Here is a 57,060-nt window from a genome sequence, read left to right on the forward strand (position 1 = left end):
GCGTGATGCCCTTCACGGCCGCTTCCTGCTTCGGCTTCACTTCTTCGGTGCGCTTGCTGTAACCGGTTTCCGATTCCAGCTCGCGAGCCGCTTCCTCGGCCATCTTCCACGACGCACGCGGGTCGTCGAGGCGTGCGTCGTCGTGACGCAGACGCTCGAGCTTGTAGTGCGGCGTATCGAGGTGCTTGTTCGGCACGAGCACCACGGCGACCTTGAAACGCGACTCGATCTTGTTGATTTCCGAGCGCTTTTCGTTGAGCAGGAAGGCGGTCACCTCGACCGGCACCTGGCAGTGGATCGCCGCGGTGTTTTCCTTCATCGCTTCTTCCTGAATGATCCGCAGCACTTGCAGCGCAGACGATTCGGTATCGCGAATATGCCCCGTGCCGTTACAGCGCGGGCAGGTCACGTGGCTGCCTTCCGACAGTGCCGGGCGCAGCCGCTGGCGCGACAGCTCCATCAGGCCGAAGCGCGAGATCTTGCCCATCTGCACGCGCGCACGGTCGTGCTTGAGCGCGTCTTTCAGGCGCTGCTCGACTTCGCGCTGGCTCTTGGCCGACTCCATATCGATGAAGTCGATCACGATCAGGCCGCCCAGGTCGCGCAGACGCAGCTGGCGCGCGACTTCGTCGGCGGCTTCGAGGTTCGTGCGCGCGGCGGTTTCCTCGATATCGGCGCCCTTGGTGGCGCGCGCCGAGTTCACGTCGATTGCGACGAGCGCCTCGGTGTGGTCGATCACGATCGCGCCGCCCGACGGCAGCGGCACCGTGCGCGAGTACGCGGTTTCGATCTGATGCTCGATCTGGAAGCGCGAGAAGAGCGGGACGTCGTCGTGGTAGCGCTTGACCTTGCTGACGTTGTCCGGCATCACGATATCCATGAAGGCGCGTGCCTGGTCATGGATTTCGGTCGTATCGATGAGGATTTCGCCGATATCGGGCTGGAAGTAGTCGCGAATCGCGCGGATCACGAGGCTCGATTCGAGATAGATCAGCATCGGCGTGCCGGACTGGCCGCTTTGCGAGGCCGCCTCGATCGCACGCCAGAGCTGCATCAGGTAGTTCAGATCCCACTGCAGTTCCTCGGCGCTGCGGCCAATGCCGGCCGTGCGCGCGATGATGCTCATGCCCTCGGGCAATTGCAGCTGCGCCATCGTTTCGCGCAGTTCCTGCCGGTCATCGCCCTCGATGCGGCGCGACACGCCGCCGCCGCGCGGATTGTTCGGCATCAGAACCAGATAGCGGCCGGCGAGCGAGATAAACGTGGTCAGGGCCGCGCCCTTGTTGCCGCGCTCTTCCTTCTCGACCTGAACGATCAGTTCCTGGCCTTCCTTCAATGCATCCTGGATGCGCGCGGAGCGCATTTCGACGCCATCGCGGAAATACTGGCGGGCAACTTCCTTGAACGGCAGGAAGCCGTGGCGATCTTCGCCGTAGTTGACGAAACAGGCTTCGAGCGACGGCTCGATGCGCGTGACGATGCCCTTGTAGATATTGCCTTTGCGCTGTTCGCGGCCGGCGGTTTCGATATCGATGTCGATGAGTTTTTGCCCATCGACGATGGCGACGCGCAATTCTTCCTGCTGCGTCGCATTGAACAGCATGCGTTTCATTGAACGGCTCCAGAGCGGCTTTGCGCGGCCCGGCATCCGGCGTCTCGGGTTGCAACCGGTTGCACCTCGCAACCCGGCTGCAAAACGGAACGCCAAACGACAGGCAGCGGCACGCCGCGCCTTATTGTGTTTTCACAAGCACGCTGGAGCGGGAAAAGTGGCGGGAGAATTGCCTTAAGAGGGCGCCGTCCGCAAGAAAGGACAAGGACGACTGCCGCAGGGCACATGCGAACACGGCTTCAAATAAACGGCGCGACACGCCCGAGCCCGGCCGACCGTCTGCCTGTGCCTTCATCCATTCCCACCGGTGCGCCAACTGGGCGCATGACCGGACGGGCGAAGGCTGCGGTCTGACGCGTGGGATTCGCTATGCATCGCGATATCCCGCTCAAAGCTGTCTCGCCTGATTTTTTGACGTCGCCAAGTCCTGCATTTCCTCGCAGGACGCCATGGGCGCTCGCCGTATTTTCGCCACCGGTGCGCCTCGAATCGAAGTGAGGCGCGCCGGTCAAATTCTTTTTGACCAAAGTTCCGTTACCGTCGGAGCCGCTTCGACCGAACGCGCCTCTGGGCGCTGTCCCTGCCGGGCACGGCTTCCGTGCGTGCAACTTGTTGCATCTCGTTTTGGGGTGAGCAACGCGCCCCTGGCGCAAGTAAAATGTTGGTTTAACACCTGCACCTGTGCAATCCGCCCGCGGTTTGGCTGCGATTCGACCGTGGTTCGACTGCGCTTGAATCGCATTTGAACCGCGCTCAGGGTACCGGCTTCGGTTTCATCATGCCGGCCGAACCCGCTCCCGCCGCAGACTGCTGGGCAAATTATATTCAGAATGAAAGAGTTAGGCAAAAATTCGCAGAAACCGGTCGCAGGTGATCAGGTGTCGATGATTGAAATCGACGATAGCGCGGCTGGTCAGCGGATCGACAATTTTCTGTTGCGCATCTGTAAAGGTGTGCCGAAGAGCCATATTTACCGCATCCTGCGCAGCGGGGAAGTGCGCGTGAATAAGGGGCGGGTCGATGCGCAATACAGGCTGGCATATGGCGATCTGGTCCGTGTGCCGCCGGTTCGCATCGCGCACGGCACGGCCGAGGCTGCGCCCGTGCCGCCGCCTTCGGCCCATTTCACGATTCTGTTCGAAGACGACCATTTGCTCGTGATCGACAAGCCGGCCGGCGTTGCCGTGCACGGCGGCAGCGGGGTCGCGTTCGGCGTGATCGAGCAGTTGCGCGCGGCGCGGCCGCAGGCGAAATTCCTCGAACTGGTGCATCGGCTCGACCGCGAAACGTCGGGCGTGCTGATGCTCGCGAAAAAACGCGCGGCGCTCGTCGATCTGCACGAACAGATTCGCGAGAACCGGGTCGACAAGCGCTATTACGCGTGCGCGCACGGCGAGTGGGCGAACGATTGGGGCCGGCGCCGGGCGGTCAAGGAGCCGCTGCACAAGTACCTGCTGCCCGACGGCGAGCGGCGGGTGCGGGTCCAGCCGGACGGCCTGCCGTCGCACACGGTGTTCAATCTGGTCGACCGGTGGCCCGAATACGCGCTGCTCGAGGCGGAACTGAAAACGGGTCGCACCCATCAGATACGCGTCCATCTGGCTCATCTGGGGCTGCCGATCGTCGGCGACGCGAAGTATGGCGATTTCGCGCTGAACAAGGCGCTGGCGCGCGCGAATGCCATGCCGGGCATCAAGCGCATGTTTTTGCATGCGTACCGGCTCAAGATCACGCATCCGGCGACTGGCGAGACGCTGCAGTTTCAGGCGCCGCTACCCGACGAGTGCCGGCGCTTTATTACACAGCTTGCCGAGCTAAACGGGCAAAATCCCTCCCGCACCTCCTCTAATAACGAGACGCACACGCATGGCTCGACAGCAATTTGATCTGATCGTTTTCGATTGGGACGGCACGCTGATGGATTCGACCGCGCATATCGCGCGCAGCATTCAGGCCGCTTGCCGCGACCTGGGGCTGCCGGTGCCGGCCACCGAGGCAGCGAGCTACGTGATCGGCCTCGGCCTGCGCGACGCGCTGCAAATTGCCGCGCCGACCCTGGACCCGGCCGACTACCCGCGGCTGGCCGAGCGCTATCGCTTTCATTTCCTCGTGAAAGACCAGACCACCGAGCTTTTCGAGGGCGCGCGCGAGCTGCTGGCCGAACTGCGCGACACCGGTTATCTGCTTGCGATCGCGACCGGCAAGAGCCGCGTCGGCCTGAACCGCGCGCTCGATCAGGTGCGTCTGACGAGCCTCTTCGACGGCACGCGCTGTGCCGACGAAACCTTCTCGAAGCCGCACCCGGCCATGCTGCACGAGCTGACGCGCGAGCTTGGCCAGGACCCGGCGCGCACGGTCATGATCGGCGACACGACGCACGACCTGCAAATGGCCTCGAATGCGGGCGTGGCCGGCATCGGCGTCGCTTACGGCGCGCATCCGGCCGACTCGCTATCGGCTTTCGGTCCGCAATACATCGCTGAAAGCATCGGTTCGCTGTCCGACTGGTTGCGCGAGCACGCATGATGAGCGGCACGGATAGCGGATCGGCCGAACCCGTGCGCGTGTGCGCATCCGACGAACTCGTCGACGGCGGCGTCGGCATACGGCGCGATGCGACCTGTGGCGACGGTAACGTCGTTGTATTCTTCGTGCGCTACGATGGCACCGCATACGGCTACCTGAACCGCTGCGCGCACGTGCCGATGGAGCTCGACTGGGTCGAAGGTCAGTTCTTCGAATCGTCGGGCTTATACTTGATGTGCTCGACGCACGGCGCGATCTACGCGCCGGATACGGGGAAATGCGTCGGTGGTCCGTGCCGTGGCGGGAGATTGCGTGCGGTGCGGGTCGAAGAGCGCGAAACGCCTGAAGGGCGCGCGGTATTCTGGCTGCCGGACGGCGAGCTTCGGCCGCTGGGCCTGGACCGCTGAGTTTGGACAGATGCGCGTCGGAACCCGGCGCGCCTTGACCATTCCTCAATCAATTCCCGGAACAACAATCCAATCGATGCAGGCGGCAACGCATGTCTGACAATCTCACTCCCGATTCCAATGAAGCGAACAAGTCCGCCGAGCGCAAGCCGGCGGGCGGCAACGAGCCCGGCTGGGAGCGCGCCGCGCTCGAACGCATCGCGCTCGCCGCGATCGCCGAGCAGCGCGCGGCGCGGCGCTGGCGCATCTTCTTCCGCTTTGTGTTTCTCGCGTTTCTCATCGGCATCGGCTGGGGCGTTTTCGATCTGACGGGCGACCATGTCGCCGCGACCGGACGTCATACCGCGCTCGTTTCGCTCGAAGGCGAGATCTCGTCGGATACCAACGCGAGCGCCGAAGACATCAACTCCGCTCTCGACGATGCGTTCGAAGACGCCGGCACCGCGGGCGTCGTCCTGCGTTGCAATAGCCCGGGCGGCAGCCCCGTGCAGGCGGGCATTATCTATAGCGAAATCCGGCGCCTGCGCAGCAAGCATCCGTCGATTCCGCTGTATGTCGTGGTCGGCGATATGTGCGCGTCGGGCGGCTACTATGCGGCCGCCGCGGCGGACAAGATCTACGTCGACAAGGCGAGCATCGTCGGCTCGATCGGCGTGCTGATGGACGGTTTCGGCTTTACCGGCTTGATGGACAAGCTCGGCGTCCAGCGGCGTCTGCACACGTCTGGCGAAAACAAGGGTTTCTTCGATCCGTTCTCGCCCGAGACGCCGAAGATGGACGCGCATGCGCAGCAGATGCTCGACCAGATTCACGCGCAATTCATCGATGCGGTGCGCCAGGGCCGCGGCAAACGGCTGCATGAAACGCCGGACATCTTCTCGGGCCTCTTCTGGACCGGCGAGAAAAGCGTCGAACTCGGACTCGCGGATGGCTTCGGCGATACCGACTACGTCGCGCGCGAGATCATCAAGGCGCCCGACGTGGTCGATTACACGGTGAAGGAAAGCATCACCGACCGCGTCGCGCGCAAGTTCGGCGCGGCGGTCGGCAGCGCGGCGATTCACGCGATGATTGCCGGCGGGAAGCTGAATTTGCGGTGAGGTGTGGCGGGCAATGCGCGCGTGCGGCTTGTGCCGCCCGTCGCCCGTCGCATGCCGCATGCCGCATGCGGAGCGTGATGCCGCGTGGCGTCGCGCTTGCCGCCTTCGTCGCCAGGATTTATATCGCCAGCAGCAGGAAAATCGCCGGCCGCTTATGCAGATCGGGCGCCGGCTTCTTCTTCCAGTCACTGACCGCGCGGCTTACGATCGTTTCGCTCGCGAGTGTCAGATCGACTGCGACACAGATCAGCGTCGACGGCGCGCAGGACGCGAGCAGCGTGTCGAGCAGGGCGCGATTGCGATACGGCGTTTCGATAAAAATCTGCGTCTGCTTTGCCTTGCGCGACTGCTGCTCGAGTTCGCGCAAGCGCTTCGCGCGCTCGCCCGCATCGACCGGCAAATAGCCGTGAAAGGCGAAGCTCTGGCCGTTCAGGCCCGACGCCATCAACGCCAGCAGAATCGAGCTCGGGCCCACGAACGGCACAACCTTGACGCCGCGCTCGTGCGCGCGCCGCACGAGCAGCGCGCCCGGGTCGGCGACGGCAGGGCAGCCGGCTTCCGATACGAGCCCCGCGTCGGTGCCCGCGAGAATCGGCGCGAGCAGGCGGTCGATTTCACCGGCGGGTGTGTTCACGTTGAGTTCGCGAATCTCGATTTCCTGGATCGGCCGCTCGGTACCGACTTTCTTCAGGAAGGCGCGCGTGGTCTTCGCGTTTTCGCCGATGTAGTAGCCGAGCGTGGCGGCGCGTGCGCGGACCGGCGCGGGAAGCACGGCGTCGAGCGCGTCGGCGTCGCCGTCGCCGAGCGTGTTCGGGATCAGATAGAGCACGCCGCTCATGGCGCCCCCCAGAGCGGATAGCCCGCCGCGAGCAGCATGCCCGACAGCGCGATCAGCGGCAGGCCGATCAGCGCGGTCGGGTCGTTCGATTCGATCGCTTCGATCAGCGTGATGCCGAGTCCTTCCGCTTTCGCGCTGCCTGCGACGTCGTACGGTGTTTCGGCGCGCAGATAGGCGTCGAGCGCGGCGTCGGGCAGCGTCCGGAAGCGCACGCGGGTCATGACATCGATGCGCTGCGCATCTTGCGAGCGGCTGTCGAAGAGGCAAAGCGCACTGTGGAACAGCACTTCGCGACCGCGCATCGCTTTCAGTTGTGCAAGCGCTTTTTCATGGGTGCCGGGCTTGCCGATCTGCAAGTCGTCGAAGGTCGCGACCTGGTCGGAGCCGATGATGAGCGCATTGTCCGCGTCGGCGAGGCCAGCCGCGACCGCGCGCGCTTTGGCTTCGGCGAGGCGCAGCGCGGTGGCTTGCGGGCTTTCGCCGGCCTGCGGGGTTTCGTCGATGTCCGGCACAGCGACATCGAATGGAATGCGCAGGCGTTCGAGCAGCGCGCGGCGATAGCGCGAACTTGACGCGAGAATCAGGCGGGGTGGGCTTTTGAGGGGTTCCGGCATGGTGGAAAACGGGTTTTGAAAGGTGGTCTGCGTGCGGCGTCGTATACCGGGCCTTAAGTGTTTGACTCGAAAAGACAAAACGGATATAGTTTTGGGCTTTTCTAGCGGTGGCTTCTGCGGGTAGCGGTACGCGATCGGCAGGCCCCTCGCCGGGGGGCGCAGGCGGAAGCCGGCAAACGCGGCAGCAAGCGCGGAAGCAAGCGCAGAATCAAATGCAGTCGCAAACGCGCAGTAACAAGGCAGCAGTAACAAACCGCGGCGGCAAAACGCAGCAGGCAGGGGACGCACATGACGCATTCGACTCAGCACAAAGGCACGCCCGCTCCCGTCGATCCGCGGCAACTCGATCTGTTCGAGTTTGCACGTAGCGGGCGGCAATTCGCCGGTGTCGTGCGCGTTTCGCAACTGCCGCGCATGTTAAACGAAGTCCCGGCGGACGCGCCAGCAGACCAGCGCGATACCACGTTCACCTGGCAAGCCGAAGGATCGACGCAGCCGGAATTGCAGGACGACGGTACCGAAGGTCCGCAGCCGTATCTGCGGCTCGCGGTTCACGGTAGTGCGTGGCTCGAATGTCAGCGCTGCCTGGCACCGTACGAGCAGGCATTCAATGTCGATGCGATTTATCGCATCGTCGGCACTGAAGCGGAAGCTGAAGAGTTTCCGCTCGATGAAGATGAAGTCGATGTGATCGTGGGCTCGCGCCAGTTCGATCTCGTCGAGTTGATAGAAGAAGAATTGCTGTTGTCGTTGCCGCTCGTGCCGAAGCACGAAATCTGTCCCGACGTGCACGAGAGTCTGACCTCGGGCGCAGCCGGTACCGAAGGCAGCGACGAGCAGGATGAAGCAGACGAAAAAGGCGGCGCCGAGCCGGACCGGCCGAATCCGTTTGCGGTGCTGCAAGGCCTGAAATCAAAGGGCCCGGATGGGTCCGATGATGGATCGGACGACGGGTCTGATAATTCAGGCGGCAAGCATTGAACAGGTTGCAGGGGTAGCGCGAGGCGAGCCATGAGGCGGACCGGTTAGCGGACCCGCCAGTGGCGGTCGCGACATCGCGCTGTGTTAGAATTCGGAAAATTTTCAGGAGTTATCATGGCAGTTCAACAGAACAAGAAGTCGCCGTCGAAGCGTGGCATGCACCGTTCGCACGATTTCCTCAACACGGCGCCGCTCGCAGTTGAGCCGAGCACGGGTGAAGTGCATCTGCGTCACCACATCAGCCCGAACGGCTACTACCGCGGCAAGAAAGTCGTCAAGACGAAGAACGACTAATCGGCGAGAGCGTGTTGCGCCCTTTCACAGGCGTTGCGCGCGGCGGTCGGTTCGTCGCTGCCGGTTCCGCGGCTGCGGTTCATACTGCGGCCACTGCAGCGGATTCAACGATTAGGTTGTTCAGTACCGGCTTGACGAACACTCGCCTGACATTTTCCCGGCACACCGAAGAGGCGGCATTCACTTGCCGCTTTTTTGTGTCTGAAATTCGTCGCACTCGATGACTGTAAAACTCACGATCGATTGCATGGGTGGCGACCACGGCCCGTCCGTGACCGTCCCCGCTGCCGTCAACTTCGTTCGCTCGCATCCCGACGCGCAGCTGATGCTGGTCGGCATCGAGAGCGCGATCCGCGCGCAACTGAAGAAACTGAAGGCCGTGAACGAACCGGCGCTCACAGTCGTGCCGGCGAGCGAGATCGTCGCCATGGACGATCCGGTCGAGGTCGCGCTGCGCAAAAAGAAAGATTCTTCGATGCGCGTCGCGCTCAACCGCGTGAAGGAAGACGACGCGCAGGCCTGCATTTCCGCCGGCAACACCGGCGCGCTGATGGCCGTGTCCCGCTACGTGCTGAAAACGCTGCCCGGCATCGAGCGTCCGGCGATCGCGTTCGCTTTGCCGAACCCGACCGGCTACACGATGATGCTCGACCTCGGCGCGAACGTCGATTGCGAACCGCAGCATCTGCTGCAGTTTGCCGAGATGGGCCACGCGCTCGTGTCCGCGCTCGAAGGCAAGGATCGTCCGACCATCGGTCTCCTGAACATCGGCGAAGAGATGATCAAGGGCAACGAGACGATCAAGCGCGCAGGCGAGTTGCTGCGCGCGAGCACGCTGAATTTCCGCGGCAACGTCGAAGGCGACGACATCTATAAGGGAACGACCGATGTGATCGTCTGCGACGGTTTCGTCGGCAACGTTGCGTTGAAGACGTCGGAAGGCCTCGCGCAGATGCTCTCCAACATCATCAAGGAAGAGTTCGGCCGCTCGTGGCTCACGAAAGTGATGGCCGTGCTCGCGCTGCCGGTGCTGTTGCGTTTCAAGAAGCGCGTCGATCATCGGCAATACAACGGCGCGGCGCTGCTCGGCTTGCGCAGCCTTGTGATCAAAAGCCACGGTTCCGCAGACGCTTATGCGTTTGAGTGGGCTATCAAACGCGGGTATGATGCCGTCAAAAATGGCGTGCTCGACCGCCTGGCGAGCGCGATGGAGGAGAACGCCGGTTCCCTCGAACAGGCGACGCATACGGCACAAGCGGCACGAGCCGTGGGCGGCGCAGGCGATGCAGCGGCGGTAGCTGCGGCGGGCGTGTCAGCTTCATCCGATTCCGATCCGGCCAGTGCCGGAAAGCCGACCCGCGAGCCGACCCCTGAGCCGACACCAGCCGATCCGGCGAACCCCGCCAGCTCGTCTGCCGGCGCAGTCGGCTCTGACGGTCCCGCTTCCGGTCCGGCTTCGGATCCTGTCGCAGGCCGTACAGGTCGTGCCGGGCCCTACGCCGCATCTTCCTCGAAGGCATAATGGCGCAATCCACTATTTACTCCCGCGTGCTCGGCACCGGCAGTTATCTGCCGCCGCAACGCGTCTCCAACCAGCAACTGGCTGATCGACTCGCGAAGCAGGGCATCGAAACGAGCGATGAATGGATCGTCGCCCGCACGGGCATCCACGCACGCCACTTCGCTGAACCCGACGTGACGACGAGCGACCTCTCGCTGTTCGCGTCGCAACGCGCGATCGAAGCCGCCGATGTCGATCCTCAGTCGATCGATCTCATCATCGTCGCGACCTCGACACCCGATTTCGTGTTTCCGAGCACCGCGTGTCTGCTGCAGAACAAGCTCGGCATCAGGAACAATGGCGCCGCGTTCGACGTGCAGGCCGTGTGCTCGGGCTTCGCGTACGCCGTCGCGACAGCGGACAGCTTTATCCGCAGCGGCCAGCATCGCACCGCGCTCGTCGTCGGTGCGGAGACGTTCTCGCGCATTCTCGATTTCAACGATCGCACCACGTGCGTGCTGTTCGGCGATGGAGCGGGCGCGGTCGTGCTGCAGGCATCGAACGAGCCGGGCGTGCTCGCGAACGCGCTGCACGCGGACGGCAGCTACTCGAACATTCTGTGCACGCCGGGCAATGTGAACGGCGGCGTCGTGTCGGGCAGTGCTTTCCTGCATATGGACGGCCAGGCGGTGTTCAAGCTCGCGGTCGGCGTGCTCGAAAAAGTCGCGGTCGAAGCGCTCGAAAAAGCGAACCTCAAAGCCGAAGAAGTCGACTGGCTGATTCCGCATCAGGCCAATATCCGCATCATGCAAAGCACGTGCCGCAAGCTCGGCCTGCCGCAGGAGCGGATGATCGTCACCGTGCACGAGCATGGCAATACGTCGGCGGCTTCGATCCCGCTCGCACTCGACGTCGCCGTGCGCGACGGCCGTATCAAGCGCGGCCATACCGTGCTGATCGAAGGCGTCGGCGGCGGCTTTACATGGGGCGCTTCGGTGATCCGTTTCTGACGGCCGGCGGTTCCTGTGGCTGTCTTTCCTATGACGGCGGCGGAACTGCGCTGCTTGTGCGTCGCGAATGTGCCGCCTGCAAGCGCAGCAGAGCAAATGCCGCTCGTCGCGCATAGCACAGGAGCCCGCACACACGAACGACAGCGTCGCGCCTGGCGCCGCGCACATCTGAATTCATCGATTTTGGGGGCGATATGAAATTTGCGTTCGTTTTTCCGGGCCAAGGCTCGCAATCGGTCGGCATGCTGAACGCGTTCGGCGATCATCCTGTTGTGCGCGAGACGGTCCAGGAAGCGTCGGACGCACTGAACCAGGACATCGGCAAGCTGATCGCCGAAGGCCCGGCAGACGATCTGAACCTCACGACGAATACGCAGCCCGTGATGCTGACCGCAGCATATGCAATTTACCGCGCGTGGCAGGCGGCCGGAGGCCCGGCACCGGCTATCGTCGCCGGCCACAGCCTCGGCGAATACACGGCGCTCGTCGCCGCCGGCGCGCTGAAGTTTCGCGACGCGGTGCCGCTCGTGCGCTTTCGCGCGCAAGCGATGCAGACCGCGGTGCCGGTCGGCGTGGGCGGTATGGCCGCGATTCTCGGCCTCGACGACGACACCGTGCGCGCCGCGTGCAGTGAAGCGTCGTCTGAAGGCACGGTCGAAGCCGTCAACTTCAATGCGCCTGCACAGGTCGTGATCGCGGGCCACAAGGCGGCGGTGGAAAAGGCGTGCGAAATCGCCAAGGCGAAAGGCGCGAAGCGCGCGCTGCCGTTGCCGGTGTCGGCGCCGTTCCATTCGTCGCTGCTCAAGCCCGCGTCCGATCAACTGCGTACGTATCTCGCAAACGTCGAAATCGAGGTGCCGACGATCTCGGTGATCAACAACGTCGACGTCGCGATCGTGCGCGAGCCGGCTGCGATCAAGGATGCGCTCGTGCGTCAGGCGGCCGGCGCCGTGCGCTGGGTCGAATGCGTGCAGACGATGGCGAAAGAGGGCGTCACGCAGGTGTTCGAATGCGGTCCGGGCAAGGTGCTTGCTGGCCTCACGAAACGCATCGACGGCAATCTCAGCGGTGCGGCCATCGTCGATCCGGCGTCGCTCGACGAAGCGCTGAAGCTCGCGAACACGTAACGGCAAAAAGAGCGCAGTCAGCACCGAACTAAGCACCGAACTAAGCACCGCAGTCAGCACAGTAGTAAGCGGCAGCCCCGCGGCAAACGAACGGCGAACGCGCCGCCGCCGCGACCGACCGGTTTAAACCGGTCGCGAACAGCAGGCAAGAGCGGAATCACAGCGGAACTAAAGCGGAATCACAGCGGAATTTCAACGATGGAAAAAACTCTCGACAAGCAGATCGCAGTGGTCACCGGCGCATCGCGCGGCATCGGCCGCGCGATCGCGCTCGAACTCGCGCGTCAGGGCGCCACCGTGGTCGGCACGGCGACCAGCGAGAGCGGCGCGCAAGCGATCACCGAAGCGTTTCGCGAAGCGAATCTGAACGGCCGCGGTGCGGTGCTCGACGTCAACGACGCCGCTGCGGTCGAAGCGCTGATCGAAGGCACGGTGAAGGAATTCGGCGCGCTCAACGTGCTTGTGAACAACGCGGGCATCACGCAGGACCAGCTCGCGATGCGCATGAAAGACGAAGACTGGGACGCGGTGCTCGACACGAACCTGAAGGCGGTGTTCCGTCTGTCGCGTGCGGTGCTGCGCCCGATGATGAAGGCGCGCGGCGGCCGCATCATCAACATCACTTCGATCGTCGGCGCATCGGGCAATCCGGGGCAGGCCAACTACGCGGCGGCGAAGGCCGGCGTGGCCGGCATGACGCGCGCGCTCGCACGCGAGATCGGCAGCCGCGGCATCACGGTGAACTGCGTCGCGCCGGGCTTTATCGATACCGACATGACGCGCGTGCTGGCCGAAGAGCAGCAGGCCGCATTGAAGGCGCAAGTGCCGCTGGGGCGTCTGGGCGCGCCGGAGGAGATCGCTTACGCGGTCGCGTTCCTCGCATCGCCGCAAGCGGCCTACATTACGGGCGTCGAATTGCACGTAAACGGCGGCATGTATATGTCGTAATCAAATTCGGTTACTATCCGCGCCGCAGCGCAGTTTCGCTCGCGCGCGGACAGAGCCTTCGCAGCAACGTGCGCGCCGTTTTTCCGCGGGGCAAACCTGATAAAATGCGCGCACCTGTATTTATGAACTTTTTTCCCTTGGAGGGGTAATGGACAACATCGAACAACGCGTTAAGAAGATCGTTGCGGAACAACTGGGCGTCGCCGAAGCGGAAATCAAGAACGAAGCCTCGTTCGTCAACGATCTCGGCGCTGATTCGCTCGATACCGTCGAACTGGTGATGGCCCTTGAAGACGAATTCGGCATGGAAATCCCGGATGAAGAAGCCGAGAAGATCACCACGGTGCAGCAAGCGATCGACTACGCTCGCGCCAACGTCAAGGCTTAAGGTCATTCGCGCCAGCATCGCCGCCTGCATGGACGTCGTCCGCATGGTCGTCGCCTGCTTTGTCGTCAGATACGTCGGCGCGTGCCTTGTCGTCGGATATGCCGGCGCCGCCCGCTTTGTCCGTGTCGGCGCGCCGCTGTTGCGCGGCCCGCGCGCCACGCGTGGAACAGGCGGCCAGGCCGCCGCTACCGGTGTTCATGCCAGGCTCATAGCCACAGGGTACACAGGCTCGTCGCCTGTTGCCGCTGTGGCTTTTGCTTTGGGCTGAACTGCCGTTTTTGCTTTCGTCATTCTATGGAAAAGGGGTTACCGTGAGCCGCCGTCGTGTTGTTGTTACAGGCCTGGGGCTGATTTCGCCTGTTGGCAATAATGTTGCCGATGGATGGGCCAATCTGGTCGCCGGCAAATCCGGCATCGCCGACATCACGAAGTTCGATACGGCGAATTTCTCGACTCGCTTTGCCGGCGAGGTCAAGGGCTTCAGCGTCGAGGAATACATTCCCGCGAAAGAAGCGCGCCATATGGATACATTTATCCATTACGGCATCGCGGCCGGCATGCAGGCGATCAAGGATAGCGGCCTCGAGATCAACGAAGCGCTGGCCGAACGTGTCGGCGTGGTCGTGGGCTCCGGTATCGGCGGCCTGCCGATGATCGAAATCACGCAGACCGAACTGTTGAACCGCGGTCCGCGCCGCATCTCGCCGTTCTTCGTTCCCGCGTCGATCATCAACATGATCTCGGGCCATCTGTCGATCAAGTTCGGCCTGAAGGGTCCGAATCTGTCGATGGTCACGGCCTGCACCACGGGCCTGCATTGCATCGGCGAAGCCTCGCGTCTGATCGAGTACGGCGACGCCGACGTGATGATCGCGGGCGGCGCGGAATCAACCGTCTCGCCGCTCGGCATTGGCGGTTTCGCGGCGGCGCGCGCGCTGTCGCAGCGCAATGACGATCCGGCTACCGCAAGCCGTCCGTGGGACAAGGACCGCGACGGTTTCGTGCTCGGCGAAGGCGCGGGCGTGATGGTGCTCGAAGAGTACGAACACGCGAAGGCGCGCGGCGCGAAGATCTACGCCGAAGTGTCGGGCTACGGGATGAGCGGCGACGCTTACCATATGACCGCGCCGCTCGAAGACGGCGACGGCGCGCGCCGCTGCATGCTGGCCGCGATGAAGAACGCGCGCATCAATGCGGACGAAGTCGGCTATCTGAATGCGCACGGCACCTCGACCCAGCTCGGCGACCTCGCGGAAACGATCGGCATCAAGCGCGCCTTCGGCGATCACGCGAAGAACATCGTCGTGAATTCGACCAAGTCGATGACCGGCCACCTGCTCGGTGGCGCGGGCGGTCTCGAGTCGGTGTTCACGGTGCTGGCCGTGCATCATCAGATTTCGCCGCCGACCATCAACATCTTCAACCAGGATCCGGAATGCGATCTCGACTACTGCGCGAACACGGCGCGGGAGATGAAGATCGATGTCGCGCTGAAGAACTCGTTCGGGTTCGGCGGCACGAACGGGACGCTGGTGTTCAAGCGCGCGTAAGCGGCGTTACCGGTTGACCCAGTCGCAAACGCAATACTCGCAGAAATTCCAGGGCGGATCGTCGCAGCGCATCGTGCTGCGGCGGTCCGCCTTGGTGTATGGCGCGACCGCGGCCTTCATCGCGATTGCGGCCACGGCAGTCTTCACCACCTTGATGCCGCGCGCCGGATGGGTGCATGCCGCCGTCGCCGTGCTGACGATGCTCGCCGTGTTGTGCCTTGCGTGGGCGCATGACGCGCGCCGCCGCCCCGCGTCGCTTAAAATCGGGCCCGATGGTTTGACGGCGTGGAACCGCGCTGGGCAGCCGATCGCGCAGGGCCGTATCGCAAGCTTCGCGCAGTGGAGCGGTTGGCTGCTGTCGGTCGTGCTTGTAAGCGACAATGGCCGCTCCCGCACGCTGCTTGTCACGGCCGACATGCTTTGCTCCGACCATTTCCGTGAGCTGTCGGTACTGGCCCGGCGCGCCGCGCACGGGGCAATGTAACGACTGTTACCGCGGTTACTGCTGTAACGTGACAGGATGAAGGGGACGCTACAATGGTCCCCCCGCGGGCCCCTTGCTAACGGATTTATCAGGTGAGCGAAAAAGAAATTGATCAGGTGCTGGTCGAGCGCGTGCAGAACGGCGACAAGGCCGCGTTCGAGCTTCTGGTCACCAAGTACCACCGCAAGATCATCCGGCTGATCTCGCGCCTCGTGCGGGATCCCGCCGAGGTCGAGGATGTGGCCCAGGATGCGTTCATCAAGGCATACCGGGCGCTTCCGCAATTCCGCGGCGAGTCGGCTTTCTATACGTGGTTGTACCGGATTGCCGTGAACACGGCGAAGAACTACCTTGCGACGCAGGGCCGGCGGGCGCCCACGTCCACAGAAGCGGACGCCGAAGAAGCTGAAACTTTCTCGGATGCCGACCAACTAAGGGATATCAACACGCCCGAGTCGATGTTGATGAGCAAACAGATCGCAGAGACGGTCAATGCTGCAATGGCGGTTTTACCGGAAGAGCTGCGCACCGCCATTACTCTTCGTGAAATTGAGGGTTTGAGCTACGAGGAAATCGCCGAAATGATGGGCTGCCCGATCGGCACCGTCAGATCGAGAATTTTCCGCGCTCGCGAAGCCATTGCGGCAAAATTGCGTCCGCTGCTGGACACACCCGAGGGCAAGCGCTGGTAATTGGCTGATGGTTGGCGGGTAGTTCGCCGTTAATCAGCTGATCGTCGCTTCGGGGCAGCGGTCCAATATCTGGGTCAGGTGGTGTCACTACGGGGTGTCTGTAAAGGATGGGGAGCATCATGGGGTCGGTTTCGTTGCACGCGCAAGCGAACTCGCAGGCCAATCTGCAAACGGGCTCGCGCGGCGAGCGTCTGTCTGCCTTGATCGACGGTGAATGGCAAGGAGAAGACTCCGGCGCATTCATCGCCGCGCTCGATCATGAAGATCGCGCGGCGTGGTCGAACTATCACCTGATCGGCGACGCATTGCGTTCCGACGATCTCGCATTGAGCGCAAGCGCCAGCCGCGCGTTCATGAGCGGCTTCGCGGCGCGCTTCGAACACGAAGCGCATATCGTCGCGCCGTCGGCGTCGCGCGCAAGCGGCGCAGCCACACAGCGCACGCTGTTCGGCCTGCGTCTCGCGCCGGCGTTCGCAGTCGCTGCCGCGGCGGCCACGCTCACATGGATCGTGGTGCCGCAACTGCAGGGCGTGAATACCGGTCTGCAGAATGTATCGCAGGTCGCATCCGTTTCGTCGTCAGGCGATCGTGTGCAGCGCGTGGCGATGGCGTCGATGCCGGCCGCGACCGCACAACCGGCGGTGCAGGACGCGAACATCATCCGCGACGCGAGTCTCGATCAGTATCTCGAGGCCCATCAGCAATTCGCGCAGCAGCCGTCGATGGGCGCCGCGATGCCGCTGATCCGCGCGGCCGTTACGACGCCAGGCCGCTAGGGCCTGCGATAAGGTCGACAGGATCGATAGCTCGATGCAGACTTTGCGGTTCAATAAAACGAAAACCTGGGGACGGCTGCCGGCACTTCTGTTCTGTGCGGCCGCATTACTTTCAGCGTTATCCGCCTCGCCTCGCGCATTCGCGCAAGACGACCCGTCCGTCCGCCGCCAGGCGGCCGAACTGCTCAACCGGATCCATCAGGCTGCGCAGCAGCAGAATTACGAAGGCGCGTTCGTCTATCAGCGCGGCACCTTCGTGCAGACCTCGCGCATCTCGCACTATGCGACGCGCAACGATGGCGAATACGAGCAGCTCGAAAGTCTCGACGGCAAGCCGCGCAAGATGCTGCGTCATAACGACGAGCTTTATACGTTCGTACCCGAACGGCATCTGTGCGTCGTCGAGCAGCGGCAGAACAAGGATTCGTTCCCGGCCTTGCTGTCGGCGAGCAGCGACGACGTGCTGTCGGTCTACGAGCCGAAGATTCTTGGCCGCGATCGCGTCGCGGGCCTCGAAGCGGACGTGATCGAGCTCGATCCGAAAGACCAGTATCGCTTCGCTTACAAGCTGTGGGCCGACACGAAAACCGGCTTGCTGCTGCGCGCGCAAACGCTCGATCCCAACGGCGACGTGCTCGAGCAGCTGTCGTTTTCGCAAATTCGCATCGGCGTGCCCGTCGACAAGACGCCAATCGCGGCGGGCATTCGCAATACGGCCGGATGGACGGTGGTGCGTCCGCCGGTCGAGCCGGTCAATATGGAAGCGCAGGGCTGGCAGATCACGCCCAACGTGCCGGGCTTCAGAAAGATCCGTGAATTGCGGCGTCCGATGGCCGCGCACGATCCGAGCAATCCGCCGATTCCCGTCGACCAGATGGTGTTTTCCGATGGCCTCGCGGCTATCTCGATCTTCGTTGAGCCAGTCGAAAAAAATACACGGAAGGAAGGCGCGGGCAGTACGGGGGCAACCCATGTGCTCGTCAAGCGCCGCGGGGACTTCTGGATAACCCTGCTTGGCGAAGTGCCCCAGGTCACATTGCAGCAGTTCGCGTCTGCCATAGAATACAAGGCTCCCAGGTAATCCATCGGTTTACGACGACATGACGAATCTCTCGGTGCGCAAATTCCTCGCGGCCGCGTTGCTGGCGGCTTGCCTGCCGTTTCTGCCGCATACGGCAGTGGCGGCGCCCGCAGCGAGCCTTCCCGATTTCACCGACCTCGTCGACAAGGTCGGCCCCGCGGTCGTCAATATCCGCACGACCGCGCATGTGCCGACCAGCAACCGCGGCTTGCCGCCGGGGATGGACGACGGCGACATGTCTGAGTTTTTCCGCCGCTTCTTCGGCATCCCGATGCCGCAGTCGCCGCAATCGCCGCGTGGTGGCGGCGGTGGCGGCGGTAGCGGCAACGACAACCAGGGTGGCCAGGGCGGCAGTCAGGGGGGACAGGGCGGCGGAGATTCGCAGCAGGACAACAGCGACTCCGAAACGAACAGCGGGGTCGGTTCGGGCTTCATCCTGTCGTCTGACGGTTACGTGATGACCAACGCGCACGTGATCGACGATGCCGACACGATCTACGTCACGCTCACCGACAAGCGCGAATTCAAGGCGAAGCTGATCGGCGTCGACGAGCGCACCGACGTCGCGGTCGTGAAGATCAACGCGACGAATCTGCCGAGCGTCACGATCGGCGATTCGAATAAGGTGCGCGTCGGCGAGTGGGTTGTCGCGATCGGGTCGCCGTTCGGCCTCGAGAACACGGTGACGGCCGGCATCGTCAGCGCGAAGGGGCGCGATACCGGCGACTATCTGCCGTTTATCCAGACCGATGTCGCGGTGAATCCCGGTAACTCGGGCGGTCCGCTGATCAATATGCAAGGCGAGGTGATCGGTATCAACTCGCAGATCTACAGCCGTACCGGCGGCTTTATGGGCATCTCGTTCGCGATTCCGATCGACGAAGCGATGCGCGTCGCCGATCAGCTGAAGACGTCGGGCAAGGTCGTGCGCGGCCGCATTGCGGTCGCGATCGGCGAAGTCACGAAGGATGTCGCCGATTCGCTCGGTTTGCCGAAGGCGCAGGGCGCACTCGTCAGCAGCGTCGAGCCGGGCGGCCCGGCCGACAAGGCCGGCGTGCAGCCGGGCGACATCATCCTGAAGTTCAACGGCCATCCGGTCGATACGGCCACCGATCTGCCGCGCATGGTCGGCGACACGAAGCCCGGTACGAAGACGACCATCACGATCTGGCGCAAGGGCCAGACGCGCGATCTGTCGGTGACTGTCGCCGAGATGCAGCCGGACAAAGCGACGCGCACCGACCAGCGCAAGCCGCCCGCGCCGAAGCAGCAGGCGCCGAATGCGCTGGGCCTCGCGGTCAGCGACATCCCGGCGGAACAGCTCAAGACGCTGAAGCTGCGCAACGGCGTGCAGGTCGATGTGGTCGAAGGGCCGGCCGCGCGCGTCGGGCTCGAGAAGGGCGACATCATTTTGCGGATCGGCGACACCGACGTGACGAGCGCGAAGCAGTTCGACGAACTCACCGCGCATCTCGACCCGCAGAAGATGGTCGCGCTGCTCGTGCGTCGCGGCGACAACACGCAGTTCGTGCCGATCCGCCCGCGCGCGCAACCACAGAAGTGACCGCGACAAAAATGACCGCGGACGCGGCGGCACAGATGACGTACGCAACCCGTGCAACGAATCCGGCGCCTTCGTCCGCGCCGCTGGTGTTCACGCTGTACGGGCGCGCATGGTGTCATCTTTGTGACGACATGCGCGCCGCGCTCGAACCCCTGCTCATGGGATCCGGCGCGCGTGTCGACGTCATCGATATCGACACCGACCCGGCGCTCGAAGCGCGCTACAACGAAGCCGTGCCGGTATTGATGTACGAAGGTGCGGAGCTGTGCCGCTATCACCTCGATGCGACGCGTGTGCGCGCGGTGCTGGCCACGCGAGCCGATGCGTCGGCGCGCTGATGCGTGGCTAATGCTTTGCTGATGCATCGGGCCTTGCTCGTGCATCGGTTTTCACGGCCGTCCGCGCGAACGCGCGCAGGCGGTTCTTCTGCAAACCGATACGCGTCCATACGCCTCGATACGCCTGCCGCCCGATCATCCTCGCGCCGTCCCCGTAAAACCGCCTGCGGTACCCCTTTTCGGCTAAAATAGGCAGGTTTTTCAGTCTGTTTACAAGGCGTGCTTCGCGACCCACCGAGCGCGCCTTTTTTGCTTGATCGGCCTTGAATGGATCATATTCGTAATTTCTCGATCATCGCGCACATCGACCATGGCAAGTCGACGCTTGCCGATCGCATCATCCAGATTTGCGGCGGCCTGTCGGACCGCGAAATGGAATCCCAGGTGCTCGACTCGATGGATCTCGAGCGCGAACGGGGCATCACCATCAAGGCGCAAACCGCCGCGCTGTCCTATAAGGCGCGCGACGGCAAGGTCTACAACCTGAACATGATCGACACGCCGGGCCACGTCGACTTCTCGTACGAGGTCAGCCGCTCGCTGTCCGCGTGCGAAGGCGCGCTGCTCGTCGTCGATGCGAGCCAGGGCGTCGAAGCGCAGACGGTTGCTAACTGCTACACGGCGATCGAACTCGGCGTCGAAGTCGTGCCGGTGCTGAACAAGATCGATCTGCCGGCCGCGAACCCCGAAAGCGCGATTGCCGAAATCGAAGACGTGATCGGCATCGACGCCACGGACGCCGCGCATTGCAGCGCGAAGACCGGGCAGGGCGTCGAAGACGTGCTCGAATCGCTGATCGCGAAGGTGCCGCCGCCTAAGGGCAATCCGGACGCGCCGCTGCAGGCGCTCATCATCGACTCGTGGTTCGATAACTACGTCGGCGTCGTGATGCTCGTGCGCATCGTCAACGGCACGCTGCGCACGAAAGACCGCATTCGCATGATGGCGACGGGCGCCGAGTATCCGGTCGAGCACGTCGGCGTGTTCACGCCGAAGTCGCGCAATCTCGACGCGCTGTCGGCGGGGCAGGTCGGCTTTATCATCGCGGGCATCAAGGAGCTGACGGCGGCACGCGTCGGCGATACGGTCACGACCGTCAAGGTCCCGGCGCCCGAGCCGCTGCCGGGCTTCAAGGAAGTGAAGCCGCAGGTGTTCGCCGGCCTCTATCCGGTCGAAGCAAACCAGTACGACGCGCTGCGCGAATCGCTCGAAAAGCTCAAGCTCAACGACGCCTCGCTGCAATACGAACCGGAAGTGTCGCAGGCGCTCGGCTTCGGCTTCCGCTGCGGCTTCCTCGGTCTGCTGCATATGGAAATCGTGCAGGAGCGGCTCGAGCGCGAGTTCGACATGGACCTGATCACCACCGCGCCGACGGTGGTCTACGAAGTCCTGCAGCGCGACGGCACGATCGTGATGGTCGAAAACCCCGCGAAGATGCCGGACCCGTCGAGGATCGAAGAAGTGCGCGAGCCGATCGTCACGGTGAACCTGTACATGCCGCAGGACTATGTCGGCTCGGTTATCACACTGTGCACGCAAAAGCGCGGCAGCCAGATCAACATGCAGTACCACGGCCGCCAGGTCCAGCTGACCTACGAAATTCCGATGGCCGAGATCGTGCTCGACTTCTTCGACCGGCTGAAGTCCGTCTCGCGCGGCTACGCGTCGATGGACTACGAGTTCAAGGAGTATCGCGCGTCGGACGTGGTGAAGGTCGACATGCTGATCAACGGCGACAAGGTCGATGCATTGTCGGTTATCGTGCACCGCGCGCAGAGCCAGTATCGCGGCCGCGAAGTCGCCGCGAAGATGCGCGAAATCATTCCGCGCCAGATGTACGACGTGGCGATCCAGGCCGCGATCGGCGCGCACATCATCGCGCGCGAGAACATCAAGGCGCTGCGCAAGAACGTGCTGGCGAAGTGCTACGGCGGCGACATCTCGCGTAAGAAGAAGCTGCTCGAGAAACAGAAGGAAGGCAAGAAACGGATGAAGCAGGTCGGCTCGGTCGAGATTCCGCAGGAGGCGTTCCTCGCGATCCTGCGAGTCGAAGACAAATAAGACGAACAACGGGATCCCCTCGATGAATTTTGCATTGATTCTTTTTGTGCTCGTCGTTTTGACGGGCATCGCATGGGTTGCAGACAAGCTCTTTTTCATGCCGCAGCGTCGGCGCGCGGCGGATGCGGCCGTCGCCGACTTCGACCGGCAGCAGGAACGGGTCGGCGAGCGCTTCGCCGACGAAAATCCGGATCAAACGCGCGCGAAACTGCGTGACGACAAGCTGCGCCAGCCGTGGTGGCTCGAATACACGGCGAGCTTTTTCCCCGTGATTCTGGTCGTGTTCGTCGTGCGCTCGTTTGTTGTCGAGCCGTTCAAGATCCCGTCGGGCTCGATGGTGCCGACGCTGCTGGTCGGCGACTTTATCCTCGTGAATAAATTCGACTACGGCCTGCGCCTGCCGATCGTCAATACGAAGGTCACGTCGGGCCATCCGCTGCAACGCGGCGACGTCGTCGTGTTCCGCTACCCGAAGGACGAATCGGTCGACTACATCAAGCGCGTAATCGGCTTGCCCGGCGACGTGGTCGCGTATCAGGACAAGAAGCTGACGATCAACGGCAAGCCGGTTCCGGAGACGCCGCTGCCCGATTACTTCGACGAGGAGCGCATCGGCTATGCGAAGCAGTTCGAAGAAGATCTCGACGGCCGCAAGAACCGTATTCTGAATAACCCGGCGGTGCCGCCGTTTATCGTCGGCGCGGAAGACTACCCGTTTCGCAACAACTGCGACTACAACGACCGCGGCGTGATCTGCAAGGTGCCGCCGGGCAACTACTTCATGATGGGCGACAACCGCGACAACAGCGCGGATAGCCGCTACTGGGGCTTCGTGCCGGACGCGAATATCGTAGGCCGCGCGTTCTTTATCTGGATGAACTTCAGCAACCTCAAGCGCATCGGCACGTTCCAGCAGTAAACGGCCTCTTCTTCGTGATCGAAGCGGACGGCGCGCGGTGAGCGCCAGATTGTTTCTGCGCAGGCGTCTGCTTCGATCGACGTCGCGTGAGCTGCGTTTGCGCGTTGTGAAAGGGGCGCCTCGCCACGTCATGTCTGGCGACAGTTACGTTGCGATTCGCGATCACGATCCTGAATCACCGCGCCGGATCCAGAACCGAGCGAATCGCCGCGTGAATTCAGGCCTGAAATACGGCCTGAATCCAAGCCCGGATCAAACCTGAGTCGCGGTGCGAGTCACTGCCCGACTCTAGCGCCGACTCACGGCCTCGTTTGCAGCTCCGATTCATGGCTTCGACTCACAGCTCCGGCCCACAGCTTCGACTCACAGCCCTGAAACACGCTGCAAAACGTGCGCAACGTGTTACCACGCTACTTTAAGAACCTGTTGTAACGTCGCTTCACCACGCCTGTTCGCGCGCTGGTCCGCGTTTTCGCTCGGGCTGGCGCCCGCGTTATACTCTGCCCATGCCTTCATCTCCGCTGGAAAGCCGGCTGCGCTACGAATTTCGCAATGCGGAATTGCTGCGCCAGGCTCTCACTCACCGCAGTCATAGCGCCACGCATAACGAACGGCTCGAGTTTCTCGGCGACTCCGTTCTCAATTGCGCGGTGGCAGCACTTTTGTTCCAACGTTTCGGGAAACTCGACGAAGGCGACCTCTCGCGGGTGCGCGCCAATCTCGTCAAGCAGCAGTCGCTCTACGAAATTGCTCAGGCCCTAAATATTTCGGACGGACTTCGCCTTGGCGAAGGGGAATTGCGCAGCGGCGGCTTCCGCCGGCCGTCCATCCTCGCGGACGCGCTCGAGGCGATCCTCGGGGCGATTTTCCTCGACGGCGGCTTTGAGGCCGCTCAGACGGTCATCAAGCGGCTTTACGTGCCGATTCTCGACCATATCGACCCGCGCACGCTCGGCAAGGACGCGAAGACGCTGCTGCAGGAATACCTGCAAGGCCACAAGATCGCGCTGCCCACCTACACGGTAATTGCGACGCATGGTGCGGCGCACAATCAGCAGTTCGAAGTCGAATGCACGGTGCCGAAGCTCGACGTCAAGGTGTCCGGTTCCGGTGCGAGCCGCCGCGCGGCCGAGCAGGCTGCGGCGAAAAAGGCACTCGATGAGGTGATGGCGGCGGCGCCTGCCGTCGTCGCGAAGCCGAAGCGCTCGAAGAGCGCGCGCGCCGCGAAGAACGCCGAGGCGGAAATCGTCCCCGGCGTGACCGGCGTGCAGACGGCGCTCGATTTGCGTGCGCCGGACCTGCGCAAGGCCGAGCGCGCCGCGCGCGGCGAAGCGAAGGCCATATCAGAGGCGCTCGCCGAACGGGACGCGCCGGCGGCTGCGGCCAGTTCTGTGGCGCCGCTCGCGGTGATTCGCGCCGCGCATGTCGAATACAGCCAGGGTCAAGGCAGCGGCGGCGCCGGCACTGCCGGCGGCAGCGACAAAACGGAAAAAACGGACAGGGCAGACAAGGCTGACAAGACGGAAAAGGTCGAGAAGACGGGCGACCGGAGCGCGGAGCGGTCCGACGACAAGCTCGCGCGCGGCGAAAAGGCCGATCGCGCCGACCGGCAAGCCGACCGCACCGACGCGGCGACACGGCCGCCCGACCAGCCTTCAGATCTGACCGAAACCGCGAGTCGTCAGGGCGGTCACGGCGAAAAGGCGGCGGACAAGCCTGAAGCCGTCGCGCGTGCTACCGACAAGGCCGCGGAGAAGGTGGCCGAGAAAATGACCGAGAAGGCGCCGGACAAAGCCGCCGACCCGCTCGCCGAGAAAGCCGCGGACAAACCCCTGGACAAATCCGCCGCGGACAAAACATCCGCGGACAAGACAGATAAAGCAGACAAGCCAGCCGAAAAAGCCGGCGACAAGCTTGAACGCCCCGCCGACCGGCCCGTAGATCGCACAGCAGATCGGCCCGCCGACCGAGCCGGAGACAAACCCGCCGACAAACCCGAAGCCGCCGCGCGCGCCGCGAGCGTGAACGGAAACGCGAGCGGAAGCGCAAGCGAAAACCCGAGCAGAAGCGCAAACCCAAATTCAACGGACCAGGACGACCCGGCCGACCGGTTCGAAGCGGCCGTACGCAGCACCGAAAAAATAACGGCCCGCAGCAGCCGGGAAGCCGCCGGTGCGGCGACCGCCGAAGCGGACCTCGAACCTGGCGTCGCTAGCGCGTTGCACACGCGCGTCGCCGACGCGGGCCATTGATCCACCCCGTTAGCTCCCAACTGATTCAACCGATTGACCTGACCGAACATCGGACCGACCATCACCGCTGTGCCGCGTCTCTTGCCGTGACCGCGTGATTGATGGTTGCGCGATGCGATGCAAACCGGCCCAATGCGCTCGCCGCAAGTCAGTCACCGAGTCAGTCGTAGCCGTCACCCCCGAATATGAACACGCCCACTACACCAGGATTTCGTTGCGGCATGGTCGCCATCGTCGGCCGCCCCAACGTCGGCAAGTCGACGCTGATGAACGCGCTCGTTGGCCAGAAAGTCAGCATCACCTCGCGCAAGGCGCAGACCACGCGCCACCGCATCACCGGCATCCGCACGCTCGATGACGCGCAGTACATCTTTGTCGATACGCCTGGCTTCCAGACGCGCCACAGCGGCGCGCTGAACCGCTCGCTGAACCGCGCGGTCACCTCGACGCTGACGTCCGTCGATGCCGTGCTGTTCGTGATCGAGGCCGGCCGCTTCGGGCCTGACGATCAGCAGGTGCTCGACCTGATTCCGCCGTCGGCGCCGGTGCTGTTGATCGCGAACAAGCTCGATCGCGTGAACGACAAGGACACGCTGTTCCCGTTCATGCAGAAGATGTCTGCCCTGCGCGAATTCAGGGAAATCGTGCCGCTGTCGGCGAAGAATCCCGACGACATCAAGCGGCTCTTTGAAACCGTCAAGCCGTATTTGCCGGAAGGCGAGCCGATCTACGGCGAAGACGATCTGACCGATCGCAGCGAGCGCTTCCTCGCCGCCGAAATCCTGCGCGAAAAGGTGTTCCGCTGGACCGGCGACGAATTGCCGTACACGAGCACGGTGCTCATCGACAAGTTCGAGGCCGAAGGCCGTCTGCGCCGCATCTTCGCGACGATTCTGGTCGAGCGCGATATGCACAAGGCGATGATCATCGGCCAGAAGGGAGCGAAGCTGAAGCAGATCAGCACCGAAGCGCGCCTCGATATGGAAAAGCTGTTCGACGGTCCCGTGTACCTCGAGACCTTTATCAAGGTGAGGAGCGGGTGGGCCGACAACGAAGCCGGACTGCGCGCCTATGGGTACGAATGACGCATGGATGACGCAGCCGCCTGAAGCGGAGCCCGATCCGCCGCAGGAGCGGGCCGCTGCCGCATCGGCATCCGCAGACGCATCCGCGCCGGACGGCGCGGATGCGTCGCCGGCGCGCGGTCGCGCGAAGCGCGCCACTTCGCGGGCTTCTTCGACGGCTTCGGCAAAATCTTCGAGGCCGTCGAAGAAGTCCGATGCCGCCCGCACGGCCGGCGATGACTTCGCCGACGAAGCGCTGCTCGAAGCGCGCAATCAGGCGACCGGCGACGCAGGGGCAAGTCCGAGCGCAAGCGACGAAACCCCACGCCCCGCGCAGCGCGCAGCCAGACCCGCCCGCCGGGCCTCATCGCGCGCTCCCGCCTCCGAATACCGCATCTCCGAACAGCCGGCCTTCGTTCTGCATAGCTATCCGTATCGCGAAACCAGCCTGATTCTCGATGTGCTGTCGCGCGACCACGGCCGCCTCGCGTTGATCGCAAAGGGCGCCAAGCGGCCGCACTCCGCGCTGCGCGGCGTGCTGCAAACATTCCAGCCGCTCTCGCTCGCGTGGACCGGCAAGTCCGAAATGCGCACGCTGACGGGCGCCGAATGGGTCGGCGGCATGCTGCCGCTGGCGGGCGACGCGCTGCTATGCGGCTTCTACGTGAACGAGCTGCTCGTTAAATTCTGTGCGCGCGAAGATCCGCATCCGCAACTGTTCCACCACTACGTGGTGACGCTCACGCGCCTCGCGCACGACGAGCCGCCGGTGCAGGTGCTGCGGTCGTTCGAGCGTGTGCTGCTGCGCGAGACCGGTTACGCGATGTCGCTCGATCGCACGGTCGCGCGCAAGCCGGTGCTCGCCACCGGCCGCTACGTGTTCGACCCGGAGCGCGGCGTGCGCGATGCGTCCGACGATTTGCCCGCGCAATGGCCCGTCGTATCGGGTCAGACCTTGCTCGATATGGAGCAGGACGATTACCATCGTGCACAGACGGTTGCGCAGAGCAAGACGCTGATGCGCTTCCTGCTCAATACCTATCTTGGCGGCACGCCGCTCGCGACGCGCCAGATCCTGATCGACCTGCAGAACCTATGAGCTTCTTTCTGACGTCGCCGGATGTGATCGACCTTGGCGTCAACATCGATCACGTCGCCACGCTGCGCAATGTGCGCGGCACGTCCTACCCCGACCCGATCCGCGCGGCGCTCGCCGCGGAAGAGGCGGGCGCCGATGCGATCACGCTGCACTTGCGCGAGGACCGCCGGCATATCGTCGACGCGGACGTGCGCGCGCTGCGCCCGCTGCTGAAAACGCGCATGAACCTCGAATGCGCGGTCACGCGAGAGATGCTCGATATCGCCTGCGACGTGCGGCCGCACGACGTCTGCCTCGTGCCGGAAAAGCGCTCCGAGCTGACCACCGAGGGTGGTCTCGACGTTGCCGGCCACTTCGAGTCGGTGCGCGACGCGTGCAAGCAGCTGGCGGACGCGGGCTCGCGCGTCTCGCTTTTTATCGATGCCGATGATGCGCAGATTCGCGCCGCCCACGAAGCCGGCGCGCCCGTCATCGAGCTGCACACGGGCGCCTATGCCGAAGCGCACGGCGAAGCCGCGCAGCAACGCGAGTACGAGCGCGTCGTGCGAGGCGTCGAACTGGGCCGCTCGCTCGGGCTCAAGGTCAATGCGGGACACGGCTTGCACTATACGAATGTGCAGCCGATTGCGGCGATCGAAGGGATCGTTGAACTGAATATCGGCCATGCGATCGTTGCGCACGCAATCTTCGCCGGCTGGGACAACGCGGTGCGCGAGATGAAGGCGATCATGGTCGCCGCGCGTCTTGCCGCGCGCGTTTAAGCGCAGGCGGGCGGCATACTCATGGCGATTTACGGCATTGGCACCGACGTCGTACAGGTAAGCCGCGTGGCGGCGGTGATGGAACGCACGGGCGGCCGGTTCGCGGAAAAGGTGCTCGGCCCCGACGAACTGCGCGTCTATCACGCGCGCAATGCGCGCTCCGCAGTGCGCGGCCTCGCGTTTCTGGCCACGCGCTTCTCGGTGAAGGAAGCGTTCTCGAAGGCGATCGGCCTCGGCATGCATTGGCCGATGACGTGGCGCGCGCTGCAGACGCTCAACGAGGCGGGCGGCCGACCGTACGTCGTCGCCTCGGGCGAACTCGCCGACTGGCTAGCCGAACGCGGTATCACCGCGCACGTGACACTGTCCGACGAACGCGACTATGCGGTGTCGTTCGTGATCGCGGAGACCGGGGCGGAGTCCGGCGTAGAGTCTGGCGCTCAGACGGGTGCGTAGTCCGGTGCGCAGGTCGGTGCCCGATGTCGCGCGCAGTGCGGCGATCAGTTCGGTGCCCGGTTTGACAATCACCGGGCCGTCGCACCGGTCGTCCTTGTCCGCCTGCCTTCCGAATTATTTCTCCAGCGCGACGTCCCGCATCGGCTGCCGCGCGATTCGCAGGTCCTTTTCCTCCGCCTTCTACGTTTCCTCCCGATGAAGAAAACCTCTGCTGGACCGGTCATGCTCGATGTCGTCGGCAAGACGCTCAATGCGGCTGACAAACGCCGCCTCGCGCATCCGATGACGGGTGGCGTGATCCTGTTCGCGCGGCACTTCGAAAGCCGCGCGCAGCTCGTCGCGCTGACCGATGCGATCCGCGATGTGCGCGACGATCTGCTGATCGCCGTCGATCACGAAGGCGGCCGCGTGCAGCGCTTTCGCACCGACGGCTTCACGGTGCTGCCGTCGATGGGCAAGCTCGGCGCGCTGTGGGACGACGATGTGCTGCATGCGACGAAGGTCGCGACCGCGGTCGGCTATATCCTCGCCGCCGAACTGCGCGCATGCGGTATCGACATGAGCTTTACGCCGGTGCTGGACCTGAACTACGGGCAATCGCAAGTCATCGGCGACCGCGCGTTCCATCGCGATCCGCGCGTTGTGACGATGCTCGCGAAGAGCCTGAACCACGGCCTCGCGCTCGCCGGTATGGCGAACTGCGGCAAGCATTTCCCGGGGCACGGTTTTGCGCACGCGGATTCGCACATCGCGGTGCCCGTCGATGAACGCAAGCTTGACGAGATTCTCGCGGAAGACGTCGCGCCGTACGACTGGCTCGGCATGTCGCTCGCATCGGTGATTCCCGCGCATGTGATCTATCCGCTCGTCGATTCGAAGCCGGCCGGCTTTTCGCGCGTGTGGCTGCAGGACATCCTGCGCGGCGCGCTCGGCTTCACGGGCGCGATATTCAGCGACGACCTGTCGATGGAAGCGGCGCGCCAGGGCGGCACGCTGACCGAGGCCGCGACCGCGGCGCTCGACGCGGGCTGCGACATGGTGCTGATCTGCAATCAGCCGGAAGAAGCGGGGAAGGTGCTCGACGCGCTGCGCGTCAAGCAGTCGAAGGCGTCGCGGCGGCGCATCAAGCGCATGCGGCCGCGCGGCAAGGCGCTGACGTGGGACAAGCTCGTCGACGAGCCCGAGTATCAGCGCGCGCAGGCGTTGCTGCGCGACGCATTTGCGTGAAGGTTGACTGAACGTCGCGAAGCGACCGCAGCGAGCGAAACGGCCAAAGCCGCCCAAGAAACCGAAGCCGCTACAGCCAAAAAAGAACGGCGCAAGCTCAACCGCTTGCGCCGTTCTTCGTTCTCTCCAGCTGCGTTTTGCAACCCCCGTCAGCCCCGCCCCGGCCACTCAGTGCTCAGTTCAACCGCATCCGCTGCAACTTGTTGTACAGCGTCTTCGGACTGATCCCCAGCAGCGACGCCGCACGATGCCGCGTGCCGCCCACTGCGTCGAGCGTCGCGCGGATCAGCATTTCCTCGACGTCCGCGAGCGGCGTGCCGACGGTGACCTGTACGCGTCCACCATTCAGATCGCGCCCGGCGATGCCGTGCGTTTCGTCCGCGCGCAGCGTTTCGAGTACATCGCCGGACGCCTGATACGCGCGCCGCACGCGCTCCTGCAATTCGCGCACGTTGCCCGGCCATTCATACGCGAGACACTCGCGCAGAAAGTTCGGCGAGATCAGCTTCGTCGCGTCAGCGACGCCGCGCGCATTCGCCTCGCGATTCAATTCGTCGACGACAGCCTCGGCGAACAGCGCGGGATCGTCGCCGCGCTCGCGCAGCGGCGGCAGCGACAGCGCCGCCGCTTCCAGCCGCAGCCCGAGGTCTTCGTGCAGCGAGCCGTCCGACACCGCGGCGCGCGGATTCTTGCGCGTCGACGCGATCAGCCGGAAATCGGTCACGACCTGGTTCGTGCCGCCGACCCGCATAAAGGTCTGCGAGTCGAGCGCGCGCAACAGCGCTTCCTGCTGCGGACGCGGCAGCAGCGCGATTTCATCGATAAAGAGCGTGCCGCCGCTCGCCTGTTCGAACAGGCCCGGCTCGCGCTGATCGGCGCCGCTGAACGCGCCGCGCTCATGGCCGAACAGCAGGCTGTCGAGCGGCCGACCGCCGCCGACGGCCGCCGCCGCGCGGCAGTCGAACACGATAAACGGACCCTTGCGGCGCCGGCTCATCTCGTGCAGCGTGCGCGCGGCCACTTCCTTGCCGGTGCCCGCTTCGCCGGTAATCAGTACGGCGGCCTCGGTCGGCGCGACGTGCTCGATCGTGTCGTAGATGTGCTGGATCGCGCCGCTGCGGCCGATCATCGGGCCGAAGCGACCCATCTGGCGCAGCTTGGCGCGCAGCGTCTGCACTTCCTCGGTCAGCTCGTACGGCCGCGGAATGCGCGCCAGCAGGCTGCGCAAACGCGGAATATTGACGGGCTTGAGCAGGTAATCCCAGATGCCGTGGCGCAATCCTTCGATCGCACTTTCGACCGTCGCGTTGCCGGTCATCACGATCACCGGCAACGCGCCGCCGGGCGGCTGCACCGGCAGGTGCTGCAGCAGATCGAGGCCGCTGCCGTCGGGCAGGTTCAGGTCGACGAGCACGACGTCCGGAATAAAGCGCGTCAATGCGGCGCGCGCTTCGGCGAGCGTAATAGCGGTGTCGACCGAAAAACCATCAGCGGCCAGGATCGCAGACAGGCCGGACAGGCTATTGGGATCGTCTTCGACAATCAGGGCATGTGGCATAACGAGCGCAATTTTTTCAAAGGGACGGAAACCCGTTGCGTCGGACAACCGGACGCATGCGGGGCACGGTATCGGGCTGGTGCAGTCAGTCGAATTTCGGACGCGGCGTTTCGACACATATCTGTTCTGGTCCTGTTGCCTCCGGTAACGCTCATGAACCCTTGTTTGTGTAAAGCTTGTCTCGCTGCGCCTGCGGCCCGCTGCGGGCTTCGCAGGCTTCACAGGCTTGATCGCCTGTGCGTGCTGCATTCGCGTGCCGGGCGCGGCGCTGGCTTGGCCGCACAGCAGAGGACGGCGTCCGGACATGAACCGGCATGAGCTCCGGTCGGGCGCGCGTTCGTCTGCTTCGTTTTCCGGCGGCCGCGTGCGCTAACTGCATGGCGCGCACGGCTTACTGCGTGAAACTGGTTATCTGAATCGACTACGACTGATCGACTGCAATGGGTCGACTAGAGGGTCGACTGCAGGGTCAACTACAGCTCGCGATTGGCGTCGAAGAAGCGGCGCACTTCGCGTTCCGCCTCTTCACGGGTCTTGCCGTAACGTTCCTGGATCAGGCCGGCGAGTTTGTCCGCGCGGCCCTCAGCCTTCGTCAGTTCGTCGTCGGTCAGCTCGCCCCACGCCGTCTTCGCCTTGCCCATCATCTGCTTCCACTTGCCTTCAGCGATGTCGTTGTTCATTGAGACCTCCCTTGATCAATGAACCGCCCGGAAATCTGAGCGGCTGGATCGTAGGTAAGCAGAGGCCGTGCCAGACAGACAATGTGCAGCGGAATCAATGCCCTGACGTTTCGGAAGGCGGGTCACCTGCGCAAATTTGCATAAATTTCCGGTAAAGATTTCCACCACCATACACGGTCGTGGAAAAAAGAAAAAGCGCCCAAAAAGGGCGCTTTCGCGAAAGAGAGCCGCGCCACGCGCGGCTCTTGAGTGAAGCCTGCGCTTTCCTTACGCCCGGCTGCGATACTCGTGCGTACGCGTATCGATTTCGATCTTGTCGCCGATATTGCAGAAGAGCGGCACTTGAAGTTCGAAGCCGGTGGTCAGTTTGGCCGTCTTCAGAACTTTGCCCGACGACGTATCGCCCTTGACAGCCGGTTCCGTGTAGATGATCTCGCGGACCAGCGTGGTCGGCAGTTCGACGGAAATCGCCTTCTCGTTGTAGAAAACGACTTCGCAGGCCATACCGTCTTCGAGATAGTGCAGCGCGTCGCCCATCATTTCCGCTTCGACTTCGAACTGGTTGTAGTCAGCGTCCATGAACACGTACATCGGGTCGGCGAAATACGAGTAGGTGACTTCCTTGCGGTCGAGCACGACGACGTCGAATTTGTCGTCGGCTTTGTAGACCGTTTCCATGCCCGCGCCCGTCAGCAGATTCTTGAACTTCATCTTGACGACGGCGGAATTGCGGCCCGACTTGTTGTATTCGGCCTTCTGCACGACCATCGCGTCGTTGCCGATCATCACGACATTGCCGGTGCGGAGTTCTTGAGCAATCTTCATAAAACTGTCCTGTACGAAATATTGTGCTTCAACGTTGCTTGCCCAGCGGCTTGCCGCGGTTCGGTCCGCCTGAGTTCGGCCGTCCTTGGTTCAATGAGCTGGTTCAATGAGCTGGTTCAATACTGTTCGATCGTTCGATCTGGATTTAAGCCGGCTCAGTTAAGGCGGCTAACTACTCAGTACCGCCAGATTTAACCGCCGGGTTGGGTTTAACGCCCGAGCCGGAGTCAACCGTGGATTGAGCCGCGGATTGACCAGTCATACGGCGGTCATATTTGCAAAGCTGGCGGCGGCCGTTGGCTAACCGTTTATTTTAACTGAGATTTTGCGTATTCCGCCAGATTTCCCGCGAGGTCGCCGGCGCGCGCGAGTTCGTGGGCCCATTGTCCGGCGCGCGCGGTTAGCGCCGGCAGATGATGGGCGAAGTCGGTCCATAATGCGGCCCAGTCGGGGTTGCCGACACCGTTCCATGCATGCCAGAAGCGCGTCAGCGCGTCGCGCGCGGCGGGCGGCAACGCGTGCGGATGCTCGTCGGACGCACGGCGAGGCGCACCTCGGGCCGTCCCTTGAGGCGCAGCGCGCGCATAGTGCTCGAGCGCGGCGTCGAGCTTGGGCAGATGCGCGTCGTCAGCCTGCGGATAGGTGTGCCAGACGAACGGGCGCGCGGCCCACTGAGCGCGTACGAACGAGTCCTCGCCTCGCACGAAATTCAGATCGCTTGCCCACAGCAGACGGTCGTAGCCGGGCTGCTCGGTAAACGCGAGCGCATGCGCGGTAAGGCTGCCGCGCGTTGCGTGCGTACCCGCCGCGAACGACGGCACTCCGAAAAAGCGCGCGAGCGCGCCCGAGATGCGCCCTTCGGGCACGAGCAGCACGACCGGCGCGGGCGCGTCGCGCCATTGTTCGAGTAGCGCGTCGACAGCCGGGTTTTCATAGGCGAAAAGCGAGATCACGATCGACCCGGCGGATGGCGGCGCCGCGCCGACCGTATCGCGCCACCACTGCTCACGCATCGCTGGCGACGCTTCGAAGGCGGCCCGTTGCGCATCCAGATCGCGTTCCTTCAGCACGCCGCCGGTGCCGGGCACGAGGCCGGGAAAGAAAAACGTCTTCATGAGCGGATAGCGCGGATGCGGCGACGGCCGCAAATGAAAATCGGCGACCCAGTCCTCGGCGCTCAGATACTCGAGGTTGATCCACACCGGCGCATGGGCGTGGGCGCGGCGCGCCATCGCCGCGACATAGACGGGCGGCAGCTCGCACGCGAACGCTTCGATCACGACATCGGCGACTTCGAGCGTGTCGCCCGCATGCGCGGGCTCATGCCAGTGTTCGACGACGATGCCTTGCACCGTCTGGCGCGCACGGTCGGTCTCGACGGCCGGGCACAGCGCGTGGAACGCGCGCAGATCGTCGACGAACACGCGCACCTGCCACGCGTGTTCCGCCGCAAGCTGACGCGCGAGGCGCCAGCACACGCCGATATCGCCGAAGTTGTCGATGACCGCGCAAAAGATATCGCAGGCGATTGCTGCGTGTTGCGCGCCGTCCGGCGAGGGTTGCGTGCCGGGCCGCGTGGACGGCGGCTGCGTCTGCGAACTGTGCCGCGCGCGTGAAGCATGGCGGACGGCGGAACGGGTAGTGGGGGACATGGCGGCGAGGTCCGTGAACCTGCGTGGGCGCGGCAGGAGCGGAATGTTCTAAACTGGCGATTCTAAGTCCAATCACCGCCCGCGCGCGGCATTCAGCCCGATCCTGCATGGCCCACTCCGACGCTCCCGCCACTCCAGAAGACTTCGAGCCGAAAAAAGTGCTCGCGCAATTGCCGCATCTGCCGGGCGTCTATCGCTACTACGATGCGAGCGGCGCCGTGCTTTACGTCGGCAAGGCGCGCGACCTGAAAAAGCGCGTGTCGAGCTATTTCACGAAGACGCTGCTGTCGCCGCGTATCGCGATGATGGTCACGCGTATTGCGCGCATCGAGACGACGGCGACGCGCTCGGAAGCCGAAGCGCTGCTGCTCGAGAACAATCTGATCAAGGCGCTTGCGCCGCGCTACAACATCCTGTTTCGCGACGACAAGTCCTACCCGTATCTGAAGCTGACCGGCCACAAGTTCCCGCGCATGGCGTACTACCGCGGCGCGGTCGACAAGAAGAATCAGTACTTCGGACCGTTCCCGAGCGCATGGGCCGTGCGCGAGAGCATCCAGATCCTGCAGCGCGTGTTCCAGCTGCGCACCTGCGAAGACTCGGTGTTCAACAACCGCACTCGGCCCTGCCTCCTGCATCAGATCGGCCGCTGCACGGCGCCATGTGTCGCGGCGATCAGCGAGGAAGACTACGCGCGCGATGTGTCGAACGCGTCGCGCTTTCTGTTGGGCCGCCAGTCGGAAGTGATGAGCGAACTCGAGCAGAAGATGCACGCGTTCGCGGCTGAACTGAAGTTCGAGCAGGCGGCGGCGGTGCGTAACCAGATGAGCTCGCTTTCGACGGTGTTGCACCAGCAGGCGATCGAAGTGGGCGGTGATAACGACGTTGATATTCTCGCGGTCGTGGCGCTCGGCGGACGCGTCTGCGTGAACCTCGCGATGGTGCGTGGCGGGCGGCATCTCGGCGACAAGGCGTATTTCCCGGCGCACGTCGAAAGCGCATTGGCGGTCGACGAAGGCGAGCTCGGTGATGAGGATGCGGACATCGGCGCGGCGTTGGCGATGACGACAGATCTTGCCGATGTCGACGCCGACGCCGATGCGCTCGATGCCCTCGACGCGCTTCAATCGCTCGAAGCAGGCGAAGCGAACGAAGACGATGCGCAGGACGAAGCAAACGCAAGCGACGAGAGCGATACGGACATCGCAGATGAAGCCGTCCCAGGCGCAGCGAATGCAGGCGACATCGATGCAGGCGACTCCGACACCGGCCCGACACCCGCCAGCGCCGCAGCCGCCAGCGACACAGCTTCGGTGGCGCGCTCACGCTCACGCCTCCCAGGCATCGAAGCCGAAGTACTTGAAGCCTTTATCGCGCAGCACTATCTCGGCAACCGCGTCCCGCCGGTGCTGGTCGTGAGCCACGCGCCCGCGAACCGGGAACTCGTCGATCTGCTGACCGAACAGGCCGGCCACAAGGTCGCCGTGCTGCGCCAGCCGCAAGGCCAGAAGCGTGCGTGGCTCACGATGGCCGAGCAGAACGCGCGCCTCGCGCTCGCGCGGCTTCTGTCCGAACAGGGCTCGCAGCAGGCGCGCACGCGCGCGCTGGCCGACACGCTGAGCCTCGAATGCGAAGACCTCGCGAGCCTGCGTATCGAATGCTTCGACATCAGCCATACGATGGGCGAAGCGACGCAGGCATCGTGCGTGGTCTATCACCATCACAAGATGCAGTCGTCCGAGTACCGGCGCTACAACATCACCGGTATCACGCCCGGCGACGACTACGCGGCGATGCGCCAGGTCCTCACGCGCCGCTACGAGAAGATGGTTGCGCAAGCCGCCGCGAATGCCGCGGACGAAGCGGCGACCCTGCAAACCGTAGCCGCGGCGGACCCGCTCGTCACGCCCGATGCGGCCGAGCCCGTTGCCGCCGGCGGCACCTTGCCGAATATCGTGCTGATCGACGGCGGCAAGGGTCAGGTCGAAATCGCGCGGCAGGTGTTCAACGAACTGGGGCTCGATCTTGGCATGCTGGTCGGCGTCGCGAAAGGCGAAGGGCGCAAGGTCGGGCTGGAAACGCTGGTGTTCGCGGACGGCCGCACGGCGCTCGAACTCGGCAAGGAAAGCGCGGCGCTGATGCTCGTGGCGCAGATTCGCGACGAGGCGCACCGCTTCGCGATCACGGGCATGCGCGCGAAGCGCGCGAAAACGCGGCAGACGTCGCGGCTCGAGGAGCTCGAAGGCGTCGGCGCAAAACGGCGCCAGCGCCTGCTCGCGCGCTTTGGCGGCTTGCGCGGCGTGGTCGCGGCGAGCGTCGAGGATCTGGCGAGTGTCGAAGGCATTTCGCACGCGCTCGCCGAGCAGATTTACCGGCAACTGCATTGAGCTTGCCGGCGGTTTGACGCATGCCGCGGCCGAACGCAGTCCTGTTTTGAGCTGTTTTTGAGCCGCTTTTGAGCTTCGTGCGAGCCGGTTGCACGCCGTCCGGTTGCGGTACGCCGGACTTCGCCTGATGTTTGTTGGCTTGTAGCTGTCTCATTGAGACGGCACAATTGCAACTCCATTTTTCAGAACCCTGTCGCTGCCCATGCCGTTTAATTTCCCGATCTTTCTGACGTGGCTGCGGATCGTGCTCATTCCCCTCGTCGTGGGCGTGTTTTACCTGCCTAACACCATGATGAGCCTGGAGCACCGCAATCTGGCGGCGATGGTCATTTTCATTCTGGCGGCGCTGACCGACTGGTTCGACGGCTATCTCGCGCGTAAATGGAACCAGACCTCGGCATTCGGCGCGTTTCTGGATCCGGTCGCCGACAAGCTGATGGTGACCGCGGCGCTGCTCGTGCTCGTGCAGCTCGCGCGGCTCGATGCGGCGATCGCGCTCGTTATCGTCGGTCGCGAAATCGCGATCTCGGCGCTGCGCGAGTGGATGGCGCAGATCGGCGCGTCGAAGAGCGTGGCGGTGAATTCGCTCGGCAAGTTCAAGACCGCATGCCAGATGGTTGCGATTCCGATGCTGCTGCTCTATGGTCCCGTGCCGTTTCCGGGCGGGTTTGTGCTCGACACGCGTGTGTGGGGCGTGTGGCTCATTTATCTCGCCGCGGTGCTGACGATCTGGTCGATGCTGTATTACATGAAGCTCGCATGGCCGCAGATTCGCGAGCGCGGCGGCGCGGTTTGATGTGCTGTTTCACGCAATGTGAATGACCCGTTTGCGGACGCGATAAAACTTGCGTCAGGCCCGCAGCAAAAAGGGTTGACACGTTTCAGTGCTTTATACATAATCTCGTTTCTCCGGTGCAGGCGGTTCTGAAAGTGGATGCGCTGGAGTTAATGCAGGAAGCAAGTGCAGTGCGGGAGTAGCTCAGTTGGTAGAGCGCAACCTTGCCAAGGTTGAGGTCGCGAGTTCGAGACTCGTCTCCCGCTCCAGAATTCGAAGTGACGCTGTGAAGTTTTCGAAGTTTTGTGAGACACGGCGGCGACGCTTCAAGCAGTGCAAAAGTAATACACTGCAAGGCGCTCATTTGAGTGGTTTTGCAGGATCGCGCGGGAGTAGCTCAGTTGGTAGAGCGCAACCTTGCCAAGGTTGAGGTCGCGAGTTCGAGACTCGTCTCCCGCTCCAGCAATAAAGGGAAGCAAGCTGGGGAAGCGAAGCTTCCCTTTTTGTTTGGTAGCGCGTGGTTTGGTAGTGTGTTCGGCAGGCTTCCAGCAGGCCAATCAAATTTTCTGCGGACCGTTGCGTGTGCAACAGCATATGCAAGTTGTGTAACGTGTCCAGGTTCCGCAGTCCGCTTACGGCGCGATAGCAAAGCGGTTATGCAGCGGCCTGCAAAGCCGTTTAGACCGGTTCGACTCCGGTTCGCGCCTCCAGAAAAGAAAAGCCCTGATCCAGTGTGAGCTGAATCGGGGCTTTTCTTTTTTCTGCGCATCGCGGTTGCGCGGGGGAACGGGCTTGCGATTGCCGGGCCATGCGATTGCCAAGCTGTTATCCGTCGCGGCGGTCGTTGCCGTGTTGTACGGTTGCGTGAGCGCGACGCGTGCTTATCGCTTCGACGATCGCGCATAAATTGCGCGTCAATGCGCTGCGTACATCAACCGGACGCTCGATCCCGACACGCGATCGCCACGGCATAATCCTCTGATCCGGCGAGCCGCTTTGCTTCACGCCTCTTTTCGATGAGAACCATGTCCGATCCGCAACGACCCGCTACAAATCAGGCGCCGCACTTCGATTGGCGCTGGAAAGCCTTCGATGCTCTGACCAACGTCGAGGTCTACGAAATGCTTGCTGCGCGCAGCGCGGTCTTCGTCATGGAACAGAACTGTCTGTACGGCGATATCGACGGGCTCGATCTCGATGCGTGGCATCTGCTCGCATACGGTTCCGATGCGCCGGACGCGAAGCTCGCCGGCTACTTGCGCGTGCTATTGCCCGACGCTGAAGAAGCGGATATCCGCATCGGCCGCGTGCTGACCACGGCCGGATTTCGCGGCGTCGGGTTAGGCAAGGCGATGCTCGAACGCACGTTGAGCCATATCGAGGCGCAGTGGCCGGGCACGCCGATTCGTCTGCATGCGCAGGCGCATTTGCAGGCGTTTTATGGTGCCTACGGATTCGAGCCGATTTCGGAAATACACGAAGAAGACGGCATCCCGCACGTCTGGATGCGCTCGGCCTGATTGACGCGATCGTGGCGCGAGAATCCGGCGGAAGCTCTGCGACGTCCGGAACAGTCATCCATCGCGGGCATCCGCACCCAGCACGTTCATCGCATGTTCATCACATGCGATTTCGCCAACGCGCGCGAACGGTCAATTAGCCTGTGCCGGCGATTTAACGGGAAACGCTGTATCGACGGTCTCGCCGTCCGAGAAATGCAGCTTCAGATGCACGGTGTCGCCGGGCGCGATCTTGTGCTTCGCGTCTTCGAGCATCACGTGATATCCGCCTGGCGAAATTTGCGCTTCGCCATGCGGCGGCACCGTGAGCTTGTCGACCATCACCATCTTCTGCGTCGAGCCGCTCGATACCGTTTGATGCAGCATGGCACTGCCATAGTCGGCGCTCGAGATATCGACGAGGTCGACCGGCTTGTCGCTGTTATTCGCGAGTGTCACGTAGCCGGCGGCGGGCAGGTTATTCGGCAGCCAGCGGACCCACGCGTTCTTCACGGCGATTGCCTGCGCGGCGCCGGCCGCATAGGCGGGTGCGCCGGCCGCGAACATCAGCGCGAACGAGAGTGCGACAGTTTGCGTGAACTTCGGCGCGAAGTTAAAGCGATGCATCGGGGAGGTCAGTGGTCTCATGGTTGTAGGGGCATCGTGGGAACAGAAGGGCGTCGGCCAAGGTAAATCAGAAGGACGGATCGGCAAAGCGCATCACGAACGAGCCTCAATGATACGGCGCAGATCCTGCGCGATCTGATCAGGCGTGTCCTGATCCGTCGCGAGCAGCCGCGCATGGCCTTGCGCATCGAAAATATAGACAGCCGAACTGTGCGTCACTTCGTAATTGCCGTTCGGATCGCGCTTTTCCATCTGATACGCAATGCGGTAGCGCTGCGCGAGCGATTCGATCTGCGCGTCGCTGCCGGTCAGGCCGCGCGCATGCTGCGCATCGAATGCAGCGACATAGTCATGCAGCGCTTGCGGCGTATCGCGCGCCGGGTCGACGGTAATGAACAGAATGCGCACTTGTTGTGCGTCGGGGCCGAGCTTGCCGATGACTTGCATCAAACGCGCCATCGTCTCCGGGCAAACATCAGGGCAATGCGTGTAGCCGAAGTAGACGAGCGTCGTGTGACCTTTGAACGAATCGCCGGTGACCGGCTTGCCGTCATCGCCGGTCAGCGAGAACTGCAGGTCGGGCAAATGGCCTGTCACGTCGGTCAGGTGCCATGGCGCTTCGTCGTGCGAGCAGGCGGTCAGCGCGCCGGTCGTGCACAGCGCGACCATTAGCACGGCGACGCCGCGAGCGGGTGCGCGCGATGGGCGCAATCTGGACGCCGCGTGCAGCGGTCGCAAAAACGCGCTCAGGCAGGCCGACAGAAAACGCGTGAACAAAGATCCAGGGAACAAAGGCTTTATCACCGACTCGATTGAAGAAGAGACATCGGAAATGCAGCGGGAACACATTGGAAGCGCGAGCCGGTACGACGCGTTCGTCACGCTCGTTGAAAACAACATCGACAACAATCCGGCAACAATGCGGTTCGCAGCAGAGGCAGAAACTGTAGCGCAATTTCCGAAGCCGCGTCGCGCGCGGACCACCTGATGCGGGCTGCGAGGCAATTTGACGCAGCGTTTGAAAGTCGCGTGAAGTCGGATTGTTCCGTTTTTGACCGGAATTCACATGTGTCCGCAGATGGTCTGCCTATGTCCTCATGTGTCATATGAGACAAATAGCGACGAGGGCCCATTAATTCCCGGCGTCTCGATTAATCACCCGATGCGCGGTAAGATGCGCGTTCTTTTCCGGCTGAAAGCAGCTGAAAGCTGCTGAAAGGCAAGACACCCCGATGCAAGCACCTCCCGTAGCCTTCGCCCCAACCGAATACGCGTTTTTCTTCGACTTCGACGGCACGCTCGTCGAACTCGCGCCGACGCCGGATGGCGTGTTCGTGCCGCCTGACGTTCCGGCCCTGCTGGCCGAACTGCGTACGCTGACCAACGGCGCGGTCGCGGTCGTGTCGGGTCGCGGCATCGGCAGCATCGACGCGTTTCTCAACCTGCCGGACCTGCCGATCGCGGGCCTGCATGGCGCCGAGCGGCGCGACGCGAACGGCGACACGCAGCGCGTCGGTTTCAACGACGACCGGCTGCTGCGCATGGAGCAGGTGCTTGCGGATGTCGTCAACGAGAACCCGGGCATGCTGCTCGAGATCAAGGGTGCGTCGCTTGCGCTTCACTACCGCAACGCGCCGGACCGCGAGCCGGTCGCGCGCGCGGCGACCGCGCGGCTCGTTGCCGATTATCCAGGCGCGTATGTGCTGCAACCGGGCAAGATGGTCTACGAGATCAAGCCGAAGGACGTCGATAAGGGCCGTGCATTGCGTGCGTTTCTAGACGAGCCGCCCTTCGCGGGCCGCAAGCCCGTGTTCGCCGGCGACGATCTGACCGACGAAAAAGGCTTCGCGGTCGCCAACGAAACGGGCGGCGTGTCGATCAAGGTCGGCGGCGGCGATACGATCGCGCTCACGCGCCTCGATTCGGTGAGTGCGCTGCATGAATGGCTTGCGGCGATCGTGGCCGCGGCGCGCGGCGGCGCTTGAAGCGTCGCTCAAGTGCCCATTAAGTGCCCATCAAGCGCCCGTGAAGCGCCTATGAAGCTACGACCAAAGCGATAAGCCGATGCGCGCTCTTTCCAATTCCATCAGCATGCCGGCGCCCGCATCGGGCCTGCAGTGCCTTCAATCGGGGATTCGCGCGTCATGAGCCGCCTCATCATCGTATCGAACCGTGTCGCGCCGATTTCCGAGGGCGGGCCCGCGGCGGGCGGCCTCGCGGTCGGCGTCTATGACGCGCTCAAGGAAACCGGCGGCATGTGGTTCGGCTGGAGCGGCGACGTGCTGGCCGCGGGGCAACCGCAGATCAAGCTCGAGGAACGCGGCCCGGTGACGTTCGCGACGATCGGCCTCGTACGGCGCGATTACGACCAGTACTACCGCGGCTTTTCGAATGCGACGCTGTGGCCCGCGTTCCACTACCGCGCCGATCTTCTGCAGTACGACCGACACGATTTCGAAGGCTACTGCCGCGTCAACACGTGGCTCGCGCAACAGCTCGTGCCGCTGTTACGCGCCGACGATGTGATCTGGGTGCACGATTACCATCTGATTCCGTTCGCGCAGGCGTTGCGCGCAGTGGGCGTGACAAACCGCATCGGCTTCTTCCTGCACATTCCGTTTCCCGCATCGCAAGTGCTGCTGGCCGTGCCGCCGCATCGCGCGCTTGTCGAGGCGCTGTGTTCGTTCGATCTGCTTGGCTTCCAGACCACGCCCGACTTGCGTTCGTTCTGCGATTACATCGTCAACGAAGCGGGCGGCAGCATCGACGCGCGCCCCGCCGCGGCCGCCGAGCCGGTGCGGATACACGCGTTCGGGCGCACGCTGCGCGCGGCCGCGTATCCGATCGGCGTCTATCCGGACGAGATCGCCGAACTCGCAAAAGCCGGCGAGCGCGGCAAGCCCGTGCGCACGATGAAGGCGACGCTGCACAAGCGCAAGCTGATCATGAGCGTCGACCGGCTCGATTACTCGAAGGGTCTCGTCGAGCGTTTCCGCGCGTTCGAGCGGCTGCTCGATCACACGCCGGCGCAGCGCAACAACGTGTCGTTCCTGCAGATCGCGCCGCCGACGCGCGCCGACATGCATGCGTACCAGGAGATCCGGCTGCAGCTCGAAGGCGAGTCGGGCCGTATCAACGGCCGCTACGCGGAGCTCGACTGGACGCCGATCCTCTATATTCACCGGCAGTACGAGCGATCCGTGCTCGCGGCGCTGTTTCGCACCGCGCACGTCGGCTACGTGACGCCGCTGCGCGACGGCATGAACCTCGTCGCAAAGGAATATGTGTCCGCGCAGGATCCTGAGGATCCCGGTGTGCTCGTGCTGTCGCGCTTCGCGGGCGCGGCTCAGGAACTGACCGGCGCGCTGATCGTGAACCCCGTCGATATCGACGATATGGCCGACGCGCTGGCCGCGGCGCTGGCGATGCCGCTCGCCGAACGGCAGGCGCGGCACCGGGACATGATGACGCAGTTGCGCGAGAACAATGTGTCGGTGTGGCGCGACAACTTCATGCGCGACTTGCAGCGTGTGGAGCCGGTGGCGCATGTGACGGATGGCGATCACGAGGCAGCGCGTCATCGCGAAGAGGGCGCAGGCGTGGCGGGCTGATCCGCAACGCTCACGGGCACACGCACAAGCCCGCGCTCAGGCACACTGACAAGCGCAAACAGAAATGCCGCTCCGAATACGAAATTCGAAGCGGCATTTTTTTAACCGCATTTCAACTGAATGCGCCGCCGGCGCACATCACGCCACGCGAGATCCGTCACGCCACGTGCTGCTCGTCGACCTTCTTGCTGCCGCCGACATGCAGCGTCGTGGTCTTGCCGTATTGCTTCGCGAGCAGATCGCGATAGAGGCCCGGACGATTGCGCAGCTCTTCGGGGCTGCCGTCGTCGATGACCTTGCCCGCGCTCATCACGATGATGCGGTCGAAGTTGTGCAGCGTCGACAGGCGGTGCGCGATCGCTACCACCGTGCGGCCGACCATCAGCCGGTCGAGCGCCTTCTGGATCGCTTCTTCCGACGCGCTGTCGAGCGCGGAGGTCGCTTCGTCGAGCAGCAGGATCGGCGAGTCTTTCAGAATCGCACGCGCAATCGCGATGCGCTGCCGCTGGCCACCCGAAAGCTTGACGCCGCGGTCGCCGACTATCGTGTCGAAACCTTCCGGCATCGCTTCGATAAAGTCGGTGCAGCGCGCATCGCGCGCGGCCGCGAGCACTTCCTCGCGCGACGCCTCGGGCCGGCCGTACGCGATGTTTTCGTAAACCGTCCGATGCAGCAGCGAAATATCCTGCGGCACGAGCGCGATTGCGTGGCGCAGGCTGTCCTGCGTGATCGCGCCGATATCCTGGCCGTCGATCCTGATCTTTCCGCCCTGCGGTTCGTAGAAACGCTGCAGCAGCGCGAGCACGGTCGACTTGCCGGCGCCCGACTTGCCGATCAGGCCGACGCGCTGGCCCGGCTCGATATTGAGGTCGAAGTGGTCGAGAATAGGCCGGCGCTTCGGATATGCGAACGTGACCTGCTCGAACGTGATGCGGCCGCCTTGCGGCACGAGCTCGGTTGCATCGTTATGGTCCGGCATGCCGTGCGGCTCGAGCAGCGTCTTGACCGCTTCGGCAAGACGCGCAACGTGTTGGGTGACGTCGACGAGCGCCACCGCGAGGTCGCGCGTGCCGTGCAGGATCGTGAAGCCGAGCGAGCTGACCAGCACGATGTCACCTGACGTGGCGCGGCCCTGGTCCCACAGCCACAGCGCCCAGCCGAGCAGCCCCGCGGAGAGCAACGCGGTGATCACCGCGTGCAGCAGGCGCAGCCGTTCGAGATACAGCAGGCTGTTGCGGCGCGCGTCCATTTCGGCCTTGACGGTCGAGCCGAAGCGCTTCTGCTCGCGAAAGGTCATACCGAACGCGCGCACGAGCGACATATTGCCGATCACGTCGACCAGCTCGCCGTCGACGGCCGCCGCCTTGGTCGCGAACGACTGATGGCGCGCGGAGCCGCGGCCGGCGAGCTTGTACAGCACGATCGCGAGAATGGCCGAGCAGGTGAGCAGGGCGGCGGCCATCAGCGGATTCACCGCGATGATCATCACGATCGCGCCCATCACGGCGATGCAAGGCGGCAGCACGTTCCACGCGGTGGTGTTCTCGGCCGTGTAGACGGCATTCGACGTCGCGGTGATGCGGCTCGCCAGCGTGCCCGGCTGCTTTTCGGCGTAGTAGGTGGGCGAGTGGCCGCTCAGATACTGAAACAGGTCGCGCCGCAGGTCGCCGGTGACGGCCACAAACGTGTGGGCGGCGAACCAGCCGCCGACGCGCCACAGCAGGTTGTCGGCGGCAATCAGGCCAACGAGGATCGCGAACGCGCCCCAGAGCGGGCCCGGATGGTGCCGGCCCTGGCTCAGGACGTCGATCAGATGTTTGATCGCATACTGCGACGCGAGCGCACAGCCGACCGCGGCAAACACGCTTGCCAGAACCACCGCATGCGCAAACGGATGGCGGCGGATGAAGCGAAACAGGAACGCAAGCGGCCGCTCCGCATAGCTCGAAAGCTTTGCGTTGTGGGCATTACGCTGGGCAATGGTGAGATGTTCCAATTGTGCGTGCTGTCGATTGAAGTCGGGTTAGGTCATCGGTCACGGGTAGCCTCGTAACACAGCGTAGGTTCCGCATTGTAAACATGCAAAAGCGAATTCGCCCCGCGTAAAGACGAAATCCGGACACGTCGTGCGTGATTCATTTTGAGATGTCACACGCGTCGCGTTGGATTGCGCAGCACCCCGCCGGTGCACAGAGGAGAGCGAATCGCGGTCTTTTCGGGATACAATTACAGTTTGCATTCAATGCCGCCCGCCGGGGCGGTTGTGATGCGGCGCGTTATACGCGCCGACGGAACCCCTTTGACCGGGCATGCAACCAGGGGCGCAACCAAAAAATTTTCGAAGCAGATTTCGAAGCAGAATCAAAGCACAAACGGGGCCTGCGGGGCGCGCCTGCCGCAACAGCGTAGCGATTCGGAGCAAGGTCGAAACCGGGTCGCCGTGAGCGGAAAGCGCGGTCGGATACGAGGCGCAAGCAAGGTGCAACCCGAGCTGCAAGCGCATCGGAAACCGCATCGAAATTGCACATCCGGGAGGATGCGCGGCTACAGGCTCCCAATGTAGAACTGTCTTAGAAAACAAGGGTTTGCAAAGTGTTTCCCCTTTGTAACAACGTAAAGTCTTTGAAATGTACGTGCTGTTTGACCGGCTTGGCATTGATAATGCGTCCTCGGTCAGCCCAGGATGACTGACATTTTGTCAACGGCTGCGCTTGCTGCGCGTTTACGGCGAGGCAGCGGACGACATGAGTCGGTTCCGGCGTCCCTACCAGGCGATCCATCGCAGGATTTTCTCGAAGAAAGCAGGTGCGAGTCCGCGCTGAACGCGGCAGTGCAACCTTGGCGAGCATGCGAGTCGCTTTTACAAACTGCAGTTACTTAGCCTGATCTTTTACGGGAGTTTCTCCACCATGCGAATCGCTCAAATTGCTCCGTTGCACGAGGCGGTTCCGCCGAAGCTGTACGGCGGCACGGAACGGGTCGTGTCTTACCTGACGGAAGCGCTGGTTGAGCAGGGTCACGACGTGACGCTGTTCGCGAGCGGCGATTCGCAAACCTCGGCGAAGCTCGAAGCATTCTGGCCGCAGGCACTGCGTCTGGACCCGACGATTCGCGACGTGATGGCTCCCCACATGCTGCTGCTCGAAGAAGTGCGCCGGCGCGCGGACGAATTCGATGTGCTGCATTTCCACATCGACTATTACCCGTTCTCGCTGTTCGCACGCCAGCCGGTGCCGTTCCTGACGACCATGCACGGCCGTCTCGATCTGCCCGAACTGCAGCCGATCTTCAACACGTTCAGCGACGTGCCGGTCGTGTCGATTTCTGACAACCAGCGCCAGCCGCTGCAGCAGGCGAACTGGCTGCAGACCGTCTATCACGGCCTGCCGGAAAACGTGCTCACGCCGATCCCGAACGTCGAGCCGGGCTACCTCGCCTTCCTCGGCCGTGTCTCGCCGGAGAAGGGTCTCGACCGCGCGATCCGCATCGCCGGCCAGGCGGGCATGAAGCTCAAGGTTGCCGCCAAGATCGACAAGGCCGACCGCGCCTATTACGAAGAAGTCATCAAGCCGCTGATGGCGCTCCCGCACGTCGAGTACATCGGCGAAATCGGCGAAGCCGAAAAGCGTGAGTTCCTCGGCAACGCGCATGCCCTGGTGTTCCCGATCGACTGGCCGGAGCCGTTCGGTCTGGTGATGATCGAGGCGATGGCGTGCGGCACGCCCGTGATCGCGTTCAAGCGCGGTTCGGTGCCGGAAGTGATCGAGAACGGCGTGTCCGGTTTCGTCGTCGAAGACGAAATCAGCGCGGTCGCCGCGATCAAGCGTCTGTCGCAACTGCCGCGCGAAGCGGTGCGCAAGGCGTTCGAAGCACGCTTCTCGTCGAAGGTGATGGCGCGCAACTACGTCGCCACGTACGAGGAACTGCTGCGTCAGAAGCGCCGTACGGTGCTGCGCGAAGTCAACGCGAACTAAGTTGCGAACTGAGCTGCGAACCAGGCGCGAAGCAGACGCCAACTAAGCCTCATACGCTAGCCGTCGCAGAAGCGGCGGTCCGCGTAAAACGATTCACCGACGCCCCGCGTGTGCCTTGCACGCGGGGCGTTCTCGCATCTGGGCGCAACGGCACGCGGAATGCACCACGCTGGAATCCGGACAAGTCACTCTTTTGAAGCAGCACGCGTGGCGCGGCCGAGCGGTTGACCGGAACTCGCGGGCGGTGCCGCGCACCGATGCGCCGCGCATTGAAAACACGGCCCGGCACGCGCGCGGGTGAGCGTGACGCCCAATATCCCTATAATGGCCGTGCCGCAAAATCTGCGGGCTGCCACACAGACAAGAGGAGAAGGCCTTGGCGAGGACGAAACAGACGCGAGCGAACGCCGCGCCGGGCGCCGGCACGATCTTCGCGCTGCGTGCGATCGGCCTCGTGATCCTCGCGCGGTGGCTGTTCTCGATGTCCGATATGGACGTGCTGACGGCGCTGTCCGCGATGGCTTCGTCGCCATGGGCCTGCATCAATCTCGTCTTCCTGTTTCTGCTGATTTTCCTGCCGGGCGCGCGCGCCCGCGCCGAGCGTCCGTTCCATCCGCTGCCGCAATGGCTGCGGCAGGCGCTGCGGCTTTTCGCGTTTCTCGGGTTCCTGTTTGCGGTGTGGTCGGTCGGCGCGTTCGCGTGGACGGCCGGCTGGCGGCGCGCGGCGCACGCGGTCGCGGCGACCAATGGCTGGCTGCTCGCTGCGCCAGCGCTCTACGCGGCCGTGCTGTGGATCTGCCGGCCGCGGGCGCTGTGGCGCACGAACATCGGCGCGCGGCGCTTCGCAATCGGCCGGTTCGCCATTTCGATCGATAACGTGACGCGTACAACGATCGTGTGGATGGAAAGCCGTAAGGTCGGACAGTACGATGCGCGCGAGCTTTCGGTGCGCTGGCCGGCCGCCGGTGCGGCGGGCGACGGCGGCCGCGCTTACGCCGGGAGTGCGGCGGCGGGCGCTGCAGCGCCAGATGCATCGGCGGCGCACCCGGTGTCGGGTGAAAGCGCCGCGTCAGACGGGCAGATGGCGCGTGCCGATGCCGCGGCCGTTGCCGTGCCGCGCACGCATGGCCTGGACGATGTTGCGAGCGGGCATGCTGCGTCGGGTGCGGCTGAGCCGCATGTGGTTGCATCGGACGCCGGCCCGCTCGCGGGTGGCCGCGCGCCGGCCGCGGCCAGCGACGAATCATCGGCACAAGATCTGGAACATGCGTCGACTTCCGTTGGCGCAGAAGGGCGGCCCACCGACGTGACCGCCACCGCGCCCCGCGCCACCGCATCCGCATCCACACGAGCCGGCGCCCACTCGATGCCGCCGCGGCGCGCAGGGCTCGCCGGCTGGCTGCGCCGGCCGAAGATCGAACTGATGTGGGACTCGCCGGCGGCGGCAGGGCATAACCGCCAGACGGTTTTTCGCGTGCCGCTCGTCTCGGAAAGCGATCGAGCCGCCGCGCGCGCGCTCGATGCGAGTCTGCGGCAAACGGGATAAGCGGGACGAACGGGACGAACGGGACGAACGGGACGAACGGGACGAACGGGACGAACGGGACGAACGGGACGAACGGGACGAACGGGACGAACGGACAATGGGGGCGAACGCGCGGCCGCCGACGAACACCGTTGTGGCCAAACGAAAAAAGCAAGAGAAGCGCGAAAGCATTGCAAAAGTAGCGAAAACATAGAGACACCGTATGGAGATGTCCTTACTGATCCGCTGGTTGCTGGCCACGCTGCATCTGCTCGGCTATGGCCTCGCGCTGGCGGCGATCATCGCGCGCACGCGGGCGCTAAGCCGCTGCGCATCGGAACATAGCCTGCCCGGCGTGTTTCTCGCCGACAACGTTTGGGGCCTCTCCGCGCTATTGATGATCGTCACCGGTTCGTTGCGCGCGTTCGGCGGCTTCGAAAAGGGCGCGTCGTTCTATCTGCAGGAACCGCTCTTTCACGTGAAGATGGGCGCGCTCGTGCTGCTCCTGCTGCTCGAAATCGCGCCGATGATCGCGCTGATCCGCTGGCGCATCGCACTTAGAAGGGGCGTGTCACCGTCGCTTCGCCGCGTGCATCAGTTCGCGGCGATCGGCTCGGTGCAGGCCGCGCTGCTGGTCGTCATGGTATTCGCCGCGACGGGCATGACGCGCGGCGTCGGGATGGGCGGCACCGACTGGTAGCCGCGGCGCGCAGCGATCTTAGCGACTCGCCATGGTCATGACAATGGCCATGGTGTGGTTCTGGCAGGTCGCGACGCAACGCACGTGTATCGCCGACGCAGCGCACGTGGTTCGCCCGACGCGGCGTACGCGGTTCACCTGACGCCGTGCACGCGGTTCGGTTCACCGGACGCGGCCGACGCGGTCCACTCAACGCAGCGTACGCGGTTCGCCCGACGCAGCGCACACGGCTCACTGATTTCGCTTTCAGTTTTTTTCAACGTCAGACCTGGAACAACACGCTATGACCGACCAGCAAGCGCAGAAGACCTCGACCGTGCGCAAGCCCTTTCATCGACTTCTCCTGACCGGCGCCGCCGGTAATCTCGGCGCGCAACTGCGCGGCGCGCTCGGCGCATGGGCCGACGTCGTGCGGGTGTCGGACATCGCGCCGCTCAGCGCGTCGGCAAGCCATGAAGAAGCGGTGAGCGTCGATCTCGCCGATCGCGCGGCCGTCGATGCGCTACTCGAAGGCGTCGACGCGGTCGTCCATCTCGGCGGCATCTCGATCGATGCGCCGTTCGACGATCTGCTCGAAGCGAATATTCGCGGCCTGTACAACCTGTATGCGGCGGCCGTGACGCACGGCGTGAAGCGCGTCGTGTATGCGAGCTCGAACCATGTCGTGGGCTTTCATCCGGTGACGTCGGTGGTCGATGTCGATGCGCCGGTGCGGCCGGACAGTTTGTACGGCGTGACCAAATGCTTCGGCGAAGCGCTGTCGCGCTATTACTTCGACCGCTTCGGCATCGAGACGGTGTGCCTGCGCATCGGCTCGTCGTTCGAAGCGCCGAAGAACCGCCGGATGATGGTCACGTTCCTGAGCTTTCGCGATTTCATCGAACTCGTGCGCTGTTCGCTGTTCACGAATCGCGTCGGTCACGCGATCGTCTACGGCGTGTCGGATAACCCGACGAAGTGGGTCGACAACACGAAAGCGTCGTTCCTCGGTTACCGTCCGCAAGATAGTTCGGCGCAGTTCGCGCATCTGTTCGAACCGGCCGCGCCGACCGCGGATTTCGACGATGTTGCGCAGCGCTTTCAAGGCGGACCGTTCGCGGCGGCCGCGCCGCTCGAACGCGACGCGTCGTAACCCAAAGCTGCGGTGCGCGCGAAGCGGATGGCGCTCGCTTCAGCTTTGCTGTGCCGGGCACTGCGAGCGGTTTGACGAAGCATGGGCCACCGCCCGGGTAAGGCATAACCGCAGCCATAACCGCGACCGCAACCGCAGGCGCACCGTTAGCTGCTAACCGTTCGCGAATCGCCGGCCTTTCAGCATCGCGCACGCCTTACGGCGCCTGTTTTGCCACACGTTCGCGCGCTTGCCTTGCTCGCGTATCGTCTTCACACGGTCATGCTATGGTCGCACGGCGTCCGACATCCGGCCGCCGCTGCAACAAGCGTTGAACAACGATCGCGTGATCCGCAATGACCCGTTCAAGCCTTTTCCCGCAGAGGCGGCGCCGCAGGTGGCCGCTCGTTCTCCTGTGCGTCATCATCGTGGTGCTCGCCGCCGCGGTGCTGGCCGGCTGGCTGACGCTGCGCGCGAGCCTGCCGCAACTCGACGGCACGCATGACGCACCGCTGTCCGCGCCGGTCACGATCGGACGCGACGCGCTCGGTGTGCCGACCGTGCAGGGACGCTCGCGTGCCGACGTCGCCTACGCGACGGGCTTTATCCAGGCGCAGGACCGTTTCTTTCAGATGGACTTGTTGCGGCGGGTCGCCGCGGGCGAATTGAGCGCGCTGATCGGACCGCCCGCGTTGCCGATCGACAAGCGCGACCGTCCATTGCGGTTTCGCGAACATGCGCAGGCGGCGCTCGCTGCCTTGCCCGCCGCCGACCGGCAATTGCTTGAACGCTACACGGCCGGCGTCAACGACGGTCTGCGCGCGCTCCACGCGCGGCCGTTCGAGTACTGGGTGCTGCGCGCGCAACCGGTGGCGTGGCGCCCTGAAGACACGCTGCTCGCCGTCTACGCGATGTACTTCGATCTTCAATACGACCAGGTGACGCGCGTGCTGTCGCGCGCCGCGCTGCGCGAACAGGCGAGCGGCGATTTGCTGGCGTTCCTGCTGCCGGCGACGAGCCACTGGGACGCAACGCTCGATAGCGCGAACACGGCCGCGCCGAACGCCGCGTCTGGCGCATCGGCAACACAGCAAACGCAGCCAACTCCGCCCATACAGCCGGCCATCCCGACTTTCCCGACGACAAGGCCGCCATGGCTGCACGCGGTGCAGTCCGCCGCCGACGCCGAGCCGGAAATAACGGGCCTCCTGACCGGCGTGCCGGGCCTCTCCCACGGCCTGGCAGGCTCGGTCAATTCGATGGTCGGCAGCAACGGCTTTGCCGTCGACGGCGCGCACAGCGCGCACGGCGGTGCGCTCGTCGCAAGCGACATGCACCTCGGCCTGTCGCTACCGAACATCTGGTATCGCGTGTCGCTCGTGTACCCGGCGCCCGATGGCGGCACGCGGCGTATCACCGGCGTCACGCTGCCCGGCGCGCCGCTTATCGTGGCCGGCAGCAACGGCCATATCGCATGGGCATTCACGAACAGCTACGGTCGTTTTGTCGATCTGATCGAACTGCAGCGCGATCCGGCCGACCCGCTGCGCTATCGCGTGCCGGGCGGCGGATGGGACAAGGCGCAGGTCATCCACGAGCGGCTCGACGTGAAAGGCGGTGCAAGCGTCGACCTGCCGGTCGTGCAAACGCGCTGGGGGCCGCAAATGGTCGTCGGCTCGCATGCTTATGCGCTGCATTGGGTCGCGCAAGATCCGCAGGCGGTCAACACGAACCTCGTGCGTCTCGAAGACATCACAACCGTCGCCGATGCATTGCATGCCGCGCAGACTTTCGGCCTGCCGACGCAGAACTTCACGGTCGTCGATTCGCAAGGGCATATCGGCTGGACGCTTGCCGGCCCCGTACCGCGCTTTTCCGATGCGGACGTGAGTACGGCAGCGTTTTCCGCGGATGCGGGTGCCGCGCCGTCCAGCCTGCCGTACGCGTCCGGCACGTATACCGGCTGGCAAGGGTATCTGCCGCCGAGCGCCTATCCGGTGCGTATCGACCCGCCGGCGGGCCGCATCTGGACCGCGAACAACCGCGTGCTGCCGCTGCCCGAACTGGCGCGCATCGGCGACGCCGGCACCGATCTCGGCGCGCGCGCGACGCAGATCCGCAACGATCTGCTTGCGCTGCCGCATGCGACCGAGCGCGACATGCTGTCGGTGCAGACCGACGACCGCGCGTTCTGGATCGAACCCTGGCGCCGCGTCGCGCTCGACGCACTCGATGCGCGTGCACTCGCGGGCCATCCGCAACGCGCCGAGTTCCGCCGGCTCGTCGAAACGTGGGACGGACGCGCGGATACGGGCGCGGTCGGTTATCGGCTCGTGCGTGCGTTCTACTACTCGTTGTACGACGCGTGGTTCGGTCCGCTCGACAAGCAGATGAACAAGCTCGCGCCCGAACTCGGCTATCGCGCGGCGAACTCGCGTTACGAGGCGACCATGGAGACGCTCACCGACCGTCGCGCATGGATACCGGACGGCTTCGCGGACTGGCGCGCGTTCATGCTCGATCGCATCGATCACGCAATCGCGCAGTTGCCGCCGGGCACGAAACTCGAAGACGCGCGCTGGGGCGATCGCAACCGCTCGACGATCGCCCATCCGTTTGCGCGGCTGTTGCCGGCGTGGCTGCCGTGGGCGCGCGCGTGGCTCAGCACGCCGCGCGATCCGCTGCCGGGCGACATCAATATGCCGCGCGTGCAGGGGCCGGCGTTCGGCGCGTCCGAACGTTTCGTGGTGTCGCCGGGGCACGAAGAGGACGGCATCTTCGAAATGCCGGGCGGCGAGTCGGGCAATCCGATGTCGCCGTATTTCATCGCCGGTCATGAAACGTGGGTGCACGGCGATGCGGCACCGTTCCTGCCGGGTGCCCCCGTTCATACGTTGACGCTTGGGGCGAACGCGGCGGGTGCTCAATAGCGCACTGCGGGTCACTGCGGGCTGATCGGACGGAGCGTGCGAGGCGCGATCTTCGTGCGTGACGCTCTCGCGTTCGTATGCCCGTGCACCGGGCGAATCTGAAAAATGTCGTGCGCGCGAAGAAGGCCTGCCACGAGTGAACCGGCACGATCGAGCCTGTGCGCGGCCGGGACGGATACCGTACCGTTGCGCCCGCACGCCGACCACGCGCCGACATGACGCGCCCCGCGACATCGACTGGGGCGGCGTGTTGGCGCTTTCAGGGACCTCGACCTCATGATTCGAACGAACACCTCGAGAACATTCTTTATCACCGGCGTGAGCTCGGGCTTCGGGCGTGCATTGTCCGAAGCCGCGCTTGCGGCTGGACATCGTGTCGTCGGCACATTGCGTGACGAGAGTCAGCGTGCCCAGTTCGACGAACTGAAGCCCGGCTACTCGTTCGGCCGCCTGCTCGACATCACCGACCTGCCTGCGATTGCGCCGCTGATCGACGAGGTGGAGCGCAACGTCGGTCCGATCGACGTGCTCGTCAACAATGCCGGTTACGGCTACGAAGGGACGATCGAAGAATCGCCCGTCGACGAGCTGCGCAAACAGATGGAAGTGCATGTGATCGCGCCGGTCGCGATTGCCCAGGCGGTGTTGCCGTTTATGCGCGAGCGGCGCCAGGGGCATATCGTCAATATCACGTCGATGTGCGGCATCGTCACGTTTCCGGGGCTCGGGTTCTATCACGGCAGCAAGTTCGCGATCGAAGGAATTACCGAGGCGCTGTGCAAGGAAGTGAGGCCGTTCGGCATTCGCGTGACGGCGGTCGAACCGGGCAGTTTCCGCACGCGTTGGGCCGGCAAATCGATGGTGCGCGCCGCGCGCACGATTGCCGACTACGACGAAGTGTTCGAGCCGCTGCGCGCGGGGCGCATACGGCGTGACGGACATCAGATCGGCGATCCGGCGAAGGCCGCGCAAGCGATTCTTGCGCTCGTCGATGCACAGAATCCGCCGACGCATCTGCTGCTGGGTACAGATGCTCTCGGCTTCGTGCGAAGCAAGTTCGCCGATGTCGAATTTCAGATCAAGACGTGGGAAAAGGTCACGCTGTCGACTGACTTCGAAGATTGACACGTGTGTCCGGGATGGGTGGTTTATACGCGTTTTGTTCGCGGTTTGTCCCTTACGGCGTCGCACAGGAATATCGCTGGAGCGCGAGGTGTTCTGTAAGTTATCGACACCGCCGCAGTCGCCTCGTCATCCCCATCCGGCGAGCGACGCATGACGGTACGCGCGGTCCGATGTTCCGGCCGATGCGGCGGTGGACCACGACGAACGCTTGAGCGACCTGCCGATGCTGTGTGTGACCTGCGGTCTGCGTGCCGCGGTTTGCGTACTCATGCAACCTGCTGGTGCAACGGCGTTCGTTCTATCTCATCAAGGAGGCTTTCACATGAGATGGTCCGACCTCGCGGATACCGTTGCACGGCATGCGCCCCTGATTGGCTCCGCACTGCGTTCTCCCGAAACGAATGCTCGACCTGTGCACGCGATTGTCGCGTCGATTACCGGAACGGCGATCGACGACCCGGCCGCGGCAGCCGCCGCGATCGCGGCCGATTCCTCCCTGCTCGAAAGCCTGCGCGCCGCCGAAGCGCAAAGCCGACCCGACCTCGTTGCCTATGTATTGCGGATGGGCGGCGGGGCCGGGGTGGTCGCGCCGGCATTGAATGCGAATGCGGCACTCGGCGGGGTACAGCCAGGCTTCTGGAAGAACCTCGGCTTTATGCGCTATGCCGCGCATCTGCGCAACAACGACCGCTTGCGCAGCAAGTACTTCTTTATGCGTCCGTTGTTGACGGCGGCCGTTGTGATCGCAACGATCATCGTCGTGTTCGTCGTGCTGCTCGGTTTTGCGGATCACGCGTTGCACGACCCGTCGATCGCCGCGACGGCGGGCTGCGTGCTGATGTATTTCATGAGCGAGGCGCGTCTTGTGACCGCGTACTGGTTCGGTGCGACGCACGAGTCGAGAGATGCCAATGCGCTCGCACGGTTGCTCGAGATGCGCGAACGTCGTGAGCGTATCGAAGGCGTGGAAGGTCTCGAGGGCCGCGAAGTGGTGGCGCGCGAAGTCGAAGAGTTTGTCGACCAGCGCGAAGCCGAAGAGAAGCTGATCGAGCGTTCCGCGCTCGGCGAGTTGCCGCGTGCGGAGCGGACCGCGGCTGAGCTTTTTGAGTTGAGGACGCCACGGGGGTGAGTGGGTGGCGCGTCGCATAGGAAGACGAACAAGCGGCGACGCACACGCTGCACAAAAGCAAATGGCGCGGCACAAAAAGCGCAGCACAAAGAAAAAGGCCCTCGGCTAATTGCCTGAGGGCCTTTTATTCTCCGGGCTTCACATACCCATGAATTCTGGTGGGTAGTACTGGGATCGAACCAGTGACCCCTGCCGTGTGAACCTGAAAACAGACCCAGTGCATCGAGACTCGATGCACGCAGAAACCTGATTATACGAAATTTTCGTCGATTGTTGCTCAGCTGGAATCAGCTTGATTCAGTACGGATCTTCAATTCACTCCGCCACTTTTCCGCCGGCTCGCGCGATCAATTAGCGCTATGGCTTCCGCCTTATAGCGTGCAATTGCCCACGTTTCGAAATCATCGCCGTGCCACTCGGCCTCCCATCCTTCGGCATCGACGTGGTTTGCAGCGATTTCAGGATCGCAACGACTGGATCTCCGTTCGGGCTGTTCAAACCGAGCGTGATAGACGCTGTACGGCATATCGCTTTCTGTCACGAGAATCAGTCGGTCGACAAAGTCTGCGCTATTCAGCATTCCGCCATGCTCCCACAACTCTAGGTCGAGGCCATAGACCGGTGGGCAGGGAGCCTCTGCGAACGACCAGGAATCGGGCCAGCTTTGTAGAAATTCTTCCATCGTTTTTGCTGGATCAGCGGACCTGAACCAGTCCAGCCACTGCTCCGCATCCATCACATGGCAGCCGTAGGTTTCAATCTCGTTGATCCAAGCTTCCAGTGCAGCGCGAGCTTCTCCAGGGGTTGCTTTCGACCATTTCTTTGGCCTACCTGGCTTCGTCTCAGGCAAACAGCCCTTGCGTATGCGGGTGCAGCCTTTTTCAAAAGTAGTTTGGGCCCCGTGCCGAAGATCCAGTACGTGCGCAATGCCTGAGGGGAGGAGTTTTTTGTTGAGCAGCTGCCGAAGACCTAGTTCAAAGACAAATTGATCATCCAATCGGCCCTTGTCGTAGCCTAGTTGGCTCTTGATGACGTAATCGACTTCATGCAAGCCACGTACTTTCAGCGGGCCAAGGCCGCGCTTGAGTTTGGAGCGCCTGACATACATGTGGTCGGCCAAGAATCCTTCCTTAAGTCCGAGTAAGCCTTCAACGACTTCTTGCGATTTAAGCTTGCGGTCTTTCCCCTTCCAAAGGCACTTTGCCAAATAGGTCGCTGACTGCTGCCGGTCTTCGCTGCTTCCCGTCCGTTGTTGGGCCATCGGAAACCCCTCGTTTATACG

General features: G+C 63.6%; 51 protein-coding genes, 3 tRNA genes and 1 pseudogene (1 of these 55 only partly in view). 42 read left to right on the forward strand and 13 right to left on the reverse strand.

Features of this window, described 5'->3' with window-relative positions; translation table 11 throughout:
- Positions 1 to 1,612, reverse strand: partial view of an Rne/Rng family ribonuclease gene (locus KZJ38_RS06840; RefSeq protein ID WP_219799358.1) — the start only. 1,943 nt of this gene lie to the left of the window's left edge; only the first 1,612 of its 3,555 coding nucleotides appear in the window; the start codon lies at positions 1,610 to 1,612; its stop codon lies off the left edge, out of view.
- An 830-nt stretch (positions 1,613 to 2,442) separates the two neighbouring features.
- Between KZJ38_RS06840 and KZJ38_RS06845 the strand changes: the two genes are divergently transcribed.
- The 4 genes from KZJ38_RS06845 to KZJ38_RS06860 all read left to right on the forward strand — a co-directional run bounded on the left by KZJ38_RS06845 (position 2,443) and on the right by KZJ38_RS06860 (position 5,645).
- Positions 2,443 to 3,498 (forward strand): RluA family pseudouridine synthase, encoded by a 1,056-nt coding sequence (locus KZJ38_RS06845; protein ID WP_219799359.1) that lies wholly within the window; start codon positions 2,443 to 2,445, stop codon positions 3,496 to 3,498.
- Positions 3,479 to 4,138, forward strand: coding sequence for an HAD-IA family hydrolase (locus KZJ38_RS06850; protein WP_219799360.1), 660 nt, complete (start codon positions 3,479 to 3,481; stop codon positions 4,136 to 4,138). The genes KZJ38_RS06845 and KZJ38_RS06850 overlap by 20 nt, the downstream gene beginning before the upstream one ends.
- Positions 4,138 to 4,545, forward strand: a complete 408-nt coding sequence (locus KZJ38_RS06855; RefSeq protein WP_219800156.1) for a Rieske (2Fe-2S) protein — start codon at positions 4,138 to 4,140, stop codon at positions 4,543 to 4,545. The genes KZJ38_RS06850 and KZJ38_RS06855 overlap by 1 nt, the downstream gene beginning before the upstream one ends.
- Positions 4,546 to 4,637: 92 nt before the next feature.
- Positions 4,638 to 5,645, forward strand: coding sequence for a S49 family peptidase (locus KZJ38_RS06860; protein ID WP_219799361.1), 1,008 nt, complete (start codon positions 4,638 to 4,640; stop codon positions 5,643 to 5,645).
- A gap of 118 nt (positions 5,646 to 5,763) precedes the next feature.
- Here the strand turns inward: KZJ38_RS06860 and KZJ38_RS06865 are convergent, their stop codons facing one another.
- Positions 5,764 to 6,483, reverse strand: a complete 720-nt coding sequence (locus KZJ38_RS06865; protein ID WP_219799362.1) for an SAM-dependent methyltransferase — start codon at positions 6,481 to 6,483, stop codon at positions 5,764 to 5,766.
- Positions 6,480 to 7,097: a Maf-like protein gene (locus tag KZJ38_RS06870; protein WP_219799363.1), complete on the reverse strand. Its 618-nt coding sequence runs from the start codon at positions 7,095 to 7,097 to the stop codon at positions 6,480 to 6,482. Before KZJ38_RS06870 ends, KZJ38_RS06865 begins: the two co-directional genes overlap by 4 nt.
- Positions 7,098 to 7,385: 288 nt before the next feature.
- On the opposite strand from KZJ38_RS06870, the gene KZJ38_RS06875 reads away from it, so the two are divergent.
- The 7 genes from KZJ38_RS06875 to acpP all read left to right on the forward strand — a co-directional run bounded on the left by KZJ38_RS06875 (position 7,386) and on the right by acpP (position 13,346).
- Positions 7,386 to 8,078, forward strand: a complete 693-nt coding sequence (locus tag KZJ38_RS06875) for a DUF177 domain-containing protein (RefSeq protein ID WP_219799364.1) — start codon at positions 7,386 to 7,388, stop codon at positions 8,076 to 8,078.
- Between the two features lie 114 nt (positions 8,079 to 8,192).
- Entirely contained in the window at positions 8,193 to 8,372 is a 180-nt protein-coding gene (rpmF, locus tag KZJ38_RS06880; protein WP_219799365.1) for a 50S ribosomal protein L32, read from the forward strand.
- Between the two features lie 220 nt (positions 8,373 to 8,592).
- Positions 8,593 to 9,894, forward strand: coding sequence for a phosphate acyltransferase PlsX (plsX, locus tag KZJ38_RS06885; protein ID WP_425518332.1), 1,302 nt, complete (start codon positions 8,593 to 8,595; stop codon positions 9,892 to 9,894).
- Entirely contained in the window at positions 9,894 to 10,883 is a 990-nt protein-coding gene (locus tag KZJ38_RS06890) for a beta-ketoacyl-ACP synthase III (protein ID WP_219799366.1), read from the forward strand. The genes plsX and KZJ38_RS06890 overlap by 1 nt, the downstream gene beginning before the upstream one ends.
- Positions 10,884 to 11,077: 194 nt before the next feature.
- Complete coding sequence (gene fabD / locus KZJ38_RS06895; protein WP_219799367.1) at positions 11,078 to 12,010, forward strand: ACP S-malonyltransferase; 933 nt, start codon at positions 11,078 to 11,080, stop codon at positions 12,008 to 12,010.
- 198 nt (positions 12,011 to 12,208) lie between these two features.
- Positions 12,209 to 12,958 (forward strand): 3-oxoacyl-ACP reductase FabG, encoded by a 750-nt coding sequence (gene fabG, locus KZJ38_RS06900; protein WP_219799368.1) that lies wholly within the window; start codon positions 12,209 to 12,211, stop codon positions 12,956 to 12,958.
- 148 nt (positions 12,959 to 13,106) lie between these two features.
- Complete coding sequence (gene acpP / locus KZJ38_RS06905; protein WP_004197638.1) at positions 13,107 to 13,346, forward strand: acyl carrier protein; 240 nt, start codon at positions 13,107 to 13,109, stop codon at positions 13,344 to 13,346.
- Here acpP and KZJ38_RS06910 read toward each other — a convergent pair.
- A complete protein-coding gene (locus tag KZJ38_RS06910; protein WP_219799369.1) occupies positions 13,336 to 13,545 on the reverse strand; it encodes a hypothetical protein in 210 nt (69 codons plus the stop codon). The genes acpP and KZJ38_RS06910 overlap by 11 nt on opposite strands.
- A 112-nt stretch (positions 13,546 to 13,657) precedes the next feature.
- Here KZJ38_RS06910 and fabF point away from each other — a divergent pair, with 112 nt between their 5' ends.
- The 15 genes and pseudogenes from fabF to nagZ all read left to right on the forward strand — a co-directional run bounded on the left by fabF (position 13,658) and on the right by nagZ (position 29,670).
- A complete protein-coding gene (gene fabF, locus KZJ38_RS06915) occupies positions 13,658 to 14,896 on the forward strand; it encodes a beta-ketoacyl-ACP synthase II (protein ID WP_219799370.1) in 1,239 nt (412 codons plus the stop codon).
- Positions 14,897 to 14,909: 13 nt separating this feature from the next.
- Positions 14,910 to 15,380 carry a protein YgfX gene (locus KZJ38_RS06920; RefSeq protein WP_219799371.1) on the forward strand — a complete coding sequence of 157 codons (471 nt, stop codon included), beginning with the start codon at positions 14,910 to 14,912 and terminating at the stop codon, positions 15,378 to 15,380.
- A 92-nt stretch (positions 15,381 to 15,472) separates the two neighbouring features.
- The gene (rpoE, locus tag KZJ38_RS06925) at positions 15,473 to 16,072 is read left to right on the forward strand and encodes an RNA polymerase sigma factor RpoE (protein WP_075157742.1); all 600 of its coding nucleotides are present in this window, start codon (positions 15,473 to 15,475) and stop codon (positions 16,070 to 16,072) included.
- A 119-nt stretch (positions 16,073 to 16,191) separates the two neighbouring features.
- The gene (locus tag KZJ38_RS06930) at positions 16,192 to 16,848 is read left to right on the forward strand and encodes a sigma-E factor negative regulatory protein (protein WP_219799372.1); all 657 of its coding nucleotides are present in this window, start codon (positions 16,192 to 16,194) and stop codon (positions 16,846 to 16,848) included.
- Between the two features lie 34 nt (positions 16,849 to 16,882).
- Positions 16,883 to 17,929, forward strand: coding sequence for a MucB/RseB C-terminal domain-containing protein (locus tag KZJ38_RS06935; RefSeq protein ID WP_219799373.1), 1,047 nt, complete (start codon positions 16,883 to 16,885; stop codon positions 17,927 to 17,929).
- 19 nt (positions 17,930 to 17,948) lie between these two features.
- Complete coding sequence (locus tag KZJ38_RS06940) at positions 17,949 to 19,493, forward strand: DegQ family serine endoprotease (protein ID WP_219799374.1); 1,545 nt, start codon at positions 17,949 to 17,951, stop codon at positions 19,491 to 19,493.
- A 35-nt stretch (positions 19,494 to 19,528) separates the two neighbouring features.
- The gene (locus KZJ38_RS06945; protein WP_219799375.1) at positions 19,529 to 19,831 is read left to right on the forward strand and encodes a glutaredoxin family protein; all 303 of its coding nucleotides are present in this window, start codon (positions 19,529 to 19,531) and stop codon (positions 19,829 to 19,831) included.
- A 267-nt stretch (positions 19,832 to 20,098) separates the two neighbouring features.
- The gene (gene lepA, locus KZJ38_RS06950; protein ID WP_219799376.1) at positions 20,099 to 21,892 is read left to right on the forward strand and encodes a translation elongation factor 4; all 1,794 of its coding nucleotides are present in this window, start codon (positions 20,099 to 20,101) and stop codon (positions 21,890 to 21,892) included.
- Positions 21,893 to 21,914: 22 nt separating this feature from the next.
- A complete protein-coding gene (gene lepB / locus KZJ38_RS06955) occupies positions 21,915 to 22,811 on the forward strand; it encodes a signal peptidase I (RefSeq protein ID WP_219799377.1) in 897 nt (298 codons plus the stop codon).
- A gap of 506 nt (positions 22,812 to 23,317) precedes the next feature.
- A pseudogene (gene rnc / locus KZJ38_RS06960) lies at positions 23,318 to 24,709 on the forward strand (ribonuclease III); the annotation flags it as partial.
- 539 nt (positions 24,710 to 25,248) lie between these two features.
- The gene (era, locus tag KZJ38_RS06965) at positions 25,249 to 26,148 is read left to right on the forward strand and encodes a GTPase Era (protein WP_425518333.1); all 900 of its coding nucleotides are present in this window, start codon (positions 25,249 to 25,251) and stop codon (positions 26,146 to 26,148) included.
- Positions 26,135 to 27,226 carry a DNA repair protein RecO gene (gene recO, locus KZJ38_RS06970; RefSeq protein WP_219799379.1) on the forward strand — a complete coding sequence of 364 codons (1,092 nt, stop codon included), beginning with the start codon at positions 26,135 to 26,137 and terminating at the stop codon, positions 27,224 to 27,226. The genes era and recO overlap by 14 nt, the downstream gene beginning before the upstream one ends.
- Complete coding sequence (gene pdxJ, locus KZJ38_RS06975; RefSeq protein ID WP_219799380.1) at positions 27,223 to 27,987, forward strand: pyridoxine 5'-phosphate synthase; 765 nt, start codon at positions 27,223 to 27,225, stop codon at positions 27,985 to 27,987. The genes recO and pdxJ overlap by 4 nt, the downstream gene beginning before the upstream one ends.
- 21 nt (positions 27,988 to 28,008) lie before the next feature.
- Positions 28,009 to 28,443: a holo-ACP synthase gene (gene acpS / locus KZJ38_RS06980; protein WP_219799381.1), complete on the forward strand. Its 435-nt coding sequence runs from the start codon at positions 28,009 to 28,011 to the stop codon at positions 28,441 to 28,443.
- A gap of 195 nt (positions 28,444 to 28,638) precedes the next feature.
- Positions 28,639 to 29,670, forward strand: a complete 1,032-nt coding sequence (gene nagZ / locus KZJ38_RS06985; protein ID WP_246641668.1) for a beta-N-acetylhexosaminidase — start codon at positions 28,639 to 28,641, stop codon at positions 29,668 to 29,670.
- A gap of 175 nt (positions 29,671 to 29,845) precedes the next feature.
- Here nagZ and KZJ38_RS06990 read toward each other — a convergent pair whose 3' ends face one another.
- The 4 genes from KZJ38_RS06990 to earP all read right to left on the reverse strand — a co-directional run bounded on the left by KZJ38_RS06990 (position 29,846) and on the right by earP (position 34,385).
- Complete coding sequence (locus KZJ38_RS06990; protein WP_219799382.1) at positions 29,846 to 31,228, reverse strand: sigma-54-dependent transcriptional regulator; 1,383 nt, start codon at positions 31,226 to 31,228, stop codon at positions 29,846 to 29,848.
- Between the two features lie 473 nt (positions 31,229 to 31,701).
- A complete protein-coding gene (locus KZJ38_RS06995; protein ID WP_219799383.1) occupies positions 31,702 to 31,908 on the reverse strand; it encodes a CsbD family protein in 207 nt (68 codons plus the stop codon).
- A 267-nt stretch (positions 31,909 to 32,175) separates the two neighbouring features.
- On the reverse strand, positions 32,176 to 32,733 hold the full coding sequence (efp, locus tag KZJ38_RS07000) for an elongation factor P (RefSeq protein WP_219799384.1): 558 nt from the start codon (positions 32,731 to 32,733) through the stop codon (positions 32,176 to 32,178).
- 308 nt (positions 32,734 to 33,041) lie between these two features.
- Entirely contained in the window at positions 33,042 to 34,385 is a 1,344-nt protein-coding gene (earP, locus tag KZJ38_RS07005; protein WP_219799385.1) for an elongation factor P maturation arginine rhamnosyltransferase EarP, read from the reverse strand.
- Positions 34,386 to 34,492: 107 nt separating this feature from the next.
- Here earP and uvrC point away from each other — a divergent pair, with 107 nt between their 5' ends.
- The 6 genes from uvrC to KZJ38_RS07035 all read left to right on the forward strand — a co-directional run bounded on the left by uvrC (position 34,493) and on the right by KZJ38_RS07035 (position 39,067).
- A complete protein-coding gene (uvrC, locus tag KZJ38_RS07010; protein ID WP_219799386.1) occupies positions 34,493 to 36,772 on the forward strand; it encodes an excinuclease ABC subunit UvrC in 2,280 nt (759 codons plus the stop codon).
- A gap of 202 nt (positions 36,773 to 36,974) precedes the next feature.
- On the forward strand, positions 36,975 to 37,568 hold the full coding sequence (pgsA, locus tag KZJ38_RS07015; RefSeq protein WP_219799387.1) for a CDP-diacylglycerol--glycerol-3-phosphate 3-phosphatidyltransferase: 594 nt from the start codon (positions 36,975 to 36,977) through the stop codon (positions 37,566 to 37,568).
- A gap of 172 nt (positions 37,569 to 37,740) precedes the next feature.
- Positions 37,741 to 37,816: transfer RNA gene (locus tag KZJ38_RS07020), tRNA-Gly, on the forward strand.
- A gap of 117 nt (positions 37,817 to 37,933) precedes the next feature.
- Positions 37,934 to 38,009: transfer RNA gene (locus KZJ38_RS07025), tRNA-Gly, on the forward strand.
- Positions 38,010 to 38,183: 174 nt separating this feature from the next.
- Positions 38,184 to 38,257, forward strand: a tRNA-Cys gene (locus KZJ38_RS07030).
- A gap of 315 nt (positions 38,258 to 38,572) precedes the next feature.
- The gene (locus tag KZJ38_RS07035) at positions 38,573 to 39,067 is read left to right on the forward strand and encodes a GNAT family N-acetyltransferase (protein ID WP_219799388.1); all 495 of its coding nucleotides are present in this window, start codon (positions 38,573 to 38,575) and stop codon (positions 39,065 to 39,067) included.
- A 132-nt stretch (positions 39,068 to 39,199) separates the two neighbouring features.
- Here KZJ38_RS07035 and KZJ38_RS07040 read toward each other — a convergent pair whose 3' ends face one another.
- A complete protein-coding gene (locus KZJ38_RS07040; protein ID WP_246641739.1) occupies positions 39,200 to 39,613 on the reverse strand; it encodes a copper chaperone PCu(A)C in 414 nt (137 codons plus the stop codon).
- A gap of 153 nt (positions 39,614 to 39,766) precedes the next feature.
- Positions 39,767 to 40,342, reverse strand: coding sequence for an SCO family protein (locus tag KZJ38_RS07045; RefSeq protein WP_219800159.1), 576 nt, complete (start codon positions 40,340 to 40,342; stop codon positions 39,767 to 39,769).
- A gap of 100 nt (positions 40,343 to 40,442) precedes the next feature.
- On the opposite strand from KZJ38_RS07045, the gene KZJ38_RS07050 reads away from it, so the two are divergent.
- From KZJ38_RS07050 to otsA, 3 genes are all read left to right on the forward strand, one after another.
- Positions 40,443 to 40,661, forward strand: coding sequence for a hypothetical protein (locus tag KZJ38_RS07050; RefSeq protein WP_219799389.1), 219 nt, complete (start codon positions 40,443 to 40,445; stop codon positions 40,659 to 40,661).
- Between the two features lie 244 nt (positions 40,662 to 40,905).
- Entirely contained in the window at positions 40,906 to 41,658 is a 753-nt protein-coding gene (gene otsB, locus KZJ38_RS07055) for a trehalose-phosphatase (RefSeq protein WP_219799390.1), read from the forward strand.
- Positions 41,659 to 41,817: 159 nt separating this feature from the next.
- A complete protein-coding gene (otsA, locus tag KZJ38_RS07060) occupies positions 41,818 to 43,284 on the forward strand; it encodes an alpha,alpha-trehalose-phosphate synthase (UDP-forming) (protein WP_246641669.1) in 1,467 nt (488 codons plus the stop codon).
- A gap of 157 nt (positions 43,285 to 43,441) precedes the next feature.
- On the opposite strand, the gene KZJ38_RS07065 is transcribed toward otsA, so the two are convergent.
- The gene (locus KZJ38_RS07065; RefSeq protein ID WP_219799391.1) at positions 43,442 to 45,280 is read right to left on the reverse strand and encodes an ABC transporter ATP-binding protein; all 1,839 of its coding nucleotides are present in this window, start codon (positions 45,278 to 45,280) and stop codon (positions 43,442 to 43,444) included.
- Between the two features lie 913 nt (positions 45,281 to 46,193).
- Between KZJ38_RS07065 and KZJ38_RS07070 the strand changes: the two genes are divergently transcribed.
- The 6 genes from KZJ38_RS07070 (at position 46,194) to KZJ38_RS07095 (ending at position 54,649) form a co-directional block, all read left to right on the forward strand.
- Complete coding sequence (locus KZJ38_RS07070; protein ID WP_219799392.1) at positions 46,194 to 47,258, forward strand: glycosyltransferase family 4 protein; 1,065 nt, start codon at positions 46,194 to 46,196, stop codon at positions 47,256 to 47,258.
- A 376-nt stretch (positions 47,259 to 47,634) separates the two neighbouring features.
- A complete protein-coding gene (locus KZJ38_RS07075) occupies positions 47,635 to 48,804 on the forward strand; it encodes a hypothetical protein (RefSeq protein WP_219799393.1) in 1,170 nt (389 codons plus the stop codon).
- 208 nt (positions 48,805 to 49,012) lie between these two features.
- On the forward strand, positions 49,013 to 49,483 hold the full coding sequence (locus KZJ38_RS07080; protein WP_219800160.1) for a DUF2214 family protein: 471 nt from the start codon (positions 49,013 to 49,015) through the stop codon (positions 49,481 to 49,483).
- A 283-nt stretch (positions 49,484 to 49,766) separates the two neighbouring features.
- On the forward strand, positions 49,767 to 50,615 hold the full coding sequence (locus KZJ38_RS07085; RefSeq protein ID WP_219799394.1) for an NAD-dependent epimerase/dehydratase family protein: 849 nt from the start codon (positions 49,767 to 49,769) through the stop codon (positions 50,613 to 50,615).
- A gap of 335 nt (positions 50,616 to 50,950) precedes the next feature.
- Positions 50,951 to 53,524, forward strand: coding sequence for a penicillin acylase family protein (locus KZJ38_RS07090; RefSeq protein WP_219799395.1), 2,574 nt, complete (start codon positions 50,951 to 50,953; stop codon positions 53,522 to 53,524).
- 276 nt (positions 53,525 to 53,800) lie between these two features.
- Positions 53,801 to 54,649: an oxidoreductase gene (locus KZJ38_RS07095; protein WP_219799396.1), complete on the forward strand. Its 849-nt coding sequence runs from the start codon at positions 53,801 to 53,803 to the stop codon at positions 54,647 to 54,649.
- 126 nt (positions 54,650 to 54,775) lie between these two features.
- Here the strand turns inward: KZJ38_RS07095 and KZJ38_RS07100 are convergent, their stop codons facing one another.
- Complete coding sequence (locus KZJ38_RS07100) at positions 54,776 to 54,919, reverse strand: hypothetical protein (RefSeq protein ID WP_219799397.1); 144 nt, start codon at positions 54,917 to 54,919, stop codon at positions 54,776 to 54,778.
- 52 nt (positions 54,920 to 54,971) lie between these two features.
- Between KZJ38_RS07100 and KZJ38_RS07105 the strand changes: the two genes are divergently transcribed.
- Entirely contained in the window at positions 54,972 to 55,778 is an 807-nt protein-coding gene (locus KZJ38_RS07105) for a hypothetical protein (RefSeq protein ID WP_219799398.1), read from the forward strand.
- Between the two features lie 310 nt (positions 55,779 to 56,088).
- On the opposite strand, the gene KZJ38_RS07110 is transcribed toward KZJ38_RS07105, so the two are convergent.
- Positions 56,089 to 57,039 (reverse strand): hypothetical protein, encoded by a 951-nt coding sequence (locus KZJ38_RS07110; protein WP_219799399.1) that lies wholly within the window; start codon positions 57,037 to 57,039, stop codon positions 56,089 to 56,091.
- Positions 57,040 to 57,060: the final 21 nt, after the last annotated feature.

It is taken from the genome of Paraburkholderia edwinii, from assembly GCF_019428685.1.
Classification (GTDB): Bacteria; Pseudomonadota; Gammaproteobacteria; order Burkholderiales; family Burkholderiaceae; genus Paraburkholderia; species Paraburkholderia edwinii.

Excerpts from the sequence above, each read along its gene's own strand:
- KZJ38_RS06845 (WP_219799359.1), top strand. The coding sequence starts at position 2,443 with ATGAAAGAGTTAGGCAAAAATTCGCAGAAACCGGTCGCAGGTGATCAG.
- KZJ38_RS06850 (WP_219799360.1), top strand. The coding sequence starts at position 3,479 with ATGGCTCGACAGCAATTTGATCTGATCGTTTTCGATTGGGACGGCACG.
- KZJ38_RS06855 (WP_219800156.1), top strand. The coding sequence starts at position 4,138 with ATGAGCGGCACGGATAGCGGATCGGCCGAACCCGTGCGCGTGTGCGCA.
- KZJ38_RS06860 (WP_219799361.1), top strand. The coding sequence starts at position 4,638 with ATGTCTGACAATCTCACTCCCGATTCCAATGAAGCGAACAAGTCCGCC.
- KZJ38_RS06865 (WP_219799362.1), bottom strand. The coding sequence starts at position 6,483 with ATGAGCGGCGTGCTCTATCTGATCCCGAACACGCTCGGCGACGGCGAC.
- KZJ38_RS06870 (WP_219799363.1), bottom strand. The coding sequence starts at position 7,097 with ATGCCGGAACCCCTCAAAAGCCCACCCCGCCTGATTCTCGCGTCAAGT.
- KZJ38_RS06875 (WP_219799364.1), top strand. The coding sequence starts at position 7,386 with ATGACGCATTCGACTCAGCACAAAGGCACGCCCGCTCCCGTCGATCCG.
- rpmF (WP_219799365.1), top strand. The coding sequence starts at position 8,193 with ATGGCAGTTCAACAGAACAAGAAGTCGCCGTCGAAGCGTGGCATGCAC.
- plsX (WP_425518332.1), top strand. The coding sequence starts at position 8,593 with ATGACTGTAAAACTCACGATCGATTGCATGGGTGGCGACCACGGCCCG.
- KZJ38_RS06890 (WP_219799366.1), top strand. The coding sequence starts at position 9,894 with ATGGCGCAATCCACTATTTACTCCCGCGTGCTCGGCACCGGCAGTTAT.
- fabD (WP_219799367.1), top strand. The coding sequence starts at position 11,078 with ATGAAATTTGCGTTCGTTTTTCCGGGCCAAGGCTCGCAATCGGTCGGC.
- fabG (WP_219799368.1), top strand. The coding sequence starts at position 12,209 with ATGGAAAAAACTCTCGACAAGCAGATCGCAGTGGTCACCGGCGCATCG.
- acpP (WP_004197638.1), top strand. The coding sequence starts at position 13,107 with ATGGACAACATCGAACAACGCGTTAAGAAGATCGTTGCGGAACAACTG.
- KZJ38_RS06910 (WP_219799369.1), bottom strand. The coding sequence starts at position 13,545 with ATGAACACCGGTAGCGGCGGCCTGGCCGCCTGTTCCACGCGTGGCGCG.
- KZJ38_RS06930 (WP_219799372.1), top strand. The coding sequence starts at position 16,192 with ATGGGGTCGGTTTCGTTGCACGCGCAAGCGAACTCGCAGGCCAATCTG.
- KZJ38_RS06935 (WP_219799373.1), top strand. The coding sequence starts at position 16,883 with ATGCAGACTTTGCGGTTCAATAAAACGAAAACCTGGGGACGGCTGCCG.
- KZJ38_RS06940 (WP_219799374.1), top strand. The coding sequence starts at position 17,949 with ATGACGAATCTCTCGGTGCGCAAATTCCTCGCGGCCGCGTTGCTGGCG.
- KZJ38_RS06945 (WP_219799375.1), top strand. The coding sequence starts at position 19,529 with ATGACGTACGCAACCCGTGCAACGAATCCGGCGCCTTCGTCCGCGCCG.
- lepA (WP_219799376.1), top strand. The coding sequence starts at position 20,099 with ATGGATCATATTCGTAATTTCTCGATCATCGCGCACATCGACCATGGC.
- lepB (WP_219799377.1), top strand. The coding sequence starts at position 21,915 with ATGAATTTTGCATTGATTCTTTTTGTGCTCGTCGTTTTGACGGGCATC.
- era (WP_425518333.1), top strand. The coding sequence starts at position 25,249 with ATGAACACGCCCACTACACCAGGATTTCGTTGCGGCATGGTCGCCATC.
- recO (WP_219799379.1), top strand. The coding sequence starts at position 26,135 with ATGGGTACGAATGACGCATGGATGACGCAGCCGCCTGAAGCGGAGCCC.
- pdxJ (WP_219799380.1), top strand. The coding sequence starts at position 27,223 with ATGAGCTTCTTTCTGACGTCGCCGGATGTGATCGACCTTGGCGTCAAC.
- acpS (WP_219799381.1), top strand. The coding sequence starts at position 28,009 with ATGGCGATTTACGGCATTGGCACCGACGTCGTACAGGTAAGCCGCGTG.
- nagZ (WP_246641668.1), top strand. The coding sequence starts at position 28,639 with ATGAAGAAAACCTCTGCTGGACCGGTCATGCTCGATGTCGTCGGCAAG.
- KZJ38_RS06990 (WP_219799382.1), bottom strand. The coding sequence starts at position 31,228 with ATGCCACATGCCCTGATTGTCGAAGACGATCCCAATAGCCTGTCCGGC.
- KZJ38_RS06995 (WP_219799383.1), bottom strand. The coding sequence starts at position 31,908 with ATGAACAACGACATCGCTGAAGGCAAGTGGAAGCAGATGATGGGCAAG.
- efp (WP_219799384.1), bottom strand. The coding sequence starts at position 32,733 with ATGAAGATTGCTCAAGAACTCCGCACCGGCAATGTCGTGATGATCGGC.
- earP (WP_219799385.1), bottom strand. The coding sequence starts at position 34,385 with ATGTCCCCCACTACCCGTTCCGCCGTCCGCCATGCTTCACGCGCGCGG.
- uvrC (WP_219799386.1), top strand. The coding sequence starts at position 34,493 with ATGGCCCACTCCGACGCTCCCGCCACTCCAGAAGACTTCGAGCCGAAA.
- pgsA (WP_219799387.1), top strand. The coding sequence starts at position 36,975 with ATGCCGTTTAATTTCCCGATCTTTCTGACGTGGCTGCGGATCGTGCTC.
- KZJ38_RS07035 (WP_219799388.1), top strand. The coding sequence starts at position 38,573 with ATGTCCGATCCGCAACGACCCGCTACAAATCAGGCGCCGCACTTCGAT.
- KZJ38_RS07040 (WP_246641739.1), bottom strand. The coding sequence starts at position 39,613 with ATGTTCGCGGCCGGCGCACCCGCCTATGCGGCCGGCGCCGCGCAGGCA.
- KZJ38_RS07045 (WP_219800159.1), bottom strand. The coding sequence starts at position 40,342 with ATGGTCGCGCTGTGCACGACCGGCGCGCTGACCGCCTGCTCGCACGAC.
- otsB (WP_219799390.1), top strand. The coding sequence starts at position 40,906 with ATGCAAGCACCTCCCGTAGCCTTCGCCCCAACCGAATACGCGTTTTTC.
- otsA (WP_246641669.1), top strand. The coding sequence starts at position 41,818 with ATGAGCCGCCTCATCATCGTATCGAACCGTGTCGCGCCGATTTCCGAG.
- KZJ38_RS07070 (WP_219799392.1), top strand. The coding sequence starts at position 46,194 with ATGCGAATCGCTCAAATTGCTCCGTTGCACGAGGCGGTTCCGCCGAAG.
- KZJ38_RS07080 (WP_219800160.1), top strand. The coding sequence starts at position 49,013 with ATGTCCTTACTGATCCGCTGGTTGCTGGCCACGCTGCATCTGCTCGGC.
- KZJ38_RS07085 (WP_219799394.1), top strand. The coding sequence starts at position 49,767 with ATGACCGACCAGCAAGCGCAGAAGACCTCGACCGTGCGCAAGCCCTTT.
- KZJ38_RS07090 (WP_219799395.1), top strand. The coding sequence starts at position 50,951 with ATGACCCGTTCAAGCCTTTTCCCGCAGAGGCGGCGCCGCAGGTGGCCG.
- KZJ38_RS07095 (WP_219799396.1), top strand. The coding sequence starts at position 53,801 with ATGATTCGAACGAACACCTCGAGAACATTCTTTATCACCGGCGTGAGC.
- KZJ38_RS07100 (WP_219799397.1), bottom strand. The coding sequence starts at position 54,919 with ATGAGTACGCAAACCGCGGCACGCAGACCGCAGGTCACACACAGCATC.
- KZJ38_RS07105 (WP_219799398.1), top strand. The coding sequence starts at position 54,972 with ATGAGATGGTCCGACCTCGCGGATACCGTTGCACGGCATGCGCCCCTG.
- KZJ38_RS07110 (WP_219799399.1), bottom strand. The coding sequence starts at position 57,039 with ATGGCCCAACAACGGACGGGAAGCAGCGAAGACCGGCAGCAGTCAGCG.